This window comes from Microbacterium sp. NPDC080220 (assembly GCF_040686395.1).
GTDB lineage: Bacteria > Actinomycetota > Actinomycetes > Actinomycetales > Microbacteriaceae > Microbacterium > Microbacterium gawkjiense.
Genome location: NZ_JBFBOP010000005.1, coordinates 1 through 55,729, shown reverse-complemented (window position 1 = coordinate 55,729; position 55,729 = coordinate 1). Strand labels below are relative to the sequence as shown.

Here is a 55,729-nt window from a genome sequence, read left to right as displayed (position 1 = left end):
ACGAGTCCGGACCACGAGTGGGCACCATGGACATGACGAACCCGGCGACCTTCGCGCCGACCGTGTGGAGCGCCTCGACGGCGCCTTCGAGCTGGTGGCGGGTCACCTTGCCGGCCGAGGCGACGAGGATCGCGCCGCTCGTGCTGCGGGCGAGGATGGCGGCATCCGTCACGGGCAGCAGCGGGGGAGCGTCGCAGAGGACGACGTCGAAGTCGCGCTCGAGGACGTCGAGGAGGGTGCCCATCTGGTTCGAGCCGAGCAGTTCGCTCGGGTTCGGCGGGATCTTGCCCGCAGGCAGCACGAACATGCTGCGGCCGCCCCACGGGAGCATGACGTCGCCGACCCGGGCGCGTCCGATGAGCACGTCGGTGAGGCCGACGCCGCCCTCGATCCCGAGGTACTCGGCGACTTTGGGCTTGCGCAGGTCGGTGTCGAGGAGCGCGACCTTCTTGCCGGCATCCGCCAGGGCGATCGCGAGGTTGATCGTCGTGGTCGACTTGCCCTCGCTGGGGACGGAGCTCGTGATGACGAAGCTCGACCGGCCGCCCATGTCGAGGAACTGCAGGTTGGTGCGCAGGGCGCGGAACGACTCGGCGCGGGGGCTGAGCGGGTCGGCGTGCACGATGAGCGGACGCTCCTTGGCCTTCGCGTCGAACGCGATCGCGCCGAGCGAGGGGGAGGAGGTGATCTGCTCGGCGTCGCGCGGCGTGCGCACCTTGTTGTCGAGGACGGTGCGCAGCACCGCGATGCCGATGCCGAGTGCCAGCCCGACGAGGGCGCCGAGGGCGAGGTTCAGCGGGACGTTCGGGCTGGCCGGCGAGAGTGCCGGCTGCGCGTCGCTGACGCGGGTGAGGCGGATGGGACTTCCGCCCTCCTCGATCTGCGGCTCGATCTCGGGCACGACGGTCGAAAGGCTCGCGGCGATCTGGTTCGCGAGGTCGGCCGCAGCGACGGGGTCGGGGTCGGAGACCGTGATCGTGATGATCGTGGTGTTGAGCGCCGACGAGGCGCTGACCTTCTCGGCGAGGGACTCGGCCGTGACGCCGAGGTCGAGCTCGGCGATGACCGGGTTGAGCACGATCGGGGTCTTCACCAGTCCGACGTACGTGTTGATGCGGGTCTGCGCGAAGTTGGCGCCCTGCTGGATGTCGGATGCCGTGCCGCCGGTCTGCGTCGAGACGGCGACGCTGCTCGACGACTCATATATAGGAGTGCGGGTCAGCGAGTACGCCGCCGCCGCCCCGAGTCCTACGAGCGTCAGCACGACGATGATGAGCCAGTTCTTGCGGAGGACGCGGATGTAGTCGCTGAGCTCCATGGTGCCTCTCGTGCCCATGCCCGGTCGGGCGTCCGATCAATTCGGCTCAGTCTGCCACAGGGGTGTGTCGGGCACGTGACGCGGTGGAGTCCGCACGGCTGCGCCAAGATCGTCGAGTGACGTATCTGCCGGACGATGTTTACGCGCTCATCGAGAAATCCGTGCCGATCCTGTGTGTCGACTTCTTTCCCTTCGAGGTCGCGCCCGAGGGCGGTGAACGGGTGGGGTTGATCCTGCGGCACTCGCCATTCGGCGACGTGTGGTGTCACCTCGGCGGTCGTGTGCATCGTGGTGAGTCGCTGCGTGCCGCGGTCGATCGGCACGCCCGCGACACTCTCGGCGTGTCTGTCGAACTCCCGTGTGATCAGCCGGACTACGTCTACCAGTGGTTCCCCGCTGACATCGCGCCGACCGACGGCACGGCGCACGGCGACGACCCGCGCAAGCACTCCGTCGGGCTGACGTACCTGACGCGGCTGGCCGGTGTCCCGACGCCGCGGAACGAAGCGCTGGACTTCCGCTTCTTCCCGGTAGACGCGCTGCCCTCGCCGATGTGGCCGGGTTCCGCCGATCTCCTCGAGCGAGTGCTTCAGGCGCGGTAGTCGCCGATCCACCAGTCCGAGATCTCGGACATCCGGGCGGCGACGTCGCGGTGACGCGGGTCTTCGCGGAACGCCGCGAACGCGGCCTCATCGGCGAACGTCGCTTCTTCGATCAGGATGCGACCCTTCCGCTCATCGAGCGACCGGGCGATGCGCCAGTCCTCGACGCACGGCAGCTCGGCCAGCGATCCCAGGGCGTCGACCGCGCGCGCCACGTCGTGCTCTTCGACGTGGTCGTGGATGCGGAAGAGCACGACGTGGCGGTACGCCATCGGACTACTCGCGGATCGTGTCGACGTGGTCGCGGTACCAGGCGACGGTGCGTTCGAGGCCTTCTTGCAGGCTGATCTTCGCGGTCCAGCCGGCTTCGGCGAGCTTGGAGACGTCAAGGAGTTTCTGCGGGGTGCCATCGGGCTTGGTCGTGTCCCATTCGGTGACGCCGGTGAACCCGGTGACGTCCGCGATGGTCTCGGCGATCTCGCGGATGGTGAAGTCTGTACCGGTGCCGACGTTGACCTGGTCGGGTCCGTCGTAGTGCTCCATGAGGTGCAGCACCGCGTCGGCCATGTCGTCGGAGTGCAGGAACTCGCGTCGGGGCGTGCCGGTGCCCCAGTTGGTGACGGCGGGGGCGCCGGTCTTCGCGGCGTCGTCGTACCGGCGGATAAGCGCGGGGAGGACGTGCGAGCCCTTCGGGGAGAAGTTGTCGTTGGGCCCGTACAGGTTGGTGGGCATGGCGCTGATCCACGGCAGTCCGTACTGGCGGCGGACGGCTTGGGTGTGGAGGATGCCGGCGATCTTCGCGATCGCGTACGCGTCGTTGGTGGGTTCGAGGTGCCCGGTGAGGAGGGAGTCCTCACGGATGGGTTGTTCGGCGAACTTCGGGTAGATGCAGGAGGAGCCGAGGAACGCGACCCGTTCGACGTCGTTCGCGAGGGCCGCGTCGAGCACGTTGGTCTGGATCCGCATGTTGTCGGAGAGGAAGTCGACCGGGTACGTGCTGTTGGCGAGGATCCCACCGACCTTCGCGGCGGCGAGCACGATGTAGCGGGGTTTGATGTCGGCCATGTACGCGAACACGTCGTCCCGGTTCTTCAGGTCGAGCTCCGCGGAGCTTTTCCCGACGACGTGCGTGAATCCTTCGGCTTCGAGCTTGCGGACGATCGCCGATCCGACGAGCCCGCGGTGCCCGGCGACGTAGAACGTCGCGTCCCGGTCGAGCTCGCCGGGGGTGTAGGTGACGCCGTCGGTGGCGGTGGTCACTTGGTTCCCCACGAGGCGAGCTTCACGGTGTCGATCCATTCCGGACCCTTTTCGAGTGCTTCCACGTCGGCGTCAACCATCAGCTTGGCGAGTTCCTTCCCGTCGATGGTCGGAACCCAGCCGAGCTTGTCGGCCGCCTTCGACGGGTCGCCGATGAGCGCGTCGACCTCGGTGGGGCGCAGGTACCGCTCGTCGAACTTCACGAACTCCTGCCAGTCGAGCCCGACGTGGCCGAAGGAGGTCTCGAGGAAGTCCTTGATCGTGTACCCGACGCCGGTGCCGAGCACGAAGTCCTCCGGCTCGTCGACCTGCAGCATCCGCCACATCCCCTCCACGTACTCGGCGGCGTACCCCCAGTCGCGGATCGAATCGAGGTTGCCCAGGTACAGGTCCTTCTGCACACCCGCCTTGATGCGGGCGACGGCGCGGGTGATCTTGCGGGTCACGAACGTCTCACCACGGCGGGGGGATTCGTGGTTGAACAGGATCCCGTTCACGGCGAACATGTCGTACGCCTCGCGGTAGTTCTTCACGATCCAGTACGAGTAGAGCTTCGCGACGCCGTACGGGGAGCGCGGGTAGAACGGGGTGTCCTCACCCTGCGGGGGAGGGGTCGCACCGAACAGTTCCGAGGTGGATGCCTGATAGAACCGCGTCTTGATGCCCGACAACCGCACCGCCTCGAGCAGGCGGATCGTGCCGGTGCCGGTGGTGTCGGCGGTGTGCTCGGGCTCATCGAACGAGACACGCACGTGCGACTGCGCGGCGAGGTTGTACACCTCGTCCGGGTTGATCTCACTCATCAGCGTGACCATGCGGGCGCCGTCGCTGAGGTCGCCGTAGTGCAGGAACAGCTTCGCGTTCGGGTCGTGCGGGTCGACGTAGAGGTGGTTGATGCGGTGCGTGTTGAAGGTCGACGCGCGACGGATCAACCCGTGCACTTCGTACCCCTTCGACAGCAGCAGTTCGGCGAGGTACGAACCATCCTGGCCGGTGATACCGGTGATGAGAGCGCGCTTGGTCACGGTGTTTCCCCCTGGGCTAGGTGAGGTCGTCAACTCGCCGACGCGAGGGTACGCGGCGACCGCGCACGGTCCCCATCGATGAGCGTTTCGAGAAGAGTAGCGAACGATTCGATCGCGAATGTTTCGTCGAGCACCGTCTCGCGATACCGCTTGCCGTTAGCGCCGAGCTGGTCGGCGCGGGCGTGATCGCGGCCGAGGTCGAGGCTCGCGTCGAGCAGTGCCTTGGGGCTGGCGGCGGGGACGACGACGCCGGCACCGGCGGAGCGCACCTCGTCGGCGGTGATGCCTTTGGCGTCGGTGGCCGCGATGACGGGGCGTCCGCTCGAGAAATAGGACGTGAGTTTGCTCGGCACCGCCATCTCGCTGACGCCGGGGTACTCGTTGACGAGCAGGATGTCGGCGGCGGCCAGGGCTGCGGAGAACTCGGCGTCGGGCAGTGGGTCGATGAACTGCAGGGTGGGGATGCCGTCGCCGAGGGCGCGCAGGCGGTCGCGTTCGCCGCCGCCGCCCATGAGCACGAAGCGCACGTTCTCGCCGCGTTCGGCCGCGAGTCGGGCGGCGTCGACGACGTTGCCGAGGCCTTGTTTGATGCCCATGTTGCCGGCGTGGAGCACGACCACCTCGTCACCCCAGCCGCGGGCGGCTCGTGCGGCGGCGCGATCGATGGGCGGGGTGGGGGCGAGGTGCGTCCAGTTGCGTACGACGTGGATGCGTTCGCGGGGGATGTCGAAGTCGTCGCTCACGCGGTCGGCGAATCGGTCGTGGATGACGACGACGCGATCTGCCTTCGACAGCAGCCACTTCTCGGTCAGCTGGATGATGCGGCTGCTCAGGCCGCCGGCTTGGCCGGTCTCGCGCAGGCCGAGCCAGTAGAGGTCCTGCACCCAGACGATGAGGGGGGTCTGGCGGTGGAACACCTTGAGGCGGAGGGCCGCCAGGGCTGACGAGAAGAGGGCGGGGGAGACGGCGATGACGGCGTCGGGCTGCCGGAGCGGTGCCGCGAGGAGCCTCGCTCCGAAGCTGAGTTCGGAGAGCAGGCGGCGGATGCCGCTGGGCTTGCGCGGCACGTAATGACGCAGGCGCAGGACGTCGGCGCCGTCGAGATGTTCGCTCCGCGACCACTGCCCGTAACCTGGCGACACACGCCACTCCGGATAATGAGGATGCGTCGTGACCACGTGAGTCCGGTATCCCCGCCTCGTCAGGCCGCGCGTCATCGCACCGGTGTAGGGGGAGATCCCGGTCGGCTCGGGAGGGTAATTGACTCCCACTACAGTGACAGCGGGGGCGAGACGCGACATGTTCATGACCCTAGCCGCGCGACGGTTTCGATCTGGTTTCAGAAGGTGGACGATGTCTGACATCCCGGTGATCGACCTCTCGAAAGCCCCCGGCGAGCGAGCGGCCTGGGACCGACCGGCGTGGGTCGTCTACCTCTGGGCAGTGTGCGAGCTGCTGTTCGTGACCAACCCGTGGCAGATCTCGTCAGGACTCCGAGTGCGGATTCTGCGGGCTTTCGGAGCGCAGATCGGTGCCGATGTCGTCTTCCGACCGCGGACGCGCGTGAAGTTCCCGTGGAAACTGGAGGTCGGTGACCGAAGCTGGATTGGTGAAGGCGTGTGGTTCCACAACCAGGACCGGATCTCCGTGGGGCACGACGTCGTGATTTCGCAGGAAACCTTCCTCACGACCGGGAGCCACGCCCACCGGCGGGACATGGCGCTGATCACCCGCCCGATTGTTATTGAGGCTGGCGTGTGGCTGACGTCGCGGTGCATTGTCCTCGGGGGCACTCGAGTTGGGCGATCCGCTGTTGTATCCCCCGGATCAGTGATCCGGGGGATACTCGCGGCTGGTGGTCTGTTCGGCGGTAACCCGGTCCGTGACCTCGGATGGCGATTCCCATCCGCTCCGAACGTGGCCAGGGAATCGATGGGCTACCAATCGTGAGGGTGCTGCAGGTCGTCGCTCATTACTCTCTTGACCGTCGGTACGGGGGTCCGACAACGGTCGCAGTCGCGCAGAGCCAGGCGCTCACAGAGCGGGGAATTCATGTAACGTTCGCGGCGGCATGCGACGACTCGGCCGGCGTGGAAGCAGAGCCCTCGCTCCGAGACGTCACCACGCATCTGTTCCCTGCGCGCTACCTGTTGGGGCGGCAGAAGTTTGCCGGCCTGTGGGCGCCGTCTTTGGTCAGGTGGGTTCGATCGAACTCAGGTTCCTACGATGCCGTACACGTTCACATTGCCCGCGACCTCACTACTCTCCCAGCCGCCCGCGTCGTGAGCAGCTCGACACGTCTGGTACTACAACCCCACGGTATGCTTACCGCTCGACGTGGGCCGATCCACAAGGCGATCGACCAGCTCTCGACCCGCCACGTCTTCGAGCAGGCAAACCTCGCGATCGCGCTTTCGGAGGAGGAACGGCGAGACCTCGAAGGGCTCAGCTCCGGCACCCCGGTCACGGTGATCCCGAACGCATTTGTACCCAACGAAGGGTCGGGCGGCGACACTGTTCGCGACGACAGGAAGGTGCTCTTCCTCGCTCGACTCAACTCGCGTAAGCGGCCCATAGTGTTCGCTGAAGCGGCGCGAACGCTCTTGGAGCGAAAGCCCGAGCTCAGGTTCGAAATCGCTGGACCTGACGAGGGAGAAGGCGTAGCTATCCGGCATGCGAGAGGCGCCAGCAGGGGAGCCATTTCAGTGACCGGAGCTGTTGCCGCTAAAGACGTGCCACGGCGGATGAGGTCTGCCGCGCTGTACGTGTTGCCGTCAATGAATGAGCCGTTCGGGATGACCATACTGGAGGCGCTGGCAAGCGGGACTCCGGTGATCTTGGATAAGAGTTCCGTGATCGGGGGGGAACTCGTTCAGCGCGGGTTAGCGCGGCTCTTTGACGGCTCGGCGCAGGACCTTGCGTACGTAATCGAAGCCGCGCTGTCGGATCTGAGTTTCCGGGAGCGGGCAGCGCATGACGGACCCACGTACGTTGCAAGCCGGTTCGGGCCCGGGCCAATGGTCGAGAGATTGCTGTCGGCGTATCGGCGGGAAGGGAAGTCCGAGATGGCCTCCGAAGACGGGGGAACGACCTGAAGTGAAAATCCTCCTGGTCAACACGTTTTATCCGCCTCTGCAGGTCGGCGGGGCGGAGAACTCCGTCCGTGAGCTCGCTGAAGATCTTCGAGCTGGCGGCCACAGCGTTGCTGTGTTCACGTTGGTGGCCCGCGGCGAATCTCGCAAGCGCCTCTCTCGCCCCGTCCTGGACAAGACCTCATCTGGAATCAGGATCTACCGGTACGCGACCCGAGCCGTGCGTCCATACTTCGAAGGGACGCGTGGCCGCCTGGCCAAGGTGATGTGGCATCTCCTTGAGAACGCGCGTGCGGCAACCCTACTCGCGCTATGGGCAGTCATTCGACGCGAGGACCCTGACATCGTTCACATCAACAGCCCTGGTGGCATCGGCGCAGCGGCATGGCTCGCGGCAGGGAGGCGCCCGGTAGTCCATACACTGCGGGATTTCTACATCGTCTGCACTTCATTCCGGACCTTCAAAGCTGGCCGCAACTGCGATCGGCAGTGTGACCAGTGCAGATTTGCGCGGTTTGGTGTGGCAGCAGCAGCGAAACGAACGGCGGCCGTCGTCTCGATTAGTGAGGCCACAGGGATGCGCCATCAATCTTTCGGGGCGTTCGTAGATCGAGAAATTCAGACCATCCAAAATATGCCCAAGAATACGGTGGGCCCCAGGTTCGCCAAGCCGGCCTCCCACGTCACCTTCGGCTTTATCGGTCGTGTGGACGATTACAAGGGCATCTGGATTGTTCTCGAAGCGTTCCAGCGAGTTACCGATGAAGGTATACGGTTCATCGTCGCGGGGAGAGGGCCCGAGGAAGCAGAGGCGCGTCTTGCTCATTGGCCCGACCGCCGAGTGACGCACGTAGGTCACATCCCGGCGTCGAAATTCTATGAACAGGTGGATGTTGTGGTCGTTCCCTCCCAGTGGCACGAGCCGTTCGGTCGGGTTGCGGCCGAGGCGGCGGGATCCGGCTGCGCGGTGATCGTGTCTGGCCTCGGTGGTCTACCTGAAGCTTCCCAGGGCGCGGTTCGGTCGGCCATTGTGACAGATCCCACCTCCATCACCGACTGGAGTGCGGCGATGCAGAACTTTGCTTCCTTCCACGCGACTGCGGTGCCGGAGTCAGTACCAAGCGACCGTCCCGTCTGGGCCCGGTACGTGGAGGTTTACCGAGAGGTTCTTGCGGATCGTGCTCGCTGAGGATCGCCCACGGCGGTCGCAGATCGCTCAGGCAACCGCGCTCTTTCTTGCGGTGGTACTCGTTGTCGTCTTCGTGCTTGCCGCGGTGGAGCGGTTCGGGGCACTCGCGTGGCTAGCGATGGCGATCTTCCCCTTGTTCGTCGTCCCGCGCCTGCTCATCGTGGCTGGTATCTTGCTTGACGCGGTTCTGCTGGTTCTCCATCTCCTTTCTCCGAGTACGGCCACGCTGGCGTCTGCTGCCGTGGTCCCCCTTGCGCTGGTCGGCCTCGCGCTGTTGCTGCCCCGTTCGAGGACGGTTCGGCAGCGCGTAGTCTCCACTTTGCCGGGCGTGCTGCTCATCTTGCTCATAGGTGGCGCAATTGGAATCGCGAGCATGCCGATGGCGCAAGTACTAATCGGCATGCGGATCGTGATTGGCCCAATTGTGGTCTTTCTTGCGGCCCCCGCATTCGCGCGCGGTGATGTCGAGAAAGTGACGCTGGCTGCAGGCTGGCTTATTCTTGCGAGCAACATCGCCGCAATCTGGCAAATGGCAGCCGGGGTCGGAGTACTGCAGTCGATGGGGCTCGTCTACGGGGCTTCACTCAGAACCGTCGATTCCGTGCTCCGACCGCCAGGTCTCTTCGTCGCCAGCTATGTGTACGGCGGTTTCGCGTCTGTGGTGGCTGTATTGCTTTTGGCCCGCTTATTCAGGGAAGGACCTCGGCGAGTCGGGTTTGTTTGGATCCTTCTTACGCTGGCGGCGGTAGTCGGGGTGGTGCTGAGCACGTCTCGCTTCGCATTGATTGTGACTGCGGCGGGCATCCTTGGGGCCATTCTGGCGAGCTCGCGCGAGGTCTCGTGGTCTGTAAGGGTGGCGTCGATCGGCGCGTCGGCCGCGGCAGCTTTCGCTTTTCTGACGTACGGATTGACCTCTAACGAAAGCTGGTATATCCGCCTGGCGGTGTGGCGAGATGCTCTCGGGGAGGGCTCGTCCCTTCTCGGAAACGGTTGGGGGTCGGCAGGTTCCGCCACTCTCTCCTCATTTTCGACAGGCGCTCGTATCGTCGACTCCTACTTCATCAACCTCTACATTCAAATCGGAGTTCTTACAGTTGTAGCAGTTATCTGGCTCGTGGTCCTGGTTGCTCAAGGTTTGAGAGCGCGGTCCCAGGCCAGCATTATGCGGTGGGCTGGGGCGTGCGCGGGGGTGGGGCTAATCGCCAGTTTCACCGTGACAGAGACGTGGGAATATTATGGGGCCGCCTCGATGGTGATGCTCGCGCTTGGATCTGCAGGAGTAAGCGTGGAGCAACCGCTTGCAATCCTCGCGAAGAACGGCGAACGGCTGGAGCGAGTCAAGTGAGTTCAGGAGCTCGAGGAGCGCGGGTGACTCTGGTGAGTCAATGGGTGCGATTCGCGATTCAACTTGCCGCCTATGTCGTCTTAGCCCGGTTGCTGTCTCCGGAGGAGTTCGGCATTGTCGCGATGGTCACCGTGGTGGTCACTTTCGCGGCGATTTTCGCAGATTTGGGGCTGTCGTTAGCGGCGCTCCAAGCGCAGACTCTTCGGCGCGAGGAGAGGAGCAACCTTTTCTGGCTCAACGCGGGCGCGGGTCTCGCGTGCGCTTTAGTGGTGATAGCTCTCTCCCCAGTCCTCGGTGTCTTCTATAACTCGATAGAGGTCGTGGCGGTTTCAGCCGTCCTCGCCGTCCCCTTGTTCCTCAACGCTCTCGCCGTGCAATTCCGGGTCGAGCTCATGAGGGATGCGCGATTCAGTGCGCTCGCCGCGCAGGAGATTGCAGCGTCCTTCGCCGGCCTAGTACTCGCGGTCCTCTCGGCCCTGGCCGGATGGAGCTATTGGGCGCTCGTCGTACAGACGCTCACTCAGTCCGTGCTAATCCTCGTCATCGTTCTCGGGCAGACGCGCTGGCGACCTTCATGGCCGAAGCGAACGGGGACTATGGGGCGTCTGGTCGGATTTGGGCGGGACACACTCGCCCTGCAGCTCGCCTACATGATCAGCCGGGGTGTAGACCAACTGATCATCGGGCGGGTGCTCGGGGCTGACGCCCTGGGTTACTACAGCAGAGGAAGTCAATTAGTCTCGATGGCTTTCCAACAGGTGCTATCCCCGCTGACGAGAGTCGTTCTCCCAAAGATCTCCCGCGCCGAACCCGCGGATTTTCACCGGCAGATTGAGTTGATCCATCGAGGAGTCTGCGTCACCGTTGTGAGCCTCCTTGGGCTGATAATTGCGGTATCTCCGCCAGCCGTCCTCGTGATACTGGGCCGCGAGTGGACGGACATGGCTGCAGTTGTCCAGGTGCTCGGCGCGGCTGCAGTTTTTCAAGCCGTCGCGTACATCTACTATTGGGCGTTCTTGGCGAAGGCGCGGACGGGCGTGCTTTTCTGGTCTGAACTTCCTGGACGACTTCTCATGATCGGCGGCTCAATCGCGTTTGCGAGGTATGGGATCCTTGCCGTCGCCGTTTCGATATTGGCGGGGCAACTACTGATGTGGCTTCTCGGAGCCTATTTTTCTCGCCGATACGTGGGGCTCGAAAGTGGCAAACTGCTTCGGATAAGCGCAGGTGCGGTTGCTTGGACGATGGTGCCGACTCTCTCGACCTTGATCCTTAGCCGTGTGCTGACGCAGTCGGGGGTGCCGCCCCTGGGCGTGCTGCTTGTCGCCGGGGGGGCGTGGGTGGCGCTCTGGGGCGCGGCGCACCTGTCGTCGGCTCGCCGCCGGGCCACTTTAGTGAACTTGATCCGTGCGGTGATCAAGTGACGGTCAGGTGCGGCAATTCGCAGGATCAGGAACTAACCGGGTTGAAGCTTTCCCTCATATTGGCGCTGCACAACGTTGAAGGCTATGTCGCTGACTGTGTCCGTTCCATAATCAAAGCGACCGACGGTACTGACGCCCACGGCTTAGAGGTCGTGATCGTCGACGACGCATCGCAGGACAGGTCTCTCGAGGTCGCCCTGGATGAGTTCGCGGGGTGGGGAGGGAGCGTCGCACATATCCGACTCGACGAAAATGTCGGGGTGGGGGGTGCTCGTGGGCGGGGCGTAGCTCTCGCCCGCGGGCGTTTTCTTTGGTTCATCGACCCGGACGATGAGCTGGTCCCCGACGCTATAGCTACGGTGATCCGTCGCCTTGGCTCCGCAAGCCAAAGCACGATCATCGAGTTTCCTGTCATCCATAGGATCGATGAGCTCGGTCGAACGCTGGCCTTCGCGGACCGGAGCCTGGCAACTGTTGCGTCCACACGATTCGGCAGTTCCATCTCCGGCGCGGAATATGCGCTCCGTCTGCTGTGCAGGCGGGTGCCGGGTGTGTTGTGGACGAAAGTGTTCCCCGCATCCGTGTTACAGGCGCACCTCGTGAGTTCTGAGCGACACTCGGAGGACATCCTCACGCTCTTTCGTATCCTTCAAGAGGACTGCTCTGTGGTGCAGTTCGAGGAGGTCATCTACCGATATCGAGATCGGGCGACGTCCTTGACTCGAAGTCCGAACTACTTCTTGCGGAACGCCGGCCAGTACGCGGAGTGTGTGGAGCTCGCCAGATCTGCACCATGGTGGTCTCCCACGTTCGACTGGGCCAGCGACTATTTCCTGTTCTCGCGAGTTGAAATGCCTCGGATGCGAGCGCTTGCTCGCGGTGAGAACGAAGGCGATTTTCGCAATGAGTTCCGCCGCGCATCAACCGCTGCCTCGTGGCGCTCCGTTTGGTGGTGGCTGGTGGGGGCGAAGTTGCCGTTCGACCGGGTGGGGATACTAGCCCGGACATTTGTGCTTGCGAAGGCCGTGCCGTCGTCATGGCGTCTTTACCTTCTCTACTGGCGCCGCAACGCGGCGCGAAAGGGCTGACCGATGATGAGACTCCAGAGCATCAGAGAACGTGCGTGGCGCCGGGCGGAGGCGATCACGAACGATGTGGCCAGCCCGGCAAAGGCCTGGGCGCTTCAGCACAGGGCCGAAGTTGCTCGCGAGCCCGTGACTGGCGACGCACCTGTCATCGTTAGCCTGACAACGCACGGGGCGCGCTTGGCGAGTGTTCACCTTGCGGTGGAGTCAATAGCGCGCGGTGTGGTCCGGCCGCGCCGAATCATTTTGTGGCTGGACGATCCAGAGCGATTCAAGAGTCTGCCTATTGCATTGAAGCGCCAGGTTCAACGCGGGCTTGAGGTGCGGCTGACGACGAACTTCGGGCCGCATACGAAGTATTTTCCCGCGCTCGGCGAAGCAGCGGCCGCGGACCTTCGGCTCGTCACAGCAGATGATGACGTCCTCTATCCGCGGGGATGGTTGGCGCGGTTAGTGCGTGCTTCGGATCGTGACCCGCGCCATATTGCTTGTTGGCGCGCGCACCGTATAGCGCTCAATGGCCGCGAGATTGCGCCATACCTGTCGTGGCGCCCCAGTTGGTCCCCGGCACCCTCTCATCGCAATTTTCTGACAGGCGTGTCGGGAGTCATCTACCCACCCCGTATGATCGACGCCCTCGTGTCTCGAGGAGATTCGTTTCGCGATTGCGCGCCCCGCGCGGACGATGTGTGGCTCAACTACGTAGCGGCGGCGGAAGATATTCGAGTCGCCCAGGTCTTGCGGCGGCCGAGGATGTTTGCGCTTCTCGCGGGGACACAAGCGAGCGGACTTCTGCACAGCAACGCGTTCGGGGCCGAAAACGACCGCCAGATCGCGCTCACATACGACCAGGGTGCGATCGACCGCGTTCGTGTTGGTTGATGGCGGGGCGGGAGCCAGCGGCCCGTGAACCGAGTCGCGACGATGGAATCGGAACATGACTGCCTGCTTCTCTCGCTCTCCACGACAGCAACAGCATCCCCGGTTCGGGCTCGGCGTCTTCAAGTTTGACCCGGCCGGCGCCGAGGGCTTCGTGAGTCAGGAACTCGAGATCGCTTCGGCCACATCGACACCGCCGCGATCTATGGCAACGATCAACGTGTCGCCCTCGGGATCCCGCACCGGGCCTGAAGAGCTGTTCGTCACGATGAGTCCCTGAACTCCGAGCGGGGCGCACACTGCCCGCTCGACGCATTGACGCATACCGCATCCAATAGCTCCGCCCCCTACATCGACCGCCACGTCGAGATTTGGCAGACCATGGAGCAGATGAGGAACTAGGGCGTCATTCGATCGATATCGGCGGCTTCAACTTTCCATCAACCCCATCCGCAGAAGCTCCTCGACACGCCGACACTATTGGGGCGTCCAACGGCATCGAGCTGCCCTCGCCTTCGCGTGGCGCGAGCTCCGCGCGGTCGGTGAGCCTCTTCGCATCGGCACTGGAGCCTCAACCTCTCGGCGAAGGCCGCCGCAGCCAGGCGGGCAGCTCACTCTCGCTCAGCTCCGGGTCCGCGCGCGCCCGGACCGAGTCCGCGACTGCCACCTTCCAACCCGCGGAGCCGCGAGCAGAGGGAAATCGCGACAACCTCCGCATTGGCTCATGACCCACCCCAGGGCCTCATCGAGTGCGTCATGGCGATCTCGGCCTCCGGCCCCGACTTAGCCACGCGCTCGTCCTCCCCGCGACCGCTGCCCACGCCGGAGCGTTGCCCGGCAGGCGAGTCATCCGGCTCCGGCCGGTTTCGCGGTTTGGCTGACTCGTCCGCTCGCTCCGTTCCACGTGTCACCCCTGCGCATTCGCCGGCACGTCCGAAATGACGTAGACTGAACCTTTGGTGCTCGGCTCAGCTGGCCCGACACCACGAACGTGAGCCCTCCACTGGCGTGTTCGACCGGCATCCCGAGCGAACCACCCCGGAGTGGGATTCACGAACTCCTCCGTTCGAATCAATGAAAGCAGCACTACTGTGACGCGCACGTACACCCCCAAGGCTGGTGAGATCACCCGTGAGTGGGTGGTCATCGACGCATCCGACGTCGTCCTCGGCCGCCTCGCCTCGCACGCTGCCACGCTCCTGCGCGGCAAGCACAAGCCCACCTTCGCGAACCACGTCGACACCGGCGACTTCGTGATCATCATCAACGCCGACAAGGTGGCCCTCACCGGCCAGAAGCTCGAGCAGAAGAAGGCCTACCGCCACTCGGGCTACCCGGGCGGCCTCAAGTCGGTCACCTACGCCGAGCTCCTCGAGAAGAACCCGGTGCGCGCCGTTGAGAAGGCCGTCCGCGGCATGCTCCCCAAGAACAGCCTGGGTCGCCAGCAGCTGTCCAAGCTCAAGGTCTACGCCGGTGCCGAGCACCCGCACGCGGCCCAGCAGCCCACCACGTACACCTTCGACCAGGTCGCCCAGTAAGCGCCGCAGAGAAGAACAAGGATTATCTGATGGCGAAGATCGCTGACTCCCTCGACCAGACTCCCGAGAACTACTCGACCGAGACGCCGGCTGCCGCTGAGGCCGCCCCGGCTCGCCCCGTCCTTTCCGTCCCCGGCGCCGCTGTGGGCCGCCGCAAGCAGGCCATCGCCCGCGTGCGCCTGGTTCCCGGCTCGGGCACCATCACGGTGAACGGCCGCACCATCGAGGACTACTTCCCCAACAAGCTGCACCAGCAGCTCATCAACGACCCGTTCACGGTCCTCGGCCTCGCCGGTGGCTACGACGTGATCGCCCGCATCTCGGGTGGTGGCCCCTCGGGCCAGGCCGGTGCGCTGCGCCTGGGCATCGCGCGTGCCCTCAACGAGATCGACGCCGAGAACAACCGCCCGACCCTCAAGAAGGCCGGCTTCCTGTCGCGTGACGCTCGCGTCAAGGAGCGCAAGAAGGCTGGTCTCAAGAAGGCGCGCAAGGCTCCCCAGTACTCGAAGCGTTAATCCTTCGATGGCACTGTTCGGGACGGACGGTGTGCGGGGCCTCGCAAACGGCCCCCTCACCGCCGATCTCGCGCTCACCCTGGCCCAGGCGACCGCGGTCGTCCTGGGCCAGGGCCGTATCGCCGAAGCCCGCCGCCGCAGCGGACGCCGCCTCACCGCCGTCGTCGCACGCGACCCGCGGGTCTCGGGTCACTTCCTCAGCGCAGCCGTCGCCGCAGGACTCGCATCCTCCGGCGTCGACGTGCTCGATGCCGGCGTCCTGCCGACCCCGGCCGCCGCGTTCCTCGTCGGCGACATCGACGCCGACTTCGGCGTCATGATCTCGGCCTCGCACAACCCGGCGCCCGACAACGGCATCAAGATCTTCGCCCGTGGCGGCGTCAAGCTCCCCGACGTGGTCGAGCAGCGCATCGAAGAAGCCATGGCCGGCCCCAAGCTCGCCCCCACCGGGGGAGCCGTCGGCCGCATCAGCCGGTTCGCCGACGCCGAAGACCGCTACGTCGTGCACCTGCTCGCATCCCTGCGCACCAGCCTGCGCGGCCTGCACGTCGTCCTCGACTGCGCCAACGGTGCCGCATCCGGGGTCTCACCCGAGACGTTCCGGGATGCCGGCGCCAAGGTTACCGTCATCGGCGCCGACCCCGACGGCCTCAACATCAACGAAGGCGTCGGCTCGACGCACCTCGACGTGCTCACCGCCGAAGTCCTGCGCACCGGCGCCGACCTCGGCATCGCCCACGACGGCGACGCCGACCGCTGCCTCGCCGTCGACGCCGACGGCCGCATCATCGACGGCGACCAGATCATGGCGATCCTCGCCGTCTCGATGAAGGAGCGCGGCCTGCTACGCGACGACACCCTCGTCGCGACGGTGATGAGCAACCTCGGACTCCACCGCGCGATGGCGGCCCACGGCATCCACCTCGAAACGACCGCCGTCGGCGACCGTTACGTCCTCGAGCGCATGAACGAAGGCGGCTTCTCGCTCGGCGGCGAGCAGAGCGGCCACGTCATCATGAGCGACTACGCCACCACCGGCGACGGGCTACTCACCGGCCTGCACCTCGCCGCAGAGGTCGCCCGTCAGCGCAAGCCGCTGTCGGAGCTCGCGAAGGTCATGACCGTGTTCCCGCAGGTGCTCATCAACGTCAAGGGCGTCGAGCGGTCGCGCGCGACGGATGCTGATGTGCTGTCGGCCGTTGCGGAGGTCGAGGCGGAGCTTGGTGATTCGGGGCGGGTGCTGCTGAGGCCGTCCGGCACCGAGCCGCTGGTGCGGGTGATGGTGGAGGCCGCGTCGGAGGCGGACGCGCAGCGGGTCGCGGAGCAGCTTGCGGAGGTCGTGCGGGGCTGAGGGTGCTGTGCCCGCCGAGATCAGGGGGCGCGCGGCATCCCCGCCGGCACGCCCCTGAACGTGCCGCATCCGGGGTACTGGAACGGATCGCTCTGGACGCTGTTCTGGGAGTTCCTCTGCTACATCGGCGTCCTCGCCCTCGGACTGCTCGCGCTCTGCCGCTTTCACGCGACCGTGCCGATCATCTTCGGCCTCACGCTGCTCGGCCTGATCGCCACCGCCTACGGCCCCGTCAGCGGATCGCCTCGCCGCAACCGCATCGACCGTCGCCGTGCGCGGCGATGTCCCGGAGCGCGGCCAGCACCGCGGCGTGCAACTCCTCCGGCGTCCATTCGGCGAGAGGGCGCGTCTGCACCCGCGCACCGACGATCCCGCAGGCCGAGCGCGGGATGTTGCGCGTCTCATCGCCGATGTGCCCCACCCACCACGGGAAGACGGCGAGGTCGTTGCCGGACACCCGGAACCGCGCCACGCCCTCGACCCGCTCGTTGAACGTGACACCCTTGCCGCTCTGGTTCACGCGCACCGTGCGCAGATAGCCGCCGAGGCTCTGCTCCGGGCGCACCCTGGACACACCGTCGCGGGCGCTCCGCAGCGCCCTCCCTGTGAGGTACTCCGCGTAGGCGGAAAAGAACTCCGCCACGCCCGGCGCCTTCGCATGGTCCTGCGCGAGTATGCGCGGCGCGTGATCCAGCACGTAGGACAGCGTCCGCACCAGCTCCGAGGACGAGCGTGACCGTTCCTCGAACCGTGTCGTCAACCTGCCGAAGACATCGGATGCCGCCGGTGCCGGCGCCGAGCTCCTCAGCCCCGCCACGTACGCGGCGAGCCGCGCATGCGGCGCTCGCCTCTCGGCATCCGCTGGTTCGATCTCGTCGGCGACACCGAGCAGCAGATCGGCGAACCGCACCTGCACGGGCTTCGGCTGAGCGGCATCCGTGAAGAAGAGTCCCGCGATGCGCTCGTCCGCAGGTCCCGCACCGCGTCGGTCGACGTCGGCCACGAAGTCGTCGATCACGGCGTCGACCCGCGGCGCCACCTTGCGCGTCTCCCGTGCCGCCGCGATCACGTCGACGAAATCGCCGTACGTCAACGCGGTCCACCCCTCGTCGTCGGGTTGCTCGGCGACCTCGGTCAGGAACACGAACACGTGCTGCCACCCGGCATACGCCGACGTGATCCACTCGCGGTATCGGCACAGCTGCTCATCGTGCGCGCTCGAGGCGAGTTTGCTCTCGATCGCGATCACGACCCGGTTCACATGATCGACGACCGTGATGTCGATGCGCCCCGCGAGTGCGGCGTCCGAGGCGCGGGGGACCGGCGTCTCGATGCCCGTCCGCACCCGGCGGACGCCGACCACGGGCTGCTCGCCCGGCCCCGCCCACACGGCGGCGATCAGCGCGTTGACCACCGCGGCATCCAACCCGTGGTTCTCGGTCGGGTCGAGCAGCCAACGCACCACCCGGTTGTACCGGTTCTCGTAACTCTGCTCGCCGTAGTGGACGATGCTCCAGAAGTTCGCCGGCGGCAGGGCGCGCCGCTCGATCGCCGGCTCGTCGAGCAGTGCGAGCAGGGCATCGGCGAGGTCATCGGCGCGGGGGTCGGGGTCGGTCATCAGAAGCCTTTCGGTGAGGGTTCAGCGCACAGCGTCGTGCGCGGCGATGCGGTTGTCGGTGTCGGCCGTCGGCGAGGGCGGTGACGAGGTCGCCGGGGGCGTCACCCCGCGCTCGGACAGGGTCTTCTCGACGCCCTTCGCGGCGACCGCCACCATGGCGGCGACCGCCGCCATCCATTCCTCGAACGCGGAATCACTCAGCCACTCGCCGGCCGGGCGACGCAGTGCACCCACGCCGGTACCACCTCACGCCGACGTCATGGGCGATCGCGCCCGCGCCGTTCGTGATGACGACACCCTGGTCGTCGGCATCCGACCGCGCGAGCCACGCCACCAGGGACTCGGCCTTCTGCCGTCGATCCCGCCGCGGCTGCCAGGCGACGGCCAACACCACCGTGACGCCGAGCACGAGGGCGTTGAGGAACGGGCCGAGGAGCCCGCCGAACGTGTCGCCGACCGGTCCCGTGCGCGCGCCCCAGTGGCCGTCGCCGGGAGCATTCGCGGCCTGGAACGCGGCGACGATCGACACCGCCATCGTCCCGATCAGGGCCGCGCTGAGGGCGACGATCAGGCCCCACAGGGCGATACGCGCGGTGAGCCACATCCACCGCCGGTCGCGGAGGCGGATGCTGTCTTCGTCCGTCATGCGAGTTCTCCTCGGTCGTCGCTGGTGCGCAGACGTGTCGGGAGGCGGACGCGCGCGGAGCGGCAGGCGGGGCGAACACCCGCCGTCGGGGCGACGTTAGGGTCCGGCGGGGGCGGGGACGGGTGGGAATGCGGAACCCGGACGATTCCGAACACCCCTGCACGACGGTGGGCCGGTCGGTTATCCACAGCTTGACGAACACATGTACGAATGTCGGAGGTGTGTGGCATCGTACAGATATGCCATTCGCGACGACGCTGCGAGAGAGTGTCGAGGGCCTCACCGCCCTCGATGCGCTCGACGTCGACGCGTCTGACCTGGCGGCATCCGTCGGTCGTCTCGATGACGACACGGTGAGGACGCTCATCGCCCGCGCGGGGCGGGTGGCCCGTGAGATCGGTGTGCTGCAGGCGGTGCTCGCCGGTGTCGCGGCGCAGCGATCGAGCCGCGAGCGGGGAAGCGGTGGGCTCAGCGCCGAGACCGGGCATCGCACGCCGGTCGAGATGATCCAGGCGACCATCGGCATCACACGCGCCGAGGCGACGCGCGCCGTGCGAGTGGGGGAGGCGCTGATGGGCACGGGGGATGCCGGGTGGCACGGCGCGCTCGATCGGCTCCTCTACGACGGGGCGCTGTCGTCGGCGCAGTACGGGGCGATCCTGACGGGGCTCGGTGATCCGCCGACGCTCGGTCTTGCAGCGGCGTGGACCAGGGCAGCCGAACGGCTCGCGGACGAGGCCAACCAGTGGTCGGTGGAACAGCTCACCGCGCAGGCGCGCACACTGCGCGACATGCTCGACCCCGCCGGAGCCGAAGAGCGGTTCGCGCGGCGCTTCGAGCGCAGGTCGTTCCGGCTCTGGACCGACGGCGACGGGTTCTCCCGAGGATCGATGGTCTTCGACGACGAGATGGGGCCGTGGATGCGGAGCGTCCTCGACGCCGCCCTCCGCCCCCGCCGCGGCGGGCCCAGGTTCATGACCGACGCCGAACGTGCCGAGGCCGCCGCGCTTGTCGACGACGCGCGATCGAACGAACAGCTCTCGTACGACGTGCTCGTCGACGTCCTGCGCGCGGGCGCGCTCGCCACCGCGAAAGACGTGTTCGGAGCGCGTGAGCCCGGCGTGCGCGTCATCGTCACCGAGGCGCCCCGCGACGGCCTCGGGCGTCACGGAGCGACCGGGATCGTCGAGGACGGCGGCTCAGCCCTGCCCGGCTCGGTCGTCGACCGCGCGCACTGCACCGGCGGCCGCATCCGCATCGAGGTGGATGCCGCCGGCACACCCCTCGCCGTCGGACGCGACGAGCGACTGTTCACCCGCGCGCAGCGGGTCGCGCTCGCCGCCCGCGACGGGGGATGCCTCTGGCCCGGGTGCGAACGACCGCCGTCCTACTGCGAAGCGCACCACAGCATGCCGTGGTCCGAAGGCGGGAAGACCGATACCGACGAGGGCGTGCTCCTCTGCCGGTTCCATCATCTGCTCCTGCACAACAACGGGTGGCGGATCGAGCGGGTCGAGGCCGGATTCGTGCTGCACGCTCCGCTCGGCAGCGGGCGGGAGCCCGTGCCGCTCCGATCGAAATCGCCGCTGCGGTGGCTGTGGGACCCGCCACCCGACCGTACCGGATGGCGCACCGCCGGGGTGCAGGCGCGGGCGTCGTGAGGAGATGCGGTGTGCGGGGGCCCGGGATGCGGCGCGGGTACGCGCGGGATAATGCGGCGTGCGGCGTGCGGCGTGCGGCGTGCGGCGTGCGGCGTGCGGGGTGCGGCTTGCGGTGCGGCGGCTGCGGCGACGGCTGCGGTTGCGTGCGGCGGCTGCGGCTGCGGCGACGGCTGCGGTTGCGTGCGGGGCGCGGCTGCGGCTACGTGCAAGGCGCGGCTGCCGGGGGCGGTGCGGGTTACGACCAGGTGTGGACCGGCTCGTTCGTGTGCATCGCCTCGCGGTACTCGAGAAGGGTGGCGCGCAGGGCGTCGGCGCGTTCCATGCCGGTGCGGGCCCGCATCCGCTTCGCGAACCACTCCGCACCGTTCGTCTTCGCGGCGCAGCGCCCCTCGATGATCCCGAGATACCGGTCGCGCTCCGCAGTCGACGCGCCCCACGCGTCCAGGCCCTCGGCGGCGAGCGGCAGCAGCGTGTCGCGCACCAAGTCGGTCGCCGGCACGTGGCCCACACCCGGCCACGACAGCCGCGCGTCGATGCCGTCGCGCGCCGCCGAGAGGAAGCTCTCGCGCGCCGTCGCGAACGGCATCCGCGACCACACCGGGCGCTCGCTCTCGGCCAGCGAACGCACCAGCCCGAAGTAGAACGCCGCGTTCGCGACCGTGTCCGCCACCGTCGGCCCCGCCGCGAGGATCCGATTCTCGACGCGCAGATGCGGCATCCCATCGGCCACGTCGTACACCGGACGGTTCCACCGGTACACCGTCCCGTTGTGCAGCTTCAGCTCCGCCAGCGACGGCACCCCGCCCGCCTCGAGCACCTCCAACGGATCCTCATCGTCGACGATCGGCAGCAGCGCCGGGAAGTAGCGCACGTTCTCCTCGAACAGGTCGAACACCGACGTGATCCAGCGCTCCCCGAACCACACCCGCGGACGCACCCCCTGCGCCTTCAACTCCTCGCTGCGCGTGTCGGTCGCCTGCTCGAACAGCGGGATGCGGGACTCCCGCCACAGCTCCCGCCCCAACAGATACGGCGAGTTCGCCGCCACCGCCAGCTGCGCCCCCGCGATCGCCTGCGACGCGTTCCAATACGCCGCGAACTGCGCCGGCGACGTCTGCACATGGAACTGCGTGCTCGTGCACGCCGCCTCCGGCACGATCGAGTCGGCTGTCGTCTCGAGCCGCTCCGGCCCCGCGATCGAGATCGCCAGATCCTCGCCGCGCGCATCGAGCACCTGCTCGTTCAACAGGTCGTACCGCGAATCCGCGCTCAACGTGCTCCGGCTCAGATGCCGCTCCGCCAGCGTGGGAAGGATGCCGATCATCACCAGATGCGCACCCAGATCCTCCGACCGCGCCTCGGCCTCGTTCAGCCGCTCGCGCAGACCCTCCTCGAACGTCGTCAGCCCGCCCTCGCGCAGCTTCGCCGGCGGGACGTTGATCTCCACGTTGAAACGCCCCAGCTCCGTCACGAACGCCGGGTCCGCGATCGCCCGCAGCACCTGCTCGTTCCGCATCGCCGGGTCACCGACGGCGTCGACGAGGTTCAACTCGAGTTCGAGCCCCGTCATCGGATCATCCGTGTCGAAGCGCGCCTCGCGCAGCATCCGCTCGAACACGTCGAGGTTGCGACGGATCTTCTCGCGATGAAGGGTGCGGTCCGCGCCCGTGATCTCCTGGCTCTCGACTTCTTCTCCCACCCCGCCACGATAGGTCGCGACACCGCCGCCCGCCGGGGCGTTGACAACCCGCGCCCCGTCGACCATGACGCGCTAACCCATCACGCCGCGAATAGCCAGGGGTTGGCTCGCATCCGGCGCCTGCCTAGCGTGGGTGGTCCCGGAACGCGCCGCTTCCGGGAAGATCGACGGAAGGACCAGATCATGGGACTCGACGACAAGATCAAGAACGCCGCACAGGACCTCACCGGCAAGGGCAAGGAGGCCGCCGGCAAGGCGAGCGACAACGAGCGCCTCGAAGCCGAAGGCCACCAGGACCAGACCGAGGCCAACCTCAAGAAGGCCGGCGAGAACGTGAAGGACGCGTTCAAGTAAGCCTCCCTCCACCGAACGCCCGGGCCCACCACGGACCCGGGCGTTCGGCATCCCACCCCGCATCCGACGACTCACAGACGGATGCCGGGGCCCGCCACACCCGTTCGCGTACACTTCACTCGACGTTTTCCCCGACGCGACGCGTGAACTCCCCCCTCCACGGCCGTCGGCGGGCGCCCCGGGAGATCCATGAAACGGCTGACATCGCTCGACGGTCTGCGCGGACTCGCCGCGCTCATCGTCCTCGTGCACCACATCATGCTGACGTTCCCGCTGTTCGCGGAGCCCTATCTCAAGGGCCGCGCCGAGAACGGCCTTCCCGAGCTGCTCGCCTACAGCCCGCTGCACATCTTCTGGGACGGCGCGGGCGCGGTCTTCATCTTCTTCGTCCTGAGCGGTGTCGTGCTCACGCTGCCCGTGCTCAAGCAGGGCCGCGACTTCTCATGGGTCGGCTACTACCCGCAGCGACTCCTGCGCCTCTACCTGCCGGTCTGGGCGGCGATCATCGTCTACCTCGGCTGGGTGCTGATCATCCCGCGCGACCGCGGCATGGAGAGCGCCTGGCTCGACATCACGAGCAAGCCCGTCAGCCCCGAAGCGATCTGGGGCGACGCGACCCTGCTCTTCGGCACCGGTGACCTCGTCAGCCCGCTCTGGTCGCTGCAGTGGGAGATCGCGTTCTCGTTCCTGCTGCCCGTGTTCGTCTTCCTCGGCGTCCGGTTCGCCCGGTACAACTGGATCCTCGCGATCGCCGCCGTCGTCGGCATCGGCGTCTCGGCATCCCTCGGCAACCGTGCGCTCGTGTACCTGCCGATGTTCCTCATCGGCGTCGTCATCGCCACCTGGCTGCCGACCATCCGCGCGTGGAAGCCGAGCCGCGGCACGCAGGCGCTGCTCCTCCTCGCCGCACCCATCCTGCTCGTCTCGCCGTGGCTCATCCGCCCGTTCGAGTCGCTCCGCTTCCTCGTGAAGCCGTTCGACGCGGTCACCACCATCGGCGCCGTCGTCGCCGTGATCGCCGCGATCGTCGTCCCGATCTTCCGCCGCTTCCTCGAGAGCCGCGTCATGCAGTGGTTCGGGCTCATCTCGTTCAGCCTGTACCTCGTGCACGAGCCCGTCGTGATCTCGATGGCGCACCTGTTCGGCGACCAGAACCTGCGCATCGCCGCCCTCGTCAGCGCCGTCCTGTCGATCCCGCTGTCGTGGGTGTTCTTCACCATCGTCGAGATCCCGAGCCACAAGCTGTCGCGTCGCGTCGGCGACTTCGTCCGTGCGCGCACGAAGAAGCGGCCGCAGCCGCACGCGCCCATCGCGCCCGACGTCCACGCGCACCGCGCCTGACCCCTCGCTAGACTGACGCCGGGCCGACCCGGGCCCGCTGGGGAAAGACGCAATATGGCCGGGGGAGATCCCGCACCCGTCGCTCGGCGACGCATCGGTCTCGGCGCTCACGTGTGGTGGGATGCCGTGACCAGCGGTGCCTTCTTCTCGCCCGCGGCGCTGTGGATCAGCATCCTCATCGCGGTCACGGTCCTCGCCCCGTTCCAGCACATCGACGAGGGCGCCGGGATGGCCCACGTCGTGTCCGTCGGGTTCCTGGGGTGGGCGGCGCTCGCGGTGCTGCTCGTCCCGGTCGCGCTCGCCGAGCGGCGACTGCGCCGCGCGTCGCACCGTGGCATCCTCGTCCTCACCGCGGTCGCGGTGGCCGCCGGCATCCGTCCGTTCGTCAACGAAGCCATCTACGTCGGGCTGTACGACGGGGTGCCCGACTTCGACGGGATCGGCGTACGCATCGGGTCGAACGTGTTCGTCTGGCTCGCCGGCCTGTCGATCATCGCGATGACCGTGCGGTCGATCGAGCTCACCCGCGGTTCGCGCCGGCGACTCACCGAGGCGATCGCGGTGCTGACCGCCGGTCGCCGGCGTCTCGCCCGGTTCGAATCCGAGAACCGTGCCGAGCTCGCCCCGCTCGTCTCGCGGCTGCGTCGCCGCCGCGACGAGATGCTCGCCGGCACGATCGACTTCGCCGCGGTCCGCGCGTACTCCGAGGAGGTGCGCACCGCGAGCCACCGTCTCGAGGAACGCGCCGGGCTCGACCTGCGCGCCGTCGAGGGCGGCACCGGTGAGCATGCCATCGAGCCGCCGTCCCGGTCTGCGTTGACGATGCTCCGCCCCGCGCCGTACCTGCTCACCGGCTTCGTCTTCCTCGTCGGCGCCGTGCCGTACGCGTATGAGTCGAACGGACCGTGGGCGGCGCTCGCCGCGATCCTCGCCGGAGCGCCGGTGACCCTCGCGGCCGACGCCGTCATCCGGTGGCTCGCCCCCGGCAAGGCCCCCGCGCGACGCGGACGGATCCTCGTCGGCGTGTGGCTCGCAGCCGGCGTCGCGATGACCGCGGTCGCGTGGGTCATCCTCGGACCGGCCGATCCGACCCGTTTCGTGCCCCTCATCTCGCTGCCGCTCGTCGCGCTCGCGCTTGCCGCGTGCACCGACGCGATCGCCCGCGCCGCCGACAGCGCCCATCGCCTCGAAGCGGTGCTGAGCCTCGTCGCCCGCACTCTGACCGCGAAGACCGCGTCGGCTCGCCGCCCGCTGCGGAACGCGGCGCACGTGCTGCACGGGCGGGTGCAGGGACGGTGCGTGCTGTTCGCCGCGGCCGCCGACGAGTGGGAGCTCACGCCCGACGACATCGAGACGTTCCGGCGAGAGACGGATGCCGCCTTCGACTCGATCCTCGCGTTCATCGCCGAGAGGGATTCGGCCGCGCTCGAGGGAACCTTGCAGGGGGCGCACGAGGACCTCTTCGAGCTCGTCGCGACGTGGCGGACGGTGCTCGGGGTGTCGAGCGAGATCTCGCCCGAGGCGGTCGACGCGCTGCAGGACCCGGCGCTGTCACGCCGCGTCGCGACCGTCGTGAACGAGGGGTTCGTCAACGCGATCAAGCACTCCGAAGCGAAGGAGGTGTGGCTGTCGATCGACGTCGTCGACGGTGCGCTGCTCGTCCGCACGTGGTCGCGCGGAGTGCTCGACCGCCGGCCCGCGGTGGGTCCCGAGCTCCGCGGCATCGACGTGCTCGGCGTCGGGTCGCGCATCTACCAGCGCGACGACGTCGTCGTGCTCGAGGTGCCGGTGCCGCTCAGCACTGAGGTCGTAGCCGCCGCGCCGGCGGTGCGGCGGCCGTGGTGGACGCCGCGGGCGCCGCGCGTCGGCTGAGGATCAGTACTCGGGGATCAGTACTCGAGCAGCGCCGCGACGACCAGCGCGAGCGCGCCGAGCGCGACTACGACCAGCGCGGCATACGCCCACCGGGGCAGGCCCGGCGGCTTCGGAGTAGACCGTTTGCGACGGCGACGGGTCGACGAGCGAGCTGACATCAGGTTCCTCCCCCCAGAGCGGTCATATTCGCACACATGCATTTCGTCGCCGTTAACGGGACCCTGCGGCTTGGGGGCTGGGTGTCGCCGCATTGCCGCGTTCACGGATGCAATGGATGCCGGGCGACACGCGGCATCCTGCGGTCGGGGGTCGGCGTGTCGGGTCGGATCTGTTGCATCCGTCAACGCCGGTAGCGCGGGTCGGTGCCGGGCGACCCACCGTTCACGGATGCAATGGATGCCGGGCGACACGCGGCATCCACGGGTCGGGAAGCGGCGTGTCGGGGCGGATCTGTTGCATCCGTCAACGCCGGCGACCGACCAGCCTCAGCGCGCGGCGAGCATGAGGTCGGCGGTCCGCAGCGACAGGGCCATCTGCGTCAGTGCCGGGTTCGCGGTCAGCGCGCTCGGGAACGTCGAGTTGTCGCAGATCCAGAGGTTGTCGACCTCGTGGGAACGACCGGATGCGTCGACGACGCCGTCCTCGGGGTCGTCGCTCATGCGCGCCGTCCCGAGCGTGTGGCACGAGTGCTGCGTGACCCGCGTGCTGCGCGCCCCCGCCGCCCGCAAAATGCGCTCCATGACGGCCGCACCGTGCTTGTCGATGGCGCGCTCGTTCTCTCCCTGCGAGAACGAGATCTCGGCGCGCGGCATCCCGTCCTCGGCGAGTTCGTCGCTCAACGTCAGCGCGTTGCGGTCGTCGGGCAGGCACTCGCCGTTCATGCCGACACCCGCGCTGTACGGGTACTCGTCGATCGCCGACATGAGCTCCTCGCCCCACAGCCCCGCGCCGCGCACGAGCTGCGTGCCGAAGTTCAGCGGCATGACGCCGAGGCTCTGCAGCAGGTATCCGCCCACGAAGTCGGCATCCGCGGGGCGCACGAAGTCCTCGCTGATGATCGACGACGGGTAGCCCCGGTATGCGCGGATCGGCTCGTCGAACCGGCCCCACACCTGCACGCCGCCGTGCGCCATGAACCCGCGACCCACGACGCCGTTCGCGTTGCCGACCCCGGTGTGCAGCAGCAGCCGCGGCGTCTCCACGCCGCCCGCCGCCAGCACCAGCGCGGCGCACCGCTGTCGCCGCTCGACCCCGCCCGAGCGGTACACGACCGCGGTCACCCGGCCTGCGGCATCCCGTTCGATCCCGTGGACGAATGCGTCCGGGCGCACCTCAGCACCGGCCGCCACGGCGGCGGGGAGGTACGTGTTCGCGGTCGTCGCCTTCGCGCCGAACCGGTCACCCTGATGGATGTCGCCGTTGTCGAGCGTCGCCGACCGCACGCCGAAGTGCGGCTGATCGCGGTCGCGCGTGAGGATCGCGGCCGGTCCGTCGGTCGCGGTGATACCGAGTGCGTCGCAGCCGCGGATCATCACGTCGGACGACCCGTTGCGGCGCACCGGGGGATAGGCGTATCGGCGCGACGGATCCCACGGGTAGTGCGCGGGACCGCTCACCCCGATGTCGGACTCCACCCGCTCGATGTAGCGGATCAGCTCGGCGTGATCGATCGGCCAGTCCCGGCCCTCGCCGGTCTCCGAGCGCAGCCGCAGGTCGCGGGCATCGGGCCGCGGCGTGAACGCACCCCAGTGCAGCGTGCTGCCGCCGACCCCGTAGCCGCTGTTGTTCGGTCCGAACGCCGTCGGGTCGGCGCCGCCGCTCAGCCGGTCCGACATCCAGTTGATCTTGGTGGAATCCAGTTCGTCGGGCGTGAACTCGGCGGGCGCGAAGTCCGGCCCCGCCTCGAGCGCCACGACCCGCAGCCCCGCCTGCGCCAGCCGTGCGAGCAGCGGAGCACCGCCGGCGCCCGTGCCCACCACGACCACGTCGACGACCTCGTCGGTGGCGAATCGCTGCATGCCGGGGGAGTCGGTCACCCGGCGACGATCGCCGCTCATGCCGCCCCCTCCCCGAGCTCGGCCGGTTCCCACGCCTCGCGTCTGCCGGCGGAGATCTCCGACCACCCCACGGGCCGCGGACCCGTCCCGCCGATCGCGAACGCGTCGAACCCGATCCGTGCGAGCGACGCGGGGTGCGACAGCCACATGCGCAGCATGTCGTTGCGCGCATCCTCGAACCACGAGCGGATGCCGTCGGCCCCCAGACCCGCCGCCGGCATCCCGTCGGTGATGAGCCGAGTGATCAACGCGCGCTGCTCGGCGGCGTCGCTCGGCCACACCTCGGCGATCGCGTCGAGCCCGCGCGCGTACGCGACGGTGTCGACGGGCGATCCCGCCGGCCGCCACCCGTCGCCGCCGCCGTCGGCGAGCATGTCGTCGATCCGCGCGGCCAGGTCGACGGCGGCGCCGTGCTGCGGCACGATCCGTGCGGCGAGCTCGCGCAGGGTCCCGACCTGCGCGTCGGTGAGGGCGCGTGGCACGCGACGCGGGTCATCCGCGATCGCGCGGTGCGCGAGCGTCCGCCGCACCGCGACGTCGACCCGCGACGACGCGATCACCCGACCCCACTCCGCGGGGACCGTCGGCGCCGTGGTGCGGATCACGTCCCAGAGCTCGGCGAGCACGGCGGCGACCCGCTGGGGAGCCTCGTACGGCAGCAGATGGCCGACCCCCGGCATCCGCTCGACCCGGGCCCGGGGGTAGACGTCGGCGACCAGCGCCGGCTGCGCGTCGGCGCCGAGCGCGTCGTCCTCCGTCCCCGCCAGGACGACCACGGGCAGATCCAGCACGCCCACGAGTCCGGTCGCGTCCTCGAGGCTTCCCGCGGTGAACCAGTCGCGCCAGGCGGATGCCGGCTGTCGCACGACCGCGTCGACGGCGGCCTCGTGCACCTCGGGGGCGAGCGGGGCGACGATGTTCGCGGCGACGAAAGCCGCGGCATCCTCGCGCGACAGGTGCGCGCCCTGCGCCGTCGCGAGCATCTCGGCGCGCTTGTCGTCGGGCATCGGTTCGGGCGTCGGGGGAGAGGGGGCGAGCAGCACGGCGCCCGCGAGCCCGAAGACCGGCTCGGTGCCGGCCAGCACGCGCGCCATGACGCGGGCGGCGACCTTGCCTCCCAGGCTGTGCCCACACACGAGGAACGCGCCGCCGTCGGCCTCGGCGGCGATCCGTTCGAGCGCCGTGTCGGCGAGGTCGTCCACCGACGCCGCCCGTCCGCGATCCAGCAGGTCGATCCCGACGATGCGCAGACGCGGATCCGCTGCCGCCGCGATGGCTCCGGCGGATGCGGCATCCAATCCCGATCCCGGCAGGAAGAAGACGGTGCACTCGTGAGGGGGGTTCGCAGCGCTCGGCACGGGACAACCCTAGGAACGCGGCCGACCTTCCTCGCCTGCTTGCGCACCCGCCGGGGAGGTGCGATCATCCCCGCGGCCCCGCCGGCGTGCGCCGGATTCGGAGATCTGCCCCGGATTCGGACCAGACACCGCTTCCCGATCCGACTCCGGTCTCACCCTCCGAATCCGACGCGGGGCCTCCTGTCACCAGAAGCCGTCGCTGGCAAGGGGGCGAACGGATGCCGCATCCCGACCTACGGTGGCGCGATGACCGATCAATACACGTTCGACAATCCCGTCACCCGGTACCCGCGTGTCGAGCCGCCCCTGCAGCACCAGCCCGAGCCGGGCGTGCAGGCGCGGATGACGCCGGTCCCCGACCTCGGCGAGTCGACGTACCGCGGTTCGGAGCGGCTGCGCGGGCGCCGGGCGCTCGTCACGGGCGGCGACTCGGGCATCGGCGCGGCGGCGGCGATCGCGTTCGCGCGCGAGGGCGCCGACGTCGTCATCGTGCACCTGCCCGACGAGCAGGAGGATGCCGATCATGTCCTGCAGGTCATCGCCGACGCGGGCGTCCGAGGTCACGCGATCGTCGCCGACATCAGTGACCGTGAGCAGTGCCGTGAACTCGTGGCCGAGGCCGCGGAGTTCCTCGGCGGCATCGACATCCTCGTCAGCAACGCGGGCAAGCAGGTCGCGGTCGAGCGCGTCGAGGACCTCTCCGACGAGCAGTTCAGCGAGACGTTCGAGACCAACGTCTTCGCCTTCTTCTGGATCGTCAAGGCCGCCCTCGTCCACATGCCTCCCGGGGCATCCATCATCAGCACCGCCTCGCTCGAGGCCTACAAGCCCGCGCCCGACCGCCTCGACTACGCCGCGTCGAAGGCCGCGGTCAACAATCTGTCGAAGGGTCTCGCGCAGCAGTTGGCGTCCCGCGGCATCCGGGTCAACGTCGTGGCTCCCGGCCCGGTGTGGTCGGCCCTGCAGGTCAGCGACGGGGTCTCGGACGAGCAGATGCGGGCGTTCGACGAGGAGAACGAGTACAAGCGCGCCGGTCAACCCGCCGAGGTCGCGCCGGCCTTCGTGTTCCTCGCGTCGGCGGAATCGAGCTATGTCTCGGGCGAGACGCTCAACGTCAACGGCGGCATGGTCACGCCCTGACCGTCAGACGCCCGGCGCCTTCCAATCCGGGGCTAGCGGGTGACCGAGAGCGAGAGTTTCGGCCTCGCGGGCGGCTGCGGCGCGCTGAGGATCACGCCGACGTCGACGCGCGCGCCGTTCGTGAGGTTGGCGACACCCCACTCGGAACCGCGGCACGTGACGCGCGCGGATGAGGAGCCGGCCCCGGCGACGGAGCACGACATGCCCCAGGCGTTGTTGATCGCGCTCGCTCCCGGCGATGCCCAGGACGCCGTCCACGAGCGCACCTTCCCGCTGGACGGCGGGAACACCGAGAGGCCGACCTGATACTGGCCCTGCCACGCGCTCGTCACGGTGAGCGTGGCCGACACCCCGTTCGACGAGGCGCTCGACGTGCCACCCACGGCGGGCGGCTGCGACGGCTGCGGCTGGGGCTGCGGCTGCGACCCGGGAGCCGGTGCCGCCGGGTACGGCACCTTCTTCGGCGTCAGGATCGGCTTCAGCGCCGCGAGCTTCGTCTTCTCGCGGGTGTACCAGTCGTCCTTCAGCAGGCCGCCGGTGTCACCGCTGTTCGGGTTGAACGACCAGTACCCCCAGCTCATGCGCCGATCCTTCAGATAGGCGACGAGCTTCTTCATCCACGCTTTGTCGGACGCGCTCTGCAGCTTCGTCCCGAACTCGCCGACGAAGACCGGTGCGATGTTCTTCCGCGAGATGTAGCCCCACTGCTTGTCCCACACCGAGGTGAGGTTCGCGGGGTAGTTCTTCGCGTGGAACCAGGTCTGATCGAACACCGAGGCGGGGTACTCGTGCGGCGAGTAGACGACCCGGTTCTTCACCTTCAAGGTGACCGGCTTCGTCTTCACGCCGGTCAGGTTGCCGCCCCACCAGGAGTTGCTGCCGTCGGCGCCGTACTGGACGCCCTCGACGATCATGAGCAGCTTCGGGTTGACGGCGTGGATCGCGTCACCCGCCCGCATCGCCGCGGCGCGCCAGTCGCGCGAACGCACGCCGCACCCCCAGCACGCGGTCCCGCTCGGTTCGTTGTGCAGGTCGAACCCGAAGACCGTCGGCTCGCCCTTGTAGCGCTTCGCGAGCGCCTTCCAGTCCGAGATCCATTTCGCCTCGGAGTAGCGCGCGGTGTACCAGAGCGCGGACTGCGCGTCCGACCCCGGGCGGTGCCGGTCGAGGATCACGCGCAGCTTGTACTTCCGGGCCGTCGCGACGACGGCATCCATCACCTTCAGCGTCGAGGCGCCCGCGAGCTTCGGGTTGAGGGCGAGGTTCACCGACCCGACGGACTTCTTCGCCAGGCACTCGTTCGAGAACGGGACACGCACGGTGTTGAATCCCATCCCGGCGATCTGGGCCATTCCCTGATCGAGCGAGATCGACCACAGTCCGTGGGGCGCGCAGGTCTCGGTCTCCATGCCGAACCACGATGTCGCGCGGATCGTGAACGTCTTGCCGGTCGAGACGTACTGGATCTTGTTGCCGTTGGTCTTCAGCCACGACAGGGGGGCCGTCGCGGCATCCGCCGTCGTCGGTGTCGCGGCGATGCCGAGGGATGCCGCGAGCACGAGCGCGGTCGCAACCGCCAGCACGCGTCGGAACATGGAAAACCCCCGTCGAGAGCGGCAGAATCGCCGCGTCGGAACACCGGATCTCAGGGTACGGCACGCGGACCCGCCCGGCGCACGCTCAAGGGGCGACGGCGGCACGGCTAGAGTTGCCGCAATGTCCCCCGACGAGACGCCGACGACGAACGATTCGTTGTACCGCGAGATCCCACGTGCCGAATGGGCGCGGATGGCCGCCGGCATGGAGCAGCCCCTCACCGAGACCGAGGTCGTGCAGCTGCGCGGCATCGGCGACCGCCTCGACATCACCGAGGTGCGCGAGGTCTACCTGCCGCTGAGCCGGCTGCTGTCCCTGTACGCCTCGGCGACCAAACGGCTCGGCGCCGACACGGCGGAGTTCGTCGGCGAGAACGACGCCACGACGCCGTTCATCGTCGCGGTGGCGGGATCGGTTGCGGTCGGCAAGTCGACGGTCGCCCGACTGCTCCGCGAGCTGATGAGCCGCTGGCCGGGTACCCCGCGGGTCGAGCTGGTGACGACCGACGGCTTCCTCTACCCCAACGCCGAGCTCGAACGCCGCGGGATCATGGACCGCAAAGGCTTCCCCGAGTCGTACGACCGCCGCGCGCTCGTCGAGTTCCTGCTCGCGGTGAAGTCCGGCGAGGCAGAGGTGAAGGCGCCCTACTACTCGCACATGCGGTACGACATCATCCCCGACGCCCAGGTCACTGTGCGCCGGCCCGACGTCATCATCGTCGAGGGGCTGAACGTCCTCGCCTCGGCGCCCAACCCGCACGACATCGCCGTCAGCGAGCTGTTCGACTTCTCCATCTACGTCGACGCCGACCACGACCACATCGCGCAGTGGTACGTGAACCGCTTCCTCGCCCTCCGCGAAGCGGCGTTCTCGAACCCGAACTCGTTCTTCAAGGTCTTCGCCGACATCTCCGACGACGAGGCCGTGACACGCGCGCTCGGGTACTGGAACGAGATCAACCTCCCTAACCTGGTCGAGAACGTCGAACCCACTCGTCACCGTGCGAAGCTCATCCTCCGCAAGGCCTCGGATCACACCGTCGAGACGGTGCGCCTGCGCAAGCTCTGACTCAGGCGCGCCGCATCCGGCGCCACAGGGCGAGCACCAGCATCCCGATACTCGCTCCGGTCACGTTCGCGACGATGTCGAGCACGCTCGGCACCCGGTGGCTGAGCAGCAGCGCCTGCCCGCACTCGATCGTGACGGTCGCGACCAGGGCGATCGGCAGCACGAGTTCGAGCGAGCGGCGCAGGATCAGTGGCAGCAGCACCCCGAACGGCACGAACAGGGCGACGTTGGCCGCGAACTCGACACGGGGTCGCGTGATCGCGGGCAGGCGCCGCGAGAGCCCGTCGATCAGCGGGGCGACATCGGCGTCGACGGGCGTCGGCCAGAACGCGATGACCGCGAGCAGGAGCAGGTACCCCGCCAGGACGAGCACGGGGACGGATGCCGGCGGTCGCCGCGCCCGCGCGGGAAGCGGCGGGCGGGGCGGCGTCCCCGGCGGCAGCGGGGGCGGGGTGTCGGGCATCGGTCCTCCTCGGGGGTGACGCGACGCTGCGACGTGAGCGCGAGTCTACGGCCCGGCACCGCCACCCGCGCCCGTCACCGCGCCGGGTAGTACCCGAACACCTGCGTGTAATAGGGGAGGCCCTTCGACGAGCACGCGACGCCGATCCCGATGCGGTTGTACGAACCCAGGATGTTGGCGCGGTGGCTCGTCGATCCCATCCACGCGGCGGTCACCTTCTGCGGGGTGTACCCGAAGGCGACGTTCTCACCCGCGCGGGTCCATCCCTTCGGGATCTGCGATGCGTAGTACGGGTTGTGGCTCATCCGGTTGGCGGCGGCCTGCGTGCCGGACCAGTTCACCGCGACGGTCGACATCGCCGAGTTCAGCGACAGGGCGGACTTGCCCTTCGCCTTCCGGGCGGCGTTCACGTCGGCGAGGATCCGCTTCTGCACAGCGGACTGGGTCGTTCCGGTGCAGGACGTCGACACGGCCGCCGACGCCGCGCCGGCGGGCAGCACGGAGAGGGCGAGCGCGAGGGCTGCGGTGAAGGCGAGCGCCGACCGTCGTCGGACGCGAGGGGATGCGGACATGGGGACTCCATCGTGTGGGGGCACGGCCGCGCTGGGCACGCGGAAATCCATAGGTACCAAACGCATGTTTCGGGCACCACCTCTTCGCCGTTGCCGACGGCGACGCGCCCGGCGCCCCGCCGGGGGCGGAGTCCCAGCCGCCCGCACCTAGCATGGAGCGCATGTGTGGAATCGTCGGATACGTGGGGCCTCGGGACAGCCAGGCCATCCTCCTCTCGGGTCTCGCCCGTCTCGAGTACCGCGGCTATGACTCCGCCGGCATCGCCGTCATCGACCGCGAGGGCGACCTCGACATGCGCAAGCGCGCCGGCAAGCTCCAGGTGCTCCGCGACGACCTGACCGCGCACCCGATGGCCGACGGCACGACGGGCATCGGGCACACGCGGTGGGCCACCCACGGCGGACCGACCGACGTCAACGCGCACCCGCACCTCGCCGACGACGGCAAGCTCGCCGTCATCCACAACGGCATCATCGAGAACTTCGCCGAGCTCAAGGCCGAGCTCCTCGCCGAGGGTTACACGTTCCGCAGCGAGACCGACACCGAGGTCGCCGCCGTCCTGCTCGGGCGGGAGTTCGCGGCATCCCACGATCTGGTCGCCGCCTTCCGCGCCGTCGTCGCCCGCCTCGAGGGGGCGTTCACGCTGCTCGCGATGCACCAGGACCAGCCGGGCCTCGTCGTCGGCGCGCGTCGCAACTCGCCGCTGGTGATCGGGCTCGGCGAGGGGGAGAACTTCCTCGGCTCCGACGTCGCCGCCTTCGTCGAGCACACCCGCAACGCCCTCGCGATCGGGCAGGACCAGATCGTCGCCATCACGCCGCAGGGCGTCGAGGTCACCGACTTCGCCGGGGGCACCGTCGAGGTCGAGCCGTTCGAGGTCGTCTGGGACGCGTCCGCCGCCGAGAAGGGCGGCTGGTCGTCGTTCATGGCCAAGGAGGTCTCGGAAGAGCCCGAAGCCGTCGCGAACACGCTCCGCGGCCGACTGCACGAGGGTGCGGTCGTCATCCCCGAGCTCGACGGGCTCGACGACCTGTTCCTCGGCATCAACCGCGTCATCGTCGTCGCCTGCGGCACCGCCGCGTACGCCGGAATGGTCGGCAAGTACGCGCTCGAGCAGTGGACGCGCGTGCCCGTCGACGTCGAGCTCGCGCACGAGTTCCGCTACCGCGACCCCGTCATCGGCCCCGACACCCTCGTTGTGTCGATCTCGCAGTCGGGCGAGACGATGGACACCCTCATGGCCGTCAAGTACGCCCACGAGCAGGGCGCGAAGACGCTGTCGATCTGCAACACGCAGGGCGCGACGATCCCGCGCGAGTCCGACGCGATCGTCTACACGCACGCCGGTCCTGAGGTCGCCGTCGCCTCGACGAAGGCGTTCGTCGCCCAGATCACCGCCCTCTACCTGCTGGCCCTCCACATCGGGCGCGTCCGCGGGTCGCTGGCGACGGAGGTCGCCCGCGACGCCGTCGCCCAGCTCGAGGCCGTCCCGGCCGGCATCGCACGGGTCCTCGAGACCGAGCAGGAGCACATCGAGCAGTTCGCGCGGTGGATGGGCGACACCCAGTCGGTGCTCTTCCTCGGCCGTCACGTCGGGTACCCGATCGCCCTCGAGGGTGCACTGAAGCTCAAGGAGCTCGCCTACATCCACGCCGAGGGGTTCGCGGCCGGCGAGCTCAAGCACGGCCCGATCGCGCTCATCGAGCCCGGTCAGGCGGTGTTCGTCATCGTCCCGTCGCCGCGGGCCTCGCGCGAGCTGCACAAGAAGGTCGTCTCGAACATCCAGGAGATCCGTGCCCGCGGCGCTCGTGTGATCGCCGTCGCCGAAGAGGGGGATGCCGCCGTCCTCCCGTTCGCCGACGAGGTGCTCCGCATCCCGCTCGCTGGTCCGCTCTTCGAGCCGCTGCTCGCGGTCGTGCCGCTCCACATCTTCGCGATGGGTCTCGCCACGGCGAAGGGCCTCGACGTCGATCAGCCGCGCAACCTCGCGAAGTCCGTCACGGTCGAGTGAGTCAGGCCGGGTTCGGTCCCGGCCCGAACGACGCGTTCCGCGCCTCGTCGACCCAGGCGCGCAGCTGCCACGGCGCGAACCGGAACAGCCGGGCGACGTCCGCCTGCGCATACCCCGCCTCGAGCACGGCCGCGACCGCGAACTCCTGCATCGACCCGAAATCCCGGCCGACGAGCGGACCGGTGCGGAGGTCCCGGAAGCTCCGCGGCGTCGCCGGCCCCGCGGGAGCGCGGGGCGTCGCGGCCGGGGCCGGTGACCCCTCGTAGGGCACCGAGATGACGTAGCCCGGAACGGGACCGGCCGCCGGCGCGGCTTCCGGTTCCGGCGGCCGCTGCCGGGTCGGCGCATACGGCGCGTACGGCCACGGCTGCGGGGGCGCCGCCGGCGCGGCATCCGGCTCCCACACCTCCGGCATCTCGAGCGGCTCGTAGCCCGGCGGCGGCGCGGCCAGGAGGTGCGCGTCTGGCCAGAAGAGCGAACGATCCTCGGGGGCGACGCGGTCGTCGGGCGTGTACGCGGGCGCGTCGGTGTGCGCAGGCGGAGGTGATCCGGCCTGTGAGGCGCCTTCTGCGGAGGTGCTCATCGTGACGTCCTCTTCGGGTGAGGTGATGTCAGAACTCGGAAGTGATGGTGCGGTTGCGCTCACGATAGCGACCCGTGCCCGCGGCGTCACGTGTCGGACCCGGCCCGTCGACACGATCCGCACGCGCGACGACACGGCGGCGAAAAAAGATCGTGACCGGAATCTGGTAGACACGACCGGGGCGTCGACGACACGGCGTTCGTTGTGGAGGGACTTTTTCAATGCGACTTTCTGTCATCGGATGCGGCTACCTCGGCGCTGTGCACGCCGCGGCCATGGCCTCGATCGGCCACGAGGTGGTCGGCATCGACGTGGATGAGCGCAAGATCGCGTCGCTCGCCGCGGGGGAGGCGCCGTTCTTCGAGCCCGGCCTGTCCGAGATCCTCTCCGAGGGCATCGCCTCCGGTCGACTGTCCTTCTCGACCGACTTCGCCGCCGCCGCGGGCGCGGCCGTCCACTTCGTCGGTGTCGGCACGCCCCAGGTCAAGGGCGGCTACGCGGCCGACCTGACCTACGTCAACGCGGCCGTCGACGCGCTCCTCCCGCACCTGTCCGAGGGCGACATCGTCGCGGGCAAGTCGACGGTTCCCGTCGGCACCGCCGCATCCCTCGCTCCCCGCGTCAGCGCGACGGGCGCGACCCTCGTCTGGAACCCCGAATTCCTGCGCGAGGGGTTCGCCGTCCAGGACACGATCGACCCCGACCGCCTCGTCGCCGGTGTCCCCGCAGGTGACGAGGGCGAGCGCGCCACCCAGGTGCTCCGCGAGGTCTACCACCCGTCGATCGCAAAGGGCACGCCCTTCATCGTGACCGACTACGCGACCGCCGAGCTCGTGAAGGTGTCGGCGAACGCGTTCCTCGCGACGAAGATCAGCTTCATCAACGCGATGGCCGAGATCGCCGAGGTCGCCGGTGCCGACGTCACGATGCTCGCCGACGCGATCGGCCACGACGCTCGCATCGGTCGCCGGTTCCTCGGCGCCGGCATCGGGTTCGGCGGCGGCTGCCTGCCGAAGGACATCCGCGCCTTCTCCGCCCGCGCGGAGGAACTCGGCCGCGGTGAGTCGGTCGCGTTCCTGCGCGAGGTCGACGAGATCAACATGCGTCGCCGCGAGCGCGCCGTCCAGCTCGTCCAGGAGGGCCTCGGCGGCGAGGTCTACGGCAAGAAGGTCACCGTGCTCGGTGCCGCCTTCAAGCCGCACTCCGACGACATCCGCGACTCCCCGGGTCTCGACGTCGCCGTTCGGCTGCACGGGCTCGGCGCGAACGTCACCCTCACCGACCCCGAGGCCATCGAGAACGCCCGTCGCCAGCACCCGCAGCTGACCTACGTCGCCGACCGCGACGAGGCGCTGACGGGCGCCGACGCCGTCATCCTCGTCACCGAGTGGGACGAGTACCGTCGCGAGCTCGCCCCCGAGCATGCGGCATCCCTCGCCGCCGGCCGCGTCGTCGTCGACGGCCGCAACGCCCTCGACCCCGCCGCGTGGCGCGCCGCCGGCTGGACGTACTACGGGATGGGTCGCCCCTGACCGATGCGCTGCGCTCCGGCGGGTGGTGTCACTGCCCGCCGGAGATCGCCGCGCCCGCCGCCATCAGGAGCAGCGCCGTCGCGTTGTAGACGATGTGCGCGAACACGGCGCCCCACACGCGACCGGTCAGGATGACGAGGGTCGCGCAGACGAGGCCGACCGCGCCCACCGAGAGGGACTCGCCGAGCGGCAGCGAGCCGTCGACGACGTGGATGAGGATGAAGCTCGCCGTCGAGACGAGGACCGCCGCGACCGCCGCCGCCGCGCGACCCGCGGTGCGACGGAGCAGCCCGTACATCGCGACGAGGATGACGGTGCGGAAGAAGAACTCCTCGACCACCGGGCCGACGAGCCCCGACGGGATCGCCTCGGTCAGCAGCCACGACGAGGTGAGGTTCGCGGACGGGAACGGGCGGGCCGCGGCATCCGACACCCATCCCTCGATCACCCGCAGGCCGAGGCCCAGAGCGAGTCCGTAGATCAGGTCCGCGCCGCGCACGCGCAGCAGCCCGGCCGGGCGTCCTCGGCGGAACGCGACGACGACGGGGACCAGCATCCCTACCCACAGGATCGCGGTCGAGACCAGCGGCGCCGACGGCGACCGCCACAGCAGCTGCACGAGCGAGCCGGCGAAGATCGCCGCGCCCAGGCTGAGCAGCGCGATGACCAGCAGGCTGCCGTTCCAGGGGCGCACCCCGGTGCCGCCGAGGCGCCAGTCGGTGCGACGCCGGCGACGGCCGCGGCGGCGCCGCTCATCGCCGTCGGGGCGGTGCTCGGGCTCGGCGATCGGGGTCTCCGCCTCCGCGGCGGGGGACGAGGGGCCGTCGCTAAGCTGATCCTGCACGGGCCTACCGTATCGGGTGCCCGTCCGCGTCCCACCCCCGCGCCACCGTCCCGCCGAGCACCGAGGGGGAGACTCGGGCGAGGGCGAGTCGCGGCATCCGTCTCGAAGGGCCCCGCGTGATCCACATCCTCACCGTCTGCACGGGCAACATCTGCCGCTCGCCGCTCGTGGCGCTCGTCCTCGAGCAGCGCCTCGCGGACCTCGGCGTGGTGGCGACGAGCGCGGGCATCCGCGCACGCGAGGGAGTGCGGATGCCGGTCGAAGCCGCCGAGCTCGCGATCGCCCGCGGCGTGCCCGCCGACCGGATCGCGGCCCACGGATCGCGGTACCTGACCGAGGCGATCCTGCGGGGACCCGACCTGGTGCTCGCCATGGACCGCGACCACCGGCGCGCGGTGGTCGAGCTCGCCCCGGGTCAGCTGCGGACCGCGTTCACGATCCGCGAGTTCGAGCGGCTCGCCGCGGCGACCCCCGACGAGGCGCTGCGGGCCGGTGCCGTCGGCGCGGAGCCGCGGGACCGCCTGCGGGGCGCGCTCGCCGTCCTGTCGGGGCAGCGCGGTCTCGTGCTCCCGCCCGCGGATCCCGCCGACGACGACGTGGTCGACCCGTACGGCCGCTCCCGCGAGACCTACGCACGCTCCGACGCGCAGCTCTCGCCCGGTCTCGACGCCGTCGAGCGCGTCGTCCGCCTCGCCGTCGGCTGATCCCGTCGACCGATCCCGGCGACCGATCCCGGCGGCTGATCCCGGCGGCGGCAACATCCGCGGAGAAATCGGTGCCACGGAGCGACTCCGGGCGGAAAGTCCGCCCTTCTCCTCGCACACTGGCGCCGGATCTCCGAAGTACGTGCTGGCCGCGCCGTGCGAACGTCCTGCCGCGCACCCCGGATATCCTGATCTGATGCCGTAGAGCGCGGCGAGGGGGAGGCGGCATGATCATCGGCATCGGCGTCGACCTCGTCGACATCCCGCGCTTCGAGGCGTCGATCGCCCGCACCCCGAAACTCATGCAGCGCCTGTTCACGCCCGCCGAGCAGGCCCTCAAGCCGCATTCGCTCGCCGCCCGCTACGCGGCGAAGGAGGCGCTCATCAAGGCGCTCGGCGGCTCGGACGGCGTGCACTGGACCGACATCGAGGTGGCCTCCGAACCTTCGGGTCGCCCCGTCTTCGCGTTGTCGGGCGAGACCGCCGTCACCGTCGCCGACCGCGGCATCACGAGCGTGCACCTGTCGCTCTCGCACGACGCGGGACTCGCGACTGCCTACGTCGTCGCGGAGGCGGGATCGTGACCCGGATGCCGGAGGGCGTCGCGCGGGAAGCGGTCATCGACGTCGGCGCGATCGAGCACAACGTACGGCACCTCGCGCGGGTGACCGCGTCGGAGGTCATCGCCGTCGTGAAGGCCGACGGGTACGGTCACGGAGCCGTCCGCTCGGCGCGTGCGGCCCTCGCCGGCGGTGCGGCGCGCCTGGCGGTCGCCGACGTCGGCGAAGCGCTCGAGCTGCGCGCCGCGGGCATCGACGCCCCTGTGCTCGCCTGGTTGCACGCCCCGGGCGCGGATTTCGCCGAGGCCGCCGCCGCCCGCATCGAGCTCGGCGTGTCGAGCCTCGAGCAGGTCCGCGCCGCCGCAGCGGCCGGGTCGCGGGAGCGGCCCGTCACGGTGCAGCTCAAGGTCGAGACGGGGCTCGGCCGCAACGGCATCGCCCCCGCCGACTACGGCGCCGTGTTCGCCGAGGCGGCGGCCCTCGAGGAGGCCGGTGTCATCCGGGTCCTGGGCCTGTTCAGTCACCTCTCCAACACGTCGGCCGCCGACGACCGCACGGCGCTGTCGCGTTTCACGGTCGCCCAGGCGGCGGCCGAAGCGGCGGGTCTCCGTCCGCCGTTGCGTCACATCGCGGCATCCCACGCCGCCCTCGACCTGCCCGAAGCGCGCCTGGGTTGCGTCCGTCTCGGCGTCGCGATCTACGGGCTGTCGCCGTTCGCCGACCGGTCGTCCGGCGACCTCGGGCTGCGTCCCGCGATGACACTCCGGGCGGCGGTCGCCGCTGTCCGCCGCGTGCCCGCGGGACAGGGGGTCTCCTACGGCTACCTGCACCGCACGGCCAGCGAGTCGACGCTCGCGCTGATCTCGATGGGGTACGCCGACGGTGTCCCGCGCGCCGCCTCGGGAACCGGCCCCGTCTCGATCGGCGGCCGCACGTTCCCCGTCGCCGGCCGCATCGCGATGGACCAGTTCGTCGTCGACGTCGGCGACGCGCCGGTCGCGGTCGGGGACGAGGCCGTGCTCTTCGGCGACCCGGCGACGGGGGTGCCCGCGGCGACCGACTGGGCCGACGCCGCGGACACCATCAACTACGAGATCGTCACGCGCATCGGCCCGCGCGTGCCGCGACGGGAGGTGCGGTCGTGACCGGGATGGAGCACTTCGAGGGGCGCCGAGAGGTCGCCTCGCCCGAGGACATGGAGCGGCTCGGCCGCGAGCTGGGCGGCGCCCTGCGCGCCGGCGACCTGCTCGTCCTCACGGGTCCCCTCGGTGCCGGCAAGACGACCCTCACCCGCGGTATCGGCGCGGGCCTGGGGGTCCGCGGCCCGGTGCAGAGCCCCACGTTCGTGATCGCCCGCACCCACCCGTCCGAGGTCGGCGGCCCGGCGCTCGTGCACGTCGACGCCTACCGGCTCGGTTCCCCGGCCGAGCTCGACGACCTGGGCCTCGACCCCGACGGGTCGGTCACCATCGTCGAGTGGGGGCGCGGCATGGTCGACGGCCTCGTCGACACGTGGTGGGAGCTCGAGATCGAGCGCGGCTGGAGCGGCACGGGCGTCGACAACGCCTGCGGCACGACCGGCCCCTACGCCGCCGAGCTCGAAGACGCCGCACCGCGCATCGTCACCGTCACGCGACGTCCCTGACCACGGCGGCCGCGTCGCGGCATCCGTCCTCCCGATACCCTTGATCCTGTGATCCTCGGCATCGACACGTCCCTCGGCACGGCCGTCGCCGTCACCGATGTCGACGGTGCGGTGCGCGCCGAGGTCGCCAGTGCCGACCCGCTCGGGCACGCCGAGATCATCGGCTCCCTGCTGCAGCAGGTGATGACGGATGCCGCGCACGGCCCCATCGGCGCGACCGGCGCTCCGCAGCCCGTCGCCCTGACCCACGTGGCCGCGGGCATGGGTCCCGGGCCGTTCACGGGGCTGCGGGTCGGGATCGCGGCGGCGCGCGCGTTCGCGCTGGGCCGCGGCATCCCGGTCGTCCCCGTCCGCAGCCACGACGCGGCCGCCCTCGCGGTGCTGCTCGCCGACCCGTTCGCCGAGCTGCCGCGGTTCGCGGTCGTCACCGACGCCCGTCGCCGCGAGTTCGCGTACACCGTCTACGACGGCATCGACGACGACGGACTCCCGCGGCGCGCGACCGAGGCCACCCTGACCCCGCGCGACGCCGTCGACGACGCGCTCGCCGCGCACGGCGCCGAGCGCCGGGACGTGACGGCGATCCCGGGCGCGATGGTCGCGCTCGTCGCGGCGCGCGCCGTGGCTGCGGGCCGGGTCGAGTCCCTCGGCGAGCCGCTCTACCTGCGCGCACCCGACGTCACCCTCCCCGGCGCTCGCAAGAAGGTCGGCTCGTGACCCTCCGCACCGCGACCGCCGCGGACCTCGACGACATCATGCGCCTCGAGCGCGCGTCCTTCCCGACCGACGCGTGGAGCGACGCCCTCATGGCGGGCGAGCTCGCCTCCCCCCACGGCCGGTACGTCGTCGACGTCGAGGCCGGCCGCCTCGTCGGGTACGGCGGTGTGCGCGCCGTGCAGGGCGCAGCGGATGCCGACATCCAGACGATCGCCATCGCCGCCGACGCGCGGGGTCACGGCCGGGGCCGCGCGCTGCTGCGCGAACTGCTCGCGACGGCCCGGTCCCGCGGCGCGCGCGAGGTGTTCCTCGAGGTGCGCGCTGACAATCCCGGAGCCGCCGCGCTCTACCTGTCCGAAGGGTTCGCCGAGGTGGGCCGCCGGCCGCGCTACTACCAGCCCGACGACGTCGACGCGATCGTCATGCAGCTGAACCTCGTCGCCTGGGACGCCCGTCGCACCGCGGCGCCGACCGCCGCCGAAGGATGGTGCTGAGATGACGCACGAACCCCTGGTGCTCGGCATCGAGACGAGCTGCGACGAGACCGGCATCGGCATCGTCCGGGGCCGCACCCTGCTCTCGAACACGATCACGAGCTCGATGGACGAGCACGCCCGCTACGGCGGCGTCGTGCCCGAGGTCGCCGCGCGCGCCCACCTCGAGGCGCTGCAGCCGGCGATCGAGGCGGCGCTCGCCGAGGCGCAGGTCTCGCTCGCCGACCTCGACGCCGTCGCCGTCACGAGCGGGCCGGGTCTCGCCGGCGCCCTCATGGTCGGCGTGGGCGCCGCGAAGGCGCTCGCCGTCAGCCTCGACAAACCGCTGTACGCCGTGAACCACCTCGTGGGGCACATCGCCGCCGACATCCTCACCGGTGACGAGGTCGAGTACCCGACCGTCGCGCTCCTCGTGAGCGGCGGGCACACCTCGTTGCTCCTCGTCCGCGACCTCGTCTCCGACGTCGAGCTGCTCGGCGAGACGATGGACGACGCCGCCGGCGAGGCGTTCGACAAGATCGCCCGCATCCTCGGTCTGCCCTATCCCGGCGGCCCCGAGATCGACAAGGCCGCCGCGACGGGCGACCCGCAGGCGATCCGGTTCCCGCGCGGTATGTCGCGTGCGTCCGACATGGCCGAGCACCGCTACGACTTCTCGTTCTCGGGGCTCAAGACCGCCGTCGCGCGCTGGGTCGAGCAGCGCGAGGCGGCCGGTGAGCCCGTCTCGGTGCCCGACGTGGCGGCATCCTTCCGCGAAGCGGTCGTCGACGTCCTCGTGACGAAGGCGCTCGACGCCTGCGCGCGTCACGACGTGCCCCGCCTGCTGCTGGGTGGCGGCGTGATCGCGAACAAGCGCCTGCGCGACGTCGCGCTCGAGCGCGCGCAGGCCGCGGGGGTGGCCGTCCGCATCCCGCCCCTCTCGCTCTGCACCGACAACGGGGCGATGATCGCGGCGCTGGCGTCCGAGCTCATCATGAGCGGTCGCCCCGCCTCGACCCTCGCGTTCGGCGCCGACTCGACCCTGCCCGTCACGACGATCCAGGTGGAGCCCTCGTCATGAGCGACGAGCGGATGCCGCCGCCCGCCGCACCTGCCGCGGACGAGCCCCCCGCCGCCCCCGCCGTCGAGGCGGCATCGCCCGACGTCGTCCTCGCGCCGACGGACACCGCCCTCCCGGGCGTGCACCGGGGCGGATTCCGTCGGGAGCTCACGCAGCCGCTGCCCGTCGCGCCGCCACTCGCGGTGCACCCGGATCCCGACGAGGCCGCCGCGCCCGACGTCCGCTGGATCCCCCCGGCGCCGGTGCTGCCGCGGAGCGCCGGCTGGTCGCTGCTGTTCGGGTCGCTCGCGCTCGTGCTGGCCTGCTTCGTCGGCTGGGGGTTCCCGGTCGGCGTGATCGGCGTCGTCCTCGCGGTCCTCGCGCTGCGACGCCCGTGGGAGAAGCGCGAGACCGCGCTCTGGGGGCTCGGCCTGAGCATCGCCTCGCTCGCCTACAGCGCCGGCTGGCTGTGGTGGGCGGCCTCGCAGGGCGCCCTGTCCGGCTGACTCAGACGCGCTCCGCGAGCACGGCGACCCGCTTCGCGTCCCGCCCCTCGCCGACCCTCGTGAGGATCAGCGTCGCTGAGGCGTCGCCGCGCAGCGTGAGCTTGCGTCGGAACTGCGCCGGGTCGACGTCGACGCCGCGCTTCTTGATCTCGACGGTGCCGACGCCCCTCTCGCGGAGAGCGGCGTTGATCGCGGGCACCTTCATCGGCAGGACCTCCCGCACCCGGAACGTCTGCACGAACGGGTTCGTCAGGGCGGCATCCGAGGTCAGGTAGGCGATGCCGTCGGCCACCATGCCCGCCTGCAGGTCCCGGGCGACCTCGCCGATCAGGCGCGCGCGGATGACGGCGCCCTCGGGCTCGTGGAGGTAGGCGTCGAGTTCGCGGACCGGCTCGTCGGGCGCGTCGGCGGCCGCCGTCAGCTCCGCCGCGGCCCCGCCCCGCATCACGAGCGCCGAGCGGGCCACACCGTCGCGACGCAGCGCGCCCGACCACAGGACGAGCTCGACGGTCGAACCGTCGACGCTGATCCACTGCGCCTCGACGTCGTCGGGGAGCAGGCTGCGATCGAGGCCCGGTCCGAGTTTGATGCCCACCGGCATCCGCTCTGCGAGGGCGAACGCCCAGTCGAGCGAGGGTGACCAGTCCTCGGGCCGGGTGCGGCTGGTCTCGCTGTGCCCCGCGGTCCGGCGGGCGGGGTCGAGCCAGACCGCGTCCCAGCCGTCCAGGTCGGTCTCCTCGGCGAGGCCCTGCCGCACGGTGACGGCGTCGCCGAACGGCGCGAGGTTGTAGGCGGCGAGGGCGGCGGTCGTCTCGTCGGCGTCGACCGCGAGCACGTCGAGGCCGATGCCCGCGAGTCCCAGGGCGTCGCCGCCGATGCCGCATCCGAGGTCGGCGACGCGGGTGATCCCCGCGGCCCGGAACCGTCCGGCGTGCCGGGCGGCGACCTCGAGCCGGGTCGCCTGTTCGAGCCCCGCACGGGTGAACAGCATGCGCTCGGCGAACGGACCGAACTTCCCCTCGGCGCGCACGCGCAGGTGCGCCTGACCGACGACGGCCGACACGAGATCGGGGGAGTGGCCCGCAGCGCGCAGCCGCGAGACGGCGGCCGCGACCTCGGCGGTGGATGCCAGGGGTCCGACCTCGTCGATCATCCGCAGTCCCTGGGGGGTCAGGAGGGCGGTGAGCTCGGCCTTTTCCATCCGGCCAGCCTAGGTCTCCCCGGTCGGATGGTGCGTCGCAGCATCCGTCATCGTGTTGGCACTCGCGTTGCATGAGTGCCAACCGCGCTCTAGACTTTTCTTAGTACTCTCGGTAAGCGAGTGCTGATGAGTCTTGTAGCAGGACCCCACCAGCAAGAAAGAGGTAGACCGTGTCGGTTTCCATCAAGCCGCTCGAAGACCGCATCGTCATCAAGCAGGTCGAGGCCGAGCAGACCACCGCAAGTGGCCTGGTCATCCCTGACACCGCCAAGGAGAAGCCCCAGGAGGGCGAGGTCGTGGCCGTGGGCCCCGGCCGCATCGACGACAACGGCAACCGCGTTCCGCTCGACGTCGCCGTCGGCGACCGCGTCCTGTACAGCAAGTACGGCGGCACCGAGGTCAAGTTCGGCGCCGACGAGTTCCTCGTCCTGTCGGCTCGCGACGTCCTGGCGGTCGTCGTCCGCTGACACGCAGCGACTGCAGCGCAGGGCCCGGATGCTTCGGCATCCGGGCCCTGTCCCGTTGATGGCAGGATCTGGGCGATCGACGGCAGTGCGGATGACGCGCCCGCTGTCATGACCGTCATAGGCTTGTGCTCATGACACCCGAGCAGGCCGCGCGCGAGAAGTCCCTCGGGGGCGTCTTCGTCTTCTCGGCCTACGTCCTGTGGGGCTTCCTGCCGCTCTACTTCGTCAGCCTCGCCCCGACGACCCCGTGGGAGGTCGTCGGCTGGCGCATCCTGCTGAGCCTCGTCTTCTGCATCGCGCTGCTCGCGATCACCCGCGGCTGGGGGCGGATGCGGGTGATCCTGCGCGATCGTCGCCTCATGCTCTGGACGCTCCTGGCGGGCCTGCTCATCTACGTCAACTGGCAGGTCTTCCTGATCGGGACTCTGACCGGTCACGTCGTCGAGACGAGCCTCGGCTACTTCATCAACCCGATCGCGACCGTGCTCCTCGGCGTCATCGTGCTGAAGGAACGCCTGCGCACCGCGCAGTGGGTCGCGGTCGGCATCGCGGGCGTCGCGGTGGTCGTGATCATCGTCGCGGTCGGCCGCGTGCCCTGGATCGCGCTCGCCCTCGCGGCGAGCTTCGCGACGTACGGTCTCGTCAAGAAGAAGATCGGACCGTCGGTGGATGCCGTGAGCGGCCTCACCCTCGAGTCTTTCTGGCTCGTGCCGATCGCCGTCCTCCAGCTCGTCCTCGTCGGCGTCACCTCCGGACTGACGATGGGCCGCGAGGGGACCGGGCACACCGTCCTGCTCCTGCTGGCGGGGGCCGTCACCGCCGTTCCGCTCCTCTTCTTCTCCGCCGGCGCCCGCCGCACCACGCTGACCGTGGTCGGCATCCTGCAGTTCATCGCGCCGATCATGCAGTTCCTCACCGGGGTGCTCATCCTCGGCGAGCCGATGCCCTTCGAGCGCTGGATCGGATTCGGCCTCGTCTGGGTCGCCGTCGCGGTCTTCACGGTGGACTCGCTCCTGTCGTCCCGGCGCAACCGGACCCGCGCCGAAGCGCTGGTGCCCGACCCCGTCTGACCGCGCTTTCCGAGACCGTTATGGGAGCGTGCCCACCTCGTTACACATCGTTAACGAACGGCAACATTGGGGAGACGAGCGCGCCACTAGGTTGAACACACCGGGCTGGTCCCGAACTGACCCGTGTCACCACAGCAAGGAGCACAATGAGCGTTCTCTCCCGTTCGCGTTCCGCAAAGGTCATGGGCGCCATCGCCCTGGTCGGCGCGAGCGCATTGGTCCTGGCCGGCTGCGCCGGATCCTCGACCCCCACAGCGTCCGGCGGCGCGTCCAACGAGCCGGCCGGTTTCGAGTTCCCGGTCAACTGCGACGAGGCCGAACCGGCCTCGTACACCCCGGAGTACAGCTCCACGTCGGAGGGCCCCGCCACCGACCTCGAGTTCACCATCGGCACCGCGTTGCCTGTCACCGGAAACCTCGCCTTCCTCGGCCCGCCTGAGATCGCCGGCACTGAATTCGCTGCCGCTGAGGTCAACGAAGCGGCGAAGGGTGTGACCATCAACCTCGTCCAGGGCGACTCGGGCGACACCGACAACAAGGCCTACGAGACCGAGATCCCCCGTCTGCTGAACGCGGGCGCCACGGCGATCATCGGCGCGGCGTCCTCCGGCACGTCGCTGCAGTTCATCGATCAGGTCATCGCCGCCGACGCGATCCAGTTCTCGCCCGCCAACACCTCGGCCGCCTTCACGGGTTACGAGGACAAGGGTCTCTACTGGCGCACCGCTCCTTCCGACGTCCTGCAGGGCGAGGTGCTCGGCAACCTCATCGCGGGCGACGGCGCCGAGACGCTCGGCATGATCATCCTCAACGACTCGTACGGAACGGGTCTCGCCTGCTTCACGAAGGCCGCCTTCGAGAACGCCGGCGGCGAGGTGGTCTCCGCGTCGCTGTACAACACGGGTGACACCAACTTCTCGGCTCAGGTCGAGGACGTCCTCGCGGCTGACCCCGACGCCATCGCGCTGATCACGTTCGAAGAGGTGAAGACGATCATCCCCGAGCTCGTGGGTGCCGACTTCCCGAAGGACAAGATGTACCTCGTGGACGGCAACCTCTCGAACTTCGGCGACGAATTCGAGGCCGGCACCCTGACGGGCGCCAAGGGAACCTACCCCGCCGTCGACCCCGACAGCATCGCCACGTTCCGCGAGGATCTCAACGCGTTCTGGACGGGCGAGGGCAACGAGGAGCTCAAGGACTACACCTACGGTCCCGAGTCCTACGACGCGGTCATCCTCCTCGCACTCGCTGCCCTCGAGGCCGGCTCCAGCGAGGGCCCGGACGTCGCTGCGCACTTGCAGCAGGTGTCCGGCGGCTCGGGTGACGGCACGAAGTGCACCACCTATGCGGAGTGCGCCGACATCATCAACGCCGGTGAGGTCGCCGACTACGACGGTGTCTCGGGCCCCATCACCTTCAACGAGGTGGGCGACCCGACGGAGGCATCCATCGGTGTCTTCCAGTACGGCGAGGACAACAACTACTCGTTCCTCAACGTCGGCTGATTCGACGATCACAGAACGGCCCCGGTCCTCGGACCGGGGCCGTTCTCTGTGCACCCGACGCGCTGTCACCGGCAGCGATGGGCCGGCGCTCGGTGCATCGCGGCAGGGGAGCGGATGCCGCCGCCGAGGACGTCCGCCGGCGGCATTCCGTGTGCACATGACGACGCCCCCGACCGAAAGCCGGGGGCGTCGAAGGGTCCTTCTGGAGGTCAGGTGCCGAGCGTCCCCAGGTAGAGGCCGATGACCTTCGGATCGTTGAGCAGCTCGCGGCCGGTGCCCGTGTAGGCGTCACGGCCCTGATCGAGGACGTAGCCCCGGTCGCAGATCTGCAGGCACCGGCGCGCGTTCTGCTCGACCATGATGGTCGTCACGCCGGCTTTGTTGATCTCCGAGACGCGGAGGAACGCCTCGTCCTGGCGCGACGGCGACAGGCCGGCGGAGGGCTCGTCGAGCAGCAGCACGTAGGGGTCCATCATCAGTGCGCGACCCATGGCGACCATCTGCCGCTCGCCGCCCGAGAGCGAACCGGCCCGTTGCTGCAGACGCTTGGCGAGGTCGGGGAAGATCGATGTCACGAAGTCGATGCGTTCGTTGACGACCTTCGGCCGCTGATACGCACCCATCTGCAGGTTCTCAGCGATCGACAGACTCGGGAAGACGTTGTTCGTCTGCGGGACGAACCCGACGCCCTTCGCCACCAGCTTGTTCGCCCGCAGGCCCGTGATCTCCTCGCCATTGAGCATGACGGCACCGGAGCGGACCTTCACCTGTCCGAAGATCGCCTTGAGCATCGTCGACTTGCCGGCGCCGTTGGGGCCGATGATCCCGATGAGCTCGCCCTTCGCGGCCGTCAGATTGGCGCCGTTGAGGATGTTGACGCCCGGCAGATAGCCGGCGTGCACATCCCGCAGTTCGACGACGTTCTGAGCAGGTGCGGTCGCAGTCGCGCCCGCGGGGGATGCGGCGGTGTCGCTCACTTGGTCTCCTCCGTTCCGCGCGTCGAGCCCGGAGTGCCGGGTGCCGACGAATCCTCCGCGGCGTGCGTCGTGGCATCCGCCTCGACGGTGTCCTGCAGCTTGTGCTGCTCCTCGATCAGTTCCTGAGCTTCGGCGGTCAGCTCGCCCTCGTAGCGGCCCGTGACGACGCCGAGATCGACGTCCTGGTGGGCCCCGAGGTAGGCGTCGATGACGGCCTGCTCCTTCATGACGGTGTCGGGCGGCCCCTCGGCGACGACCTTCCCCTCGGCCATCACGACGACCCAGTCGGCGATGTGACGGACCATGTGCATGTCGTGCTCGACGAAGAGCACCGTCATCCCGAGGTCCTTGAGATCCAGGATGTGGTCGAGGAGGGACTGCGTGAGCGCCGGGTTGACGCCGGCCATCGGCTCGTCGAGCATGACCAGCGTCGGGTCGCTCATCAGGGCGCGCGCCATCTCGAGGAGTTTGCGCTGACCGCCAGAAAGCGATGCTGCGAAGTCCTTCTCCTTGGCGTCGAGCTTGAACCGGGCGAGCAGGCCGCGGGCCTTGTCCTCGATCGCTGCTTCCTGCTTGCGCCAGAGGAACGGCAGGATGCCGCGCCAGATGGTCTCGCCACCCTGACCGGGCGCCCCCAGCTTCATGTTCTCGAGCACCGTGAGCAGTCCCAGCGACTTCGTCAGCTGGAAGGTGCGCACCTGGCCCATCCGGGCGGCCTTGAACGCCGGGATTCCGGCGAGGTTCTGGCCGTCGAAGGACCAGGTGCCCTCGTTGGGCTTGTCGAACCCGGTCAGCAGGTTGAACAAGGTGGTCTTGCCGGCACCGTTCGGGCCGATGAGCGCGGTGATGGCATTCCGCGGGATCTCGAGGTGGTCGACGTCGACGGCGGTCAAGCCGCCGAAGACTCGCTTGACACCGTCGGCGACGATGATCGGGTCGACCTTCTCCACACCGGGGCGGATCTCGCCCTTGTGCAGGCCGGTGGCCTTGGGACGGGGAGCGGGGGGCGCGACGTCAGCGGACAAAGGTCAGCTCCTTCTTGCTTCCGAGGATGCCCTGCGGTCGGAAGATGACCAGCAGCATGAGGGCGACACCCACCAGGACGAACACGAGCATCTGGCTCTGCTCCGCGGTGAGGAAGGGCAGCCAGCCGATCTTCACGAGCGCGGGGAGGAGGTTGGACAGGAATGCGCGGACGACCCAGAAGAGCACCGCTCCGAGCACGGGGCCGAAGATCGTGGCGGCGCCGCCGAGCAGCAGGGCCGTCCAGACGTAGAACGTCTGCGACGTCACGTACACGTTCGGGTTCACGTTGGTGCCCATCGCCGTCACGATTCCGCCGGCCGCGATGATCACGCCGCCCACGATGAGCGCCTGCATCTTGAAGGCGAACACGTTCTTCCCCAACGAGCGCACGGCGTCTTCGTCTTCGCGGATCCCGCGGATGACACGTCCCCAGGGACTCCGCATCAGCAGCCAGACGAAGGCGACGACGACCGCGATGACGACGATGCCGACGATGATGACCCACCACTGGTCGGACTGATACGTCCACGGTCCGAAGCCGTAGCGGCCCGGCGGCAGCGGATTGCTCGCGCGGAAGTCGCGCTGGAAGCCCGAGAGGCCGTCCGCCGAACCCGTCACCTCGCGGTAGGAGGACGTCAGGAAGAGCAGACGCACCACCTCCGCCGCAGCGATCGTGACGATGGCCAGGTAGTCCCCTCGCAGACGCAGAGTCGGGATGCCCATGACCAGGGAGAACAGCACCGCGCCGACCAAGCCGATCAGGGCTGCCACCGCCCAGGGAAGGCCGAAGGTGAGTGTCGAGATCGCGAAGCCGTAAGCGCCGACGGCCATGAAGCCCGCGACGCCCATGTTGAGCAGGCCGGCGAAGCCGAAATGGACGGAGAGACCGATCGCCGCGAGAACGAAGCCGAGGGTGACCGGCGACAGGATCTGCGCCGCGGTGTTGCTGAGGATCTGGAGGAAGTCCATGAGGCGTTATCCGATTCGCTCTCGGCGCCCGAGGAGACCCTGCGGACGGAACAGAAGGATGACGATGAGCACGACGAGCGCGCCGACGTACTTCAAATCAGACGGGATCCACAGCGTCGAGACCTCGACGAGCAGGCCGACGATGATCGCGCCCACGAGCGCGCCGAAGGCGGTGCCGAGACCGCCCAGCGTGATGGCGGCGAAGACCAGGAGCAGGATGCTCGTGCCCATGTCCCACTTGATCCCCGGGCGGAAGTAAGCCCACAGGACGCCCGACAGTCCCGCGAGCGCAGCGGCCATGATCCAGACGATGCGGACGACGTTGTCGACGTCGATGCCGCTTGCCGCTGCCAAGGACGGGTTGTCGGAGACGGCGCGCGTCGCGCGACCGATGCGGGTGCGCATGAGCCAGAAGGCGAATGCCACGATGACGGCGATGGAGACGCCCATGCTGATCAGGTCGGTCACCGTCAGCCGGATCGGGCCGAGCCCCGGGATCGTTGCGGATGCTCCGCCCGGCAGATTGACCGTCCCACCGCCGACGAACATCTGGAAGACGTAGCGCAGCGCCAGCGACAGGCCGATCGAGACGATCATGAGCTGGACCGTGCCGATGCCCTTTCGTCGCAATGGCCGCCACAGGCCGGCATCCATCCCGAATCCGAACAGCCCCGAGACGATCACCGCGAGCGGGATCGCGATCCAGATCGGCATGTCCACGGCTACGGAGAAGAAGAGCGCTGCCAGTGCGCCGAAGGTCACCATCTCGCCGTGCGCGAAGTTCGACAGACCGGTCGTGCCGAAGACGAGGGAGGCGCCGATCGCGGCGAGGGCGAGCATGAGACCGAAGTTCAGCCCGTTCACGGCTCGAGACAGGAATTGGTCGAAGAAGGACGTCGTCGTCCGTTCCGCCGCTCCCAGCGTGAAGTTGCGCGTCACGTTGCTCGTCGCGCCGAACTCCACCTCTTGCGTGAACGCGAAGCCGTCGGGCGCGCTCACGCCGTCCGGAAGCGAGTCCTCGACGAGCTCGACCGTGTAGGGCACGTCCTTCGTGGGGACGGGCACGCGCCACGATCCGTTCGCTGCGGTCTCCGCCTCACCCGTGTATTCACCGCCCGTCACGACCACCGTGGCACCTTCGACGGGCTCACCAGCGGCCCGGACGTTGCCTTGGACGGCGAAAGGGAAATCCTCCGGATCCTGGGTGCCGGCCATCGCGGGATTCGCGAGGCCGAACAGCAGGGCGCCGGAGAAGACTCCGGCGATGAGGGCTACGAGTGCGCGTCGCCATCGATTGCGGGCGCGCACAGAGCGGGTGGTCGTCACCGACACCTCCTGGTTGAAGCATGGTCAGCGCGCAGAGGTACGGGTGCCCCCGGCGCCACACGACCGTATCCAGCGATTGTTGCCGCTGTGTTTCCCTGCCGCAACCATCGACACTCCGCCTCTTGCCCTCATCTCGGGCGGAGGGAATGAAAGCAGCGCCCCGCGCCTTAGAATTCTGACAAGCCGTTCGATGCAGGAGAGCACATGGAGCACAACGACCCGTTCGGATTCGTGGGACTGACGTACGACGACGTCCTGCTGCTGCCCGGTCACACGGACGTCATCCCGTCCGAGGCCGACACCTCCTCCCGGGTCACGCGACGCATCACCGTCGCGACTCCTCTCCTCTCCGCCGCGATGGACACCGTCACCGAGTCGCGCCTCGCGATCGCCATCGCGCGCGAGGGTGGCATCGGCATCATCCACCGCAACCTGTCGATCGCCGACCAGGCATCCATGGTCGACCGCGTGAAGCGCAGCGAGTCGGGCATGATCACCGACCCGATCACGACGACCCCCGACGCGACCATCGAAGAGGTGGACGCGCTCTGCGGGCAGTACCGCATCTCGGGCCTCCCCGTGGTGGATGACGAGGGGCACCTCGTCGGCATCGTCACCAACCGCGACATGCGTTTCGTCTCGGGCTTCGAGCGCCAGACGACGAAGGTGCGCGACGTCATGACGAGCGAGAACCTCGTCACCGGCAAGGTCGGCATCGGGGCGAACGAGGTCATCGCCCTCTTCGCCCACCACCGCGTCGAGAAGCTCCCCCTCATCGATGAGGAGGGAAAGCTCGCCGGGCTCATCACCATCAAGGACTTCGACAAGAGCGAGAAGTACCCGCTCGCCACGAAGGACGATCAGGGCCGGCTGCGAGTCGGCGCAGCGATCGGGTTCTTCGGCGACGCCTGGGAGCGCGCCGAGGCGTTGCGGGATGCCGGGGTCGATGTCATCGTGGTGGACACGGCCAACGGCCAGTCCGCCGGAGTCATCGACATGGTCAAGCGGATCAAGGCCGACGCCTCGTTCGCCCACATCGACGTGATCGGCGGCAACGTCGCGACCCGCGAAGGCGCGCAGGCGTTGATCGACGCCGGAGTGGATGCCGTCAAGGTCGGCGTCGGGCCGGGGTCGATCTGCACGACCCGCGTCGTCGCCGGCGTGGGTGTGCCGCAGGTGACCGCCATCTACGAGGCGTCGCTCGCGGCGCGCGAGGCCGGCGTGCCGATCATCGCCGACGGTGGTCTGCAGTACTCGGGAGACATCGCGAAGGCGCTCGTCGCCGGTGCGGACACGGTCATGCTCGGTTCCCTGCTGGCGGGTACCGACGAGTCCCCGGGGGAGGTCGTCTTCCAGGGCGGCAAGCAGTTCAAGCTCTACCGGGGGATGGGTTCGCTCGGTGCGCTGCAGACGCGCGGCAAGAAGACCTCCTACTCGAAGGACCGTTACTTCCAGGCGGACGTGCCGAGCGACGACAAGCTGATCCCCGAAGGCATCGAGGGGCAGGTCGCGTACCGCGGTCCGGTCTCGGCCGTCGCGTATCAGCTCGTCGGCGGGCTCCGCCAGTCGATGTTCTATGTGGGCGCCCGCACGATCGAGGAGCTGAAGGCGCGCGGCAAGTTCGTGCGCATCACCTCGGCCGGTCTGAAGGAGTCACACCCGCACGACGTCCAGATCGTCGTCGAGGCGCCGAACTACAAGCGCTGAGCGGGGCTGCGAGCCCGACACGCCCGGGATGCGGGGCTGATTTGCCCAGTCCCCGAACCCCGCGTAACTTATTACTTGTTCGCCCCACAGGGAAGAGCGAGAGGCCGAAAGGCCCGCCGCCCTCAAGATGGCGAACCACCCCCTCCAAGAAGAAACAATCGCTCTGCGATTGGGTCTGACCTCAGGTCTAGGACGGGGCATCGGGACGCTCCCGCAGTCGTCACCTCCCACACCCACGATCTCTCGAGATCATCGGCGTGTCGGGTTTGACGGGTTCGCGGGTGTCATCCTAAGGTAGAGAAGTTGCCTCACTACGAAGCCCTTGCGGGGGTGGTGTGGGAGCATCCGATCCTTGAGAACTCAACAGCGTGCACTTGTCAAATGCCAAATAACCTCGATCTCGGCTTCGGCTGAGGTGAGATTCCTTTGGATCAAAGTCCGGCACTTTCGGGTGTCGGCGATGGATAGTCAGCAATGATTTATCTTTTTGGTCAGTTCAAACTCGCTGCTTCGGCCTATTCCGGTCGTTGTCAGTATTTTTCTTTTACGGAGAGTTTGATCCTGGCTCAGGATGAACGCTGGCGGCGTGCTTAACACATGCAAGTCGAACGGTGAAGCAGAGCTTGCTCTGTGGATCAGTGGCGAACGGGTGAGTAACACGTGAGCAACCTGCCCCTGACTCTGGGATAAGCGCTGGAAACGGCGTCTAATACCGGATATGAGCTGCGATCGCATGGTCAGCAGTTGGAAAGATTTTTCGGTCTGGGATGG

Annotated in this window: 54 protein-coding genes and 1 rRNA gene (1 of these 55 cut by a window edge); 33 read left to right on the top strand and 22 right to left on the bottom strand. The window is 68.9% G+C overall.

The window, feature by feature from the left end; genetic code table 11:
- On the bottom strand, positions 1-1,318 hold the 5' portion of the coding sequence (locus tag AB0P29_RS09345) for a polysaccharide biosynthesis tyrosine autokinase (protein ID WP_363379499.1). It extends 197 nt beyond the left edge of the window; only the first 1,318 of its 1,515 coding nucleotides appear in the window; the start codon lies at positions 1,316-1,318; its stop codon lies beyond the left edge, outside the window.
- 116 nt (positions 1,319-1,434) lie between these two features.
- On the opposite strand from AB0P29_RS09345, the gene AB0P29_RS09340 reads away from it, so the two are divergent.
- Positions 1,435-1,920, top strand: coding sequence for a DUF4916 domain-containing protein (locus tag AB0P29_RS09340; RefSeq protein WP_311289718.1), 486 nt, complete (start codon positions 1,435-1,437; stop codon positions 1,918-1,920).
- Here the strand turns inward: AB0P29_RS09340 and AB0P29_RS09335 are convergent.
- From AB0P29_RS09335 to AB0P29_RS09320, 4 genes are read right to left on the bottom strand one after another with little or no spacing between them, the layout of a single operon-like run.
- A complete protein-coding gene (locus AB0P29_RS09335) occupies positions 1,908-2,192 on the bottom strand; it encodes a Dabb family protein (RefSeq protein ID WP_363379498.1) in 285 nt (94 codons plus the stop codon). The genes AB0P29_RS09340 and AB0P29_RS09335 overlap by 13 nt on opposite strands.
- 4 nt (positions 2,193-2,196) lie before the next feature.
- Positions 2,197-3,219: a GDP-L-fucose synthase gene (locus tag AB0P29_RS09330; protein ID WP_363379497.1), complete on the bottom strand. Its 1,023-nt coding sequence runs from the start codon at positions 3,217-3,219 to the stop codon at positions 2,197-2,199.
- Positions 3,177-4,205: a GDP-mannose 4,6-dehydratase gene (gene gmd / locus AB0P29_RS09325; RefSeq protein ID WP_363379496.1), complete on the bottom strand. Its 1,029-nt coding sequence runs from the start codon at positions 4,203-4,205 to the stop codon at positions 3,177-3,179. The genes AB0P29_RS09330 and gmd overlap by 43 nt, the downstream gene beginning before the upstream one ends.
- Positions 4,206-4,234: 29 nt before the next feature.
- The gene (locus AB0P29_RS09320; RefSeq protein WP_363379495.1) at positions 4,235-5,506 is read right to left on the bottom strand and encodes a glycosyltransferase family 4 protein; all 1,272 of its coding nucleotides are present in this window, start codon (positions 5,504-5,506) and stop codon (positions 4,235-4,237) included.
- A 52-nt stretch (positions 5,507-5,558) separates the two neighbouring features.
- Between AB0P29_RS09320 and AB0P29_RS09315 the strand changes: the two genes are divergently transcribed.
- The 11 genes from AB0P29_RS09315 (at position 5,559) to glmM (ending at position 16,623) form a co-directional block, all read left to right on the top strand.
- Positions 5,559-6,155, top strand: a complete 597-nt coding sequence (locus tag AB0P29_RS09315; RefSeq protein ID WP_363379494.1) for an acetyltransferase — start codon at positions 5,559-5,561, stop codon at positions 6,153-6,155.
- Between the two features lie 2 nt (positions 6,156-6,157).
- On the top strand, positions 6,158-7,300 hold the full coding sequence (locus tag AB0P29_RS09310) for a glycosyltransferase (protein ID WP_363379493.1): 1,143 nt from the start codon (positions 6,158-6,160) through the stop codon (positions 7,298-7,300).
- A 1-nt stretch (position 7,301) separates the two neighbouring features.
- Entirely contained in the window at positions 7,302-8,486 is a 1,185-nt protein-coding gene (locus AB0P29_RS09305; RefSeq protein WP_363379491.1) for a glycosyltransferase, read from the top strand.
- Positions 8,467-9,831, top strand: coding sequence for a hypothetical protein (locus AB0P29_RS09300; protein ID WP_363379490.1), 1,365 nt, complete (start codon positions 8,467-8,469; stop codon positions 9,829-9,831). Before AB0P29_RS09305 ends, AB0P29_RS09300 begins: the two co-directional genes overlap by 20 nt.
- A gap of 23 nt (positions 9,832-9,854) precedes the next feature.
- Complete coding sequence (locus tag AB0P29_RS09295) at positions 9,855-11,255, top strand: lipopolysaccharide biosynthesis protein (protein ID WP_363379489.1); 1,401 nt, start codon at positions 9,855-9,857, stop codon at positions 11,253-11,255.
- Positions 11,256-11,296: 41 nt separating this feature from the next.
- Positions 11,297-12,343: a glycosyltransferase gene (locus AB0P29_RS09290; RefSeq protein ID WP_363379488.1), complete on the top strand. Its 1,047-nt coding sequence runs from the start codon at positions 11,297-11,299 to the stop codon at positions 12,341-12,343.
- Positions 12,344-12,964: 621 nt separating this feature from the next.
- Entirely contained in the window at positions 12,965-13,222 is a 258-nt protein-coding gene (locus AB0P29_RS09285; RefSeq protein ID WP_363379487.1) for a hypothetical protein, read from the top strand.
- A 55-nt stretch (positions 13,223-13,277) separates the two neighbouring features.
- Positions 13,278-13,499, top strand: coding sequence for a hypothetical protein (locus tag AB0P29_RS09280; RefSeq protein WP_363379486.1), 222 nt, complete (start codon positions 13,278-13,280; stop codon positions 13,497-13,499).
- An 811-nt stretch (positions 13,500-14,310) separates the two neighbouring features.
- Entirely contained in the window at positions 14,311-14,757 is a 447-nt protein-coding gene (rplM, locus tag AB0P29_RS09275) for a 50S ribosomal protein L13 (RefSeq protein WP_253036147.1), read from the top strand.
- Positions 14,758-14,786: 29 nt separating this feature from the next.
- Positions 14,787-15,272 (top strand): 30S ribosomal protein S9, encoded by a 486-nt coding sequence (gene rpsI / locus AB0P29_RS09270; protein WP_064003289.1) that lies wholly within the window; start codon positions 14,787-14,789, stop codon positions 15,270-15,272.
- 7 nt (positions 15,273-15,279) lie between these two features.
- The gene (gene glmM / locus AB0P29_RS09265) at positions 15,280-16,623 is read left to right on the top strand and encodes a phosphoglucosamine mutase (RefSeq protein ID WP_363379485.1); all 1,344 of its coding nucleotides are present in this window, start codon (positions 15,280-15,282) and stop codon (positions 16,621-16,623) included.
- 232 nt (positions 16,624-16,855) lie between these two features.
- On the opposite strand, the gene AB0P29_RS09260 is transcribed toward glmM, so the two are convergent.
- From AB0P29_RS09260 to AB0P29_RS09250, 3 genes are read right to left on the bottom strand one after another with little or no spacing between them, the layout of a single operon-like run.
- The gene (locus AB0P29_RS09260; protein ID WP_363379484.1) at positions 16,856-18,241 is read right to left on the bottom strand and encodes a PD-(D/E)XK nuclease family protein; all 1,386 of its coding nucleotides are present in this window, start codon (positions 18,239-18,241) and stop codon (positions 16,856-16,858) included.
- Positions 18,242-18,262: 21 nt separating this feature from the next.
- On the bottom strand, positions 18,263-18,415 hold the full coding sequence (locus AB0P29_RS09255) for a hypothetical protein (RefSeq protein WP_363379483.1): 153 nt from the start codon (positions 18,413-18,415) through the stop codon (positions 18,263-18,265).
- A 19-nt stretch (positions 18,416-18,434) separates the two neighbouring features.
- Positions 18,435-18,887 carry a hypothetical protein gene (locus AB0P29_RS09250; RefSeq protein WP_363379482.1) on the bottom strand — a complete coding sequence of 151 codons (453 nt, stop codon included), beginning with the start codon at positions 18,885-18,887 and terminating at the stop codon, positions 18,435-18,437.
- Positions 18,888-19,126: 239 nt separating this feature from the next.
- Between AB0P29_RS09250 and AB0P29_RS09245 the strand changes: the two genes are divergently transcribed.
- On the top strand, positions 19,127-20,548 hold the full coding sequence (locus tag AB0P29_RS09245) for a DUF222 domain-containing protein (protein ID WP_363379481.1): 1,422 nt from the start codon (positions 19,127-19,129) through the stop codon (positions 20,546-20,548).
- Between the two features lie 235 nt (positions 20,549-20,783).
- Here the strand turns inward: AB0P29_RS09245 and AB0P29_RS09240 are convergent, their stop codons facing one another.
- On the bottom strand, positions 20,784-22,247 hold the full coding sequence (locus tag AB0P29_RS09240) for a glutamate--cysteine ligase (RefSeq protein ID WP_363379480.1): 1,464 nt from the start codon (positions 22,245-22,247) through the stop codon (positions 20,784-20,786).
- Positions 22,248-22,430: 183 nt separating this feature from the next.
- Between AB0P29_RS09240 and AB0P29_RS09235 the strand changes: the two genes are divergently transcribed.
- From AB0P29_RS09235 to AB0P29_RS09225, 3 genes are all read left to right on the top strand, one after another.
- Complete coding sequence (locus AB0P29_RS09235) at positions 22,431-22,601, top strand: CsbD family protein (RefSeq protein WP_064003284.1); 171 nt, start codon at positions 22,431-22,433, stop codon at positions 22,599-22,601.
- 189 nt (positions 22,602-22,790) lie between these two features.
- The gene (locus AB0P29_RS09230; RefSeq protein ID WP_363379479.1) at positions 22,791-23,942 is read left to right on the top strand and encodes an acyltransferase; all 1,152 of its coding nucleotides are present in this window, start codon (positions 22,791-22,793) and stop codon (positions 23,940-23,942) included.
- Between the two features lie 54 nt (positions 23,943-23,996).
- Positions 23,997-25,814: a hypothetical protein gene (locus tag AB0P29_RS09225; RefSeq protein WP_363379478.1), complete on the top strand. Its 1,818-nt coding sequence runs from the start codon at positions 23,997-23,999 to the stop codon at positions 25,812-25,814.
- Between the two features lie 17 nt (positions 25,815-25,831).
- Here AB0P29_RS09225 and AB0P29_RS09220 read toward each other — a convergent pair whose 3' ends face one another.
- The 3 genes from AB0P29_RS09220 to AB0P29_RS09210 form a co-directional block, all read right to left on the bottom strand.
- Positions 25,832-25,975 carry a hypothetical protein gene (locus AB0P29_RS09220; protein WP_363379477.1) on the bottom strand — a complete coding sequence of 48 codons (144 nt, stop codon included), beginning with the start codon at positions 25,973-25,975 and terminating at the stop codon, positions 25,832-25,834.
- Positions 25,976-26,302: 327 nt separating this feature from the next.
- Positions 26,303-27,874 carry a GMC family oxidoreductase gene (locus AB0P29_RS09215; protein WP_363379476.1) on the bottom strand — a complete coding sequence of 524 codons (1,572 nt, stop codon included), beginning with the start codon at positions 27,872-27,874 and terminating at the stop codon, positions 26,303-26,305.
- Positions 27,871-29,232: an alpha/beta hydrolase gene (locus tag AB0P29_RS09210; protein WP_363379475.1), complete on the bottom strand. Its 1,362-nt coding sequence runs from the start codon at positions 29,230-29,232 to the stop codon at positions 27,871-27,873. Before AB0P29_RS09210 ends, AB0P29_RS09215 begins: the two co-directional genes overlap by 4 nt.
- Positions 29,233-29,478: 246 nt before the next feature.
- Here AB0P29_RS09210 and AB0P29_RS09205 point away from each other — a divergent pair, with 246 nt between their 5' ends.
- Positions 29,479-30,372 carry an SDR family oxidoreductase gene (locus tag AB0P29_RS09205; protein WP_363379474.1) on the top strand — a complete coding sequence of 298 codons (894 nt, stop codon included), beginning with the start codon at positions 29,479-29,481 and terminating at the stop codon, positions 30,370-30,372.
- Positions 30,373-30,404: 32 nt separating this feature from the next.
- Here the strand turns inward: AB0P29_RS09205 and AB0P29_RS09200 are convergent, their stop codons facing one another.
- Complete coding sequence (locus AB0P29_RS09200; protein WP_363379473.1) at positions 30,405-31,967, bottom strand: cellulase family glycosylhydrolase; 1,563 nt, start codon at positions 31,965-31,967, stop codon at positions 30,405-30,407.
- A 121-nt stretch (positions 31,968-32,088) separates the two neighbouring features.
- Here AB0P29_RS09200 and coaA point away from each other — a divergent pair, with 121 nt between their 5' ends.
- Positions 32,089-33,036 carry a type I pantothenate kinase gene (gene coaA / locus AB0P29_RS09195; RefSeq protein ID WP_363379472.1) on the top strand — a complete coding sequence of 316 codons (948 nt, stop codon included), beginning with the start codon at positions 32,089-32,091 and terminating at the stop codon, positions 33,034-33,036.
- Between the two features lies 1 nt (position 33,037).
- Here coaA and AB0P29_RS09190 read toward each other — a convergent pair whose 3' ends face one another.
- The gene (locus AB0P29_RS09190) at positions 33,038-33,499 is read right to left on the bottom strand and encodes a VanZ family protein (protein WP_363379471.1); all 462 of its coding nucleotides are present in this window, start codon (positions 33,497-33,499) and stop codon (positions 33,038-33,040) included.
- Positions 33,500-33,573: 74 nt separating this feature from the next.
- A complete protein-coding gene (locus AB0P29_RS09185; protein ID WP_363379470.1) occupies positions 33,574-34,071 on the bottom strand; it encodes a CAP domain-containing protein in 498 nt (165 codons plus the stop codon).
- Between the two features lie 161 nt (positions 34,072-34,232).
- Between AB0P29_RS09185 and glmS the strand changes: the two genes are divergently transcribed.
- Positions 34,233-36,083, top strand: a complete 1,851-nt coding sequence (gene glmS, locus AB0P29_RS09180) for a glutamine--fructose-6-phosphate transaminase (isomerizing) (protein ID WP_363379469.1) — start codon at positions 34,233-34,235, stop codon at positions 36,081-36,083.
- A gap of 1 nt (position 36,084) precedes the next feature.
- Here the strand turns inward: glmS and AB0P29_RS09175 are convergent, their stop codons facing one another.
- Complete coding sequence (locus AB0P29_RS09175) at positions 36,085-36,666, bottom strand: hypothetical protein (protein ID WP_363379468.1); 582 nt, start codon at positions 36,664-36,666, stop codon at positions 36,085-36,087.
- Positions 36,667-36,887: 221 nt separating this feature from the next.
- On the opposite strand from AB0P29_RS09175, the gene AB0P29_RS09170 reads away from it, so the two are divergent.
- A complete protein-coding gene (locus AB0P29_RS09170; protein ID WP_363379467.1) occupies positions 36,888-38,198 on the top strand; it encodes a UDP-glucose/GDP-mannose dehydrogenase family protein in 1,311 nt (436 codons plus the stop codon).
- Positions 38,199-38,226: 28 nt separating this feature from the next.
- Here AB0P29_RS09170 and AB0P29_RS09165 read toward each other — a convergent pair whose 3' ends face one another.
- On the bottom strand, positions 38,227-39,042 hold the full coding sequence (locus AB0P29_RS09165) for a CPBP family intramembrane glutamic endopeptidase (protein ID WP_363379466.1): 816 nt from the start codon (positions 39,040-39,042) through the stop codon (positions 38,227-38,229).
- A 116-nt stretch (positions 39,043-39,158) separates the two neighbouring features.
- Between AB0P29_RS09165 and AB0P29_RS09160 the strand changes: the two genes are divergently transcribed.
- From AB0P29_RS09160 to AB0P29_RS09125, 8 genes are all read left to right on the top strand, one after another.
- A complete protein-coding gene (locus AB0P29_RS09160) occupies positions 39,159-39,746 on the top strand; it encodes a low molecular weight phosphatase family protein (RefSeq protein ID WP_363379465.1) in 588 nt (195 codons plus the stop codon).
- A 227-nt stretch (positions 39,747-39,973) separates the two neighbouring features.
- A complete protein-coding gene (locus tag AB0P29_RS09155) occupies positions 39,974-40,330 on the top strand; it encodes a holo-ACP synthase (RefSeq protein ID WP_253035325.1) in 357 nt (118 codons plus the stop codon).
- A gap of 5 nt (positions 40,331-40,335) precedes the next feature.
- Positions 40,336-41,451 carry an alanine racemase gene (alr, locus tag AB0P29_RS09150; RefSeq protein ID WP_363379649.1) on the top strand — a complete coding sequence of 372 codons (1,116 nt, stop codon included), beginning with the start codon at positions 40,336-40,338 and terminating at the stop codon, positions 41,449-41,451.
- A 5-nt stretch (positions 41,452-41,456) separates the two neighbouring features.
- Positions 41,457-41,951, top strand: a complete 495-nt coding sequence (gene tsaE / locus AB0P29_RS09145; protein WP_363379648.1) for a tRNA (adenosine(37)-N6)-threonylcarbamoyltransferase complex ATPase subunit type 1 TsaE — start codon at positions 41,457-41,459, stop codon at positions 41,949-41,951.
- Positions 41,952-41,999: 48 nt separating this feature from the next.
- A complete protein-coding gene (tsaB, locus tag AB0P29_RS09140; RefSeq protein WP_363379464.1) occupies positions 42,000-42,668 on the top strand; it encodes a tRNA (adenosine(37)-N6)-threonylcarbamoyltransferase complex dimerization subunit type 1 TsaB in 669 nt (222 codons plus the stop codon).
- The gene (gene rimI, locus AB0P29_RS09135; RefSeq protein WP_363379463.1) at positions 42,665-43,162 is read left to right on the top strand and encodes a ribosomal protein S18-alanine N-acetyltransferase; all 498 of its coding nucleotides are present in this window, start codon (positions 42,665-42,667) and stop codon (positions 43,160-43,162) included. The genes tsaB and rimI overlap by 4 nt, the downstream gene beginning before the upstream one ends.
- A 1-nt stretch (position 43,163) precedes the next feature.
- On the top strand, positions 43,164-44,222 hold the full coding sequence (gene tsaD / locus AB0P29_RS09130) for a tRNA (adenosine(37)-N6)-threonylcarbamoyltransferase complex transferase subunit TsaD (protein WP_363379462.1): 1,059 nt from the start codon (positions 43,164-43,166) through the stop codon (positions 44,220-44,222).
- Complete coding sequence (locus tag AB0P29_RS09125) at positions 44,219-44,707, top strand: hypothetical protein (RefSeq protein WP_363379461.1); 489 nt, start codon at positions 44,219-44,221, stop codon at positions 44,705-44,707. The genes tsaD and AB0P29_RS09125 overlap by 4 nt, the downstream gene beginning before the upstream one ends.
- 1 nt (position 44,708) lies before the next feature.
- Here the strand turns inward: AB0P29_RS09125 and AB0P29_RS09120 are convergent, their stop codons facing one another.
- Entirely contained in the window at positions 44,709-45,908 is a 1,200-nt protein-coding gene (locus tag AB0P29_RS09120; RefSeq protein WP_363379460.1) for a class I SAM-dependent methyltransferase, read from the bottom strand.
- 170 nt (positions 45,909-46,078) lie between these two features.
- On the opposite strand from AB0P29_RS09120, the gene groES reads away from it, so the two are divergent.
- From groES to AB0P29_RS09105, 3 genes are all read left to right on the top strand, one after another.
- Complete coding sequence (groES, locus tag AB0P29_RS09115) at positions 46,079-46,375, top strand: co-chaperone GroES (RefSeq protein WP_017203655.1); 297 nt, start codon at positions 46,079-46,081, stop codon at positions 46,373-46,375.
- Between the two features lie 131 nt (positions 46,376-46,506).
- Positions 46,507-47,445: an EamA family transporter RarD gene (gene rarD, locus AB0P29_RS09110; protein ID WP_253035318.1), complete on the top strand. Its 939-nt coding sequence runs from the start codon at positions 46,507-46,509 to the stop codon at positions 47,443-47,445.
- A gap of 146 nt (positions 47,446-47,591) precedes the next feature.
- Positions 47,592-48,953, top strand: coding sequence for an ABC transporter substrate-binding protein (locus AB0P29_RS09105; RefSeq protein WP_363379459.1), 1,362 nt, complete (start codon positions 47,592-47,594; stop codon positions 48,951-48,953).
- 209 nt (positions 48,954-49,162) lie between these two features.
- Here the strand turns inward: AB0P29_RS09105 and AB0P29_RS09100 are convergent, their stop codons facing one another.
- The 4 genes from AB0P29_RS09100 to AB0P29_RS09085 are packed head-to-tail and all read right to left on the bottom strand — an operon-like array spanning position 49,163 to position 53,251.
- On the bottom strand, positions 49,163-49,930 hold the full coding sequence (locus AB0P29_RS09100; protein ID WP_217528281.1) for an ABC transporter ATP-binding protein: 768 nt from the start codon (positions 49,928-49,930) through the stop codon (positions 49,163-49,165).
- Positions 49,927-50,955 carry an ABC transporter ATP-binding protein gene (locus tag AB0P29_RS09095; RefSeq protein ID WP_217528279.1) on the bottom strand — a complete coding sequence of 343 codons (1,029 nt, stop codon included), beginning with the start codon at positions 50,953-50,955 and terminating at the stop codon, positions 49,927-49,929. Before AB0P29_RS09095 ends, AB0P29_RS09100 begins: the two co-directional genes overlap by 4 nt.
- Complete coding sequence (locus AB0P29_RS09090) at positions 50,945-51,925, bottom strand: branched-chain amino acid ABC transporter permease (RefSeq protein WP_217528277.1); 981 nt, start codon at positions 51,923-51,925, stop codon at positions 50,945-50,947. Before AB0P29_RS09090 ends, AB0P29_RS09095 begins: the two co-directional genes overlap by 11 nt.
- Before the next feature lie 6 nt (positions 51,926-51,931).
- Positions 51,932-53,251, bottom strand: a complete 1,320-nt coding sequence (locus AB0P29_RS09085; RefSeq protein WP_363379458.1) for a branched-chain amino acid ABC transporter permease — start codon at positions 53,249-53,251, stop codon at positions 51,932-51,934.
- A gap of 204 nt (positions 53,252-53,455) precedes the next feature.
- Here AB0P29_RS09085 and guaB point away from each other — a divergent pair, with 204 nt between their 5' ends.
- Together guaB and AB0P29_RS09075 are read left to right on the top strand one after the other, a co-directional pair.
- Positions 53,456-54,958 (top strand): IMP dehydrogenase, encoded by a 1,503-nt coding sequence (gene guaB / locus AB0P29_RS09080; RefSeq protein WP_311861632.1) that lies wholly within the window; start codon positions 53,456-53,458, stop codon positions 54,956-54,958.
- A gap of 543 nt (positions 54,959-55,501) precedes the next feature.
- Positions 55,502-55,729 (top strand): 16S ribosomal RNA (locus tag AB0P29_RS09075); the annotation flags it as partial.

What these genes read in the sequence shown, in the direction of transcription:
- AB0P29_RS09335 (WP_363379498.1), bottom strand. Translation starts at nt 2,192, where the DNA reads ATGGCGTACCGCCACGTCGTGCTCTTCCGCATCCACGACCACGTCGAA.
- AB0P29_RS09330 (WP_363379497.1), bottom strand. Translation starts at nt 3,219, where the DNA reads ATGGATCGACACCGTGAAGCTCGCCTCGTGGGGAACCAAGTGACCACC.
- AB0P29_RS09320 (WP_363379495.1), bottom strand. Translation starts at nt 5,506, where the DNA reads ATGTCGCGTCTCGCCCCCGCTGTCACTGTAGTGGGAGTCAATTACCCT.
- AB0P29_RS09315 (WP_363379494.1), top strand. Translation starts at nt 5,559, where the DNA reads ATGTCTGACATCCCGGTGATCGACCTCTCGAAAGCCCCCGGCGAGCGA.
- AB0P29_RS09285 (WP_363379487.1), top strand. Translation starts at nt 12,965, where the DNA reads ATGATCGACGCCCTCGTGTCTCGAGGAGATTCGTTTCGCGATTGCGCG.
- AB0P29_RS09280 (WP_363379486.1), top strand. Translation starts at nt 13,278, where the DNA reads ATGACTGCCTGCTTCTCTCGCTCTCCACGACAGCAACAGCATCCCCGG.
- rpsI (WP_064003289.1), top strand. Translation starts at nt 14,787, where the DNA reads ATGGCGAAGATCGCTGACTCCCTCGACCAGACTCCCGAGAACTACTCG.
- glmM (WP_363379485.1), top strand. Translation starts at nt 15,280, where the DNA reads ATGGCACTGTTCGGGACGGACGGTGTGCGGGGCCTCGCAAACGGCCCC.
- AB0P29_RS09260 (WP_363379484.1), bottom strand. Translation starts at nt 18,241, where the DNA reads ATGACCGACCCCGACCCCCGCGCCGATGACCTCGCCGATGCCCTGCTC.
- AB0P29_RS09255 (WP_363379483.1), bottom strand. Translation starts at nt 18,415, where the DNA reads ATGGCGGCGGTCGCCGCCATGGTGGCGGTCGCCGCGAAGGGCGTCGAG.
- AB0P29_RS09250 (WP_363379482.1), bottom strand. Translation starts at nt 18,887, where the DNA reads ATGACGGACGAAGACAGCATCCGCCTCCGCGACCGGCGGTGGATGTGG.
- AB0P29_RS09245 (WP_363379481.1), top strand. Translation starts at nt 19,127, where the DNA reads ATGCCATTCGCGACGACGCTGCGAGAGAGTGTCGAGGGCCTCACCGCC.
- AB0P29_RS09235 (WP_064003284.1), top strand. Translation starts at nt 22,431, where the DNA reads ATGGGACTCGACGACAAGATCAAGAACGCCGCACAGGACCTCACCGGC.
- AB0P29_RS09230 (WP_363379479.1), top strand. Translation starts at nt 22,791, where the DNA reads ATGAAACGGCTGACATCGCTCGACGGTCTGCGCGGACTCGCCGCGCTC.
- AB0P29_RS09225 (WP_363379478.1), top strand. Translation starts at nt 23,997, where the DNA reads ATGGCCGGGGGAGATCCCGCACCCGTCGCTCGGCGACGCATCGGTCTC.
- AB0P29_RS09220 (WP_363379477.1), bottom strand. Translation starts at nt 25,975, where the DNA reads ATGTCAGCTCGCTCGTCGACCCGTCGCCGTCGCAAACGGTCTACTCCG.
- AB0P29_RS09215 (WP_363379476.1), bottom strand. Translation starts at nt 27,874, where the DNA reads ATGAGCGGCGATCGTCGCCGGGTGACCGACTCCCCCGGCATGCAGCGA.
- AB0P29_RS09205 (WP_363379474.1), top strand. Translation starts at nt 29,479, where the DNA reads ATGACCGATCAATACACGTTCGACAATCCCGTCACCCGGTACCCGCGT.
- AB0P29_RS09200 (WP_363379473.1), bottom strand. Translation starts at nt 31,967, where the DNA reads ATGTTCCGACGCGTGCTGGCGGTTGCGACCGCGCTCGTGCTCGCGGCA.
- coaA (WP_363379472.1), top strand. Translation starts at nt 32,089, where the DNA reads ATGTCCCCCGACGAGACGCCGACGACGAACGATTCGTTGTACCGCGAG.
- AB0P29_RS09190 (WP_363379471.1), bottom strand. Translation starts at nt 33,499, where the DNA reads ATGCCCGACACCCCGCCCCCGCTGCCGCCGGGGACGCCGCCCCGCCCG.
- AB0P29_RS09185 (WP_363379470.1), bottom strand. Translation starts at nt 34,071, where the DNA reads ATGTCCGCATCCCCTCGCGTCCGACGACGGTCGGCGCTCGCCTTCACC.
- glmS (WP_363379469.1), top strand. Translation starts at nt 34,233, where the DNA reads ATGTGTGGAATCGTCGGATACGTGGGGCCTCGGGACAGCCAGGCCATC.
- AB0P29_RS09175 (WP_363379468.1), bottom strand. Translation starts at nt 36,666, where the DNA reads ATGAGCACCTCCGCAGAAGGCGCCTCACAGGCCGGATCACCTCCGCCT.
- AB0P29_RS09170 (WP_363379467.1), top strand. Translation starts at nt 36,888, where the DNA reads ATGCGACTTTCTGTCATCGGATGCGGCTACCTCGGCGCTGTGCACGCC.
- AB0P29_RS09155 (WP_253035325.1), top strand. Translation starts at nt 39,974, where the DNA reads ATGATCATCGGCATCGGCGTCGACCTCGTCGACATCCCGCGCTTCGAG.
- alr (WP_363379649.1), top strand. Translation starts at nt 40,336, where the DNA reads ATGCCGGAGGGCGTCGCGCGGGAAGCGGTCATCGACGTCGGCGCGATC.
- tsaE (WP_363379648.1), top strand. Translation starts at nt 41,457, where the DNA reads ATGGAGCACTTCGAGGGGCGCCGAGAGGTCGCCTCGCCCGAGGACATG.
- tsaD (WP_363379462.1), top strand. Translation starts at nt 43,164, where the DNA reads ATGACGCACGAACCCCTGGTGCTCGGCATCGAGACGAGCTGCGACGAG.
- AB0P29_RS09125 (WP_363379461.1), top strand. Translation starts at nt 44,219, where the DNA reads ATGAGCGACGAGCGGATGCCGCCGCCCGCCGCACCTGCCGCGGACGAG.
- AB0P29_RS09120 (WP_363379460.1), bottom strand. Translation starts at nt 45,908, where the DNA reads ATGGAAAAGGCCGAGCTCACCGCCCTCCTGACCCCCCAGGGACTGCGG.
- rarD (WP_253035318.1), top strand. Translation starts at nt 46,507, where the DNA reads ATGACACCCGAGCAGGCCGCGCGCGAGAAGTCCCTCGGGGGCGTCTTC.
- AB0P29_RS09105 (WP_363379459.1), top strand. Translation starts at nt 47,592, where the DNA reads ATGAGCGTTCTCTCCCGTTCGCGTTCCGCAAAGGTCATGGGCGCCATC.
- AB0P29_RS09090 (WP_217528277.1), bottom strand. Translation starts at nt 51,925, where the DNA reads ATGGACTTCCTCCAGATCCTCAGCAACACCGCGGCGCAGATCCTGTCG.
- guaB (WP_311861632.1), top strand. Translation starts at nt 53,456, where the DNA reads ATGGAGCACAACGACCCGTTCGGATTCGTGGGACTGACGTACGACGAC.